50 protein-coding genes and 2 pseudogenes (1 of these 52 cut by a window edge) are annotated in these 55,719 nt (G+C 67.8%); 19 read left to right on the top strand and 33 right to left on the bottom strand.

Annotated features, from left to right (window positions below):
- On the bottom strand, positions 1–193 hold the 5' portion of the coding sequence (locus FHT36_RS09910; protein WP_169122352.1) for a neutral zinc metallopeptidase. 710 nt of this gene lie to the left of the window's left edge; only the first 193 of its 903 coding nucleotides appear in the window; it begins with the start codon at positions 191–193; its stop codon lies off the left edge, out of view.
- Positions 194–369: 176 nt separating this feature from the next.
- On the opposite strand from FHT36_RS09910, the gene FHT36_RS09905 reads away from it, so the two are divergent.
- Complete coding sequence (locus FHT36_RS09905) at positions 370–1,125, top strand: ribonuclease HII (RefSeq protein ID WP_169122351.1); 756 nt, start codon at positions 370–372, stop codon at positions 1,123–1,125.
- Between the two features lie 254 nt (positions 1,126–1,379).
- Entirely contained in the window at positions 1,380–1,871 is a 492-nt protein-coding gene (locus tag FHT36_RS09900; RefSeq protein WP_169122350.1) for a ferritin, read from the top strand.
- Between the two features lie 83 nt (positions 1,872–1,954).
- Here the strand turns inward: FHT36_RS09900 and cydB are convergent, their stop codons facing one another.
- The 3 genes from cydB to FHT36_RS09885 all read right to left on the bottom strand — a co-directional run bounded on the left by cydB (position 1,955) and on the right by FHT36_RS09885 (position 6,067).
- Entirely contained in the window at positions 1,955–2,959 is a 1,005-nt protein-coding gene (cydB, locus tag FHT36_RS09895) for a cytochrome d ubiquinol oxidase subunit II (RefSeq protein ID WP_169122727.1), read from the bottom strand.
- A gap of 27 nt (positions 2,960–2,986) precedes the next feature.
- Complete coding sequence (locus FHT36_RS09890) at positions 2,987–4,381, bottom strand: cytochrome ubiquinol oxidase subunit I (RefSeq protein ID WP_169122349.1); 1,395 nt, start codon at positions 4,379–4,381, stop codon at positions 2,987–2,989.
- A gap of 174 nt (positions 4,382–4,555) precedes the next feature.
- A complete protein-coding gene (locus FHT36_RS09885; protein WP_169122348.1) occupies positions 4,556–6,067 on the bottom strand; it encodes an MFS transporter in 1,512 nt (503 codons plus the stop codon).
- A gap of 159 nt (positions 6,068–6,226) precedes the next feature.
- Here FHT36_RS09885 and FHT36_RS09880 point away from each other — a divergent pair, with 159 nt between their 5' ends.
- Entirely contained in the window at positions 6,227–6,982 is a 756-nt protein-coding gene (locus FHT36_RS09880; RefSeq protein ID WP_169122347.1) for an SDR family NAD(P)-dependent oxidoreductase, read from the top strand.
- Positions 6,983–7,025: 43 nt separating this feature from the next.
- Here FHT36_RS09880 and FHT36_RS09875 read toward each other — a convergent pair whose 3' ends face one another.
- The 6 genes from FHT36_RS09875 to FHT36_RS09850 all read right to left on the bottom strand — a co-directional run bounded on the left by FHT36_RS09875 (position 7,026) and on the right by FHT36_RS09850 (position 13,158).
- Positions 7,026–8,000, bottom strand: coding sequence for an FAD:protein FMN transferase (locus FHT36_RS09875; protein WP_169122346.1), 975 nt, complete (start codon positions 7,998–8,000; stop codon positions 7,026–7,028).
- Complete coding sequence (locus tag FHT36_RS09870) at positions 7,981–10,173, bottom strand: PepSY domain-containing protein (protein ID WP_169122345.1); 2,193 nt, start codon at positions 10,171–10,173, stop codon at positions 7,981–7,983. Before FHT36_RS09870 ends, FHT36_RS09875 begins: the two co-directional genes overlap by 20 nt.
- A 23-nt stretch (positions 10,174–10,196) precedes the next feature.
- Complete coding sequence (locus tag FHT36_RS09865) at positions 10,197–10,667, bottom strand: DUF2271 domain-containing protein (protein WP_169122344.1); 471 nt, start codon at positions 10,665–10,667, stop codon at positions 10,197–10,199.
- 39 nt (positions 10,668–10,706) lie between these two features.
- Positions 10,707–11,060 (bottom strand): hypothetical protein, encoded by a 354-nt coding sequence (locus FHT36_RS09860; RefSeq protein WP_169122343.1) that lies wholly within the window; start codon positions 11,058–11,060, stop codon positions 10,707–10,709.
- Between the two features lie 80 nt (positions 11,061–11,140).
- On the bottom strand, positions 11,141–12,490 hold the full coding sequence (locus tag FHT36_RS09855; protein WP_169122342.1) for an ATP-binding protein: 1,350 nt from the start codon (positions 12,488–12,490) through the stop codon (positions 11,141–11,143).
- Positions 12,487–13,158: a response regulator transcription factor gene (locus FHT36_RS09850; RefSeq protein WP_169122341.1), complete on the bottom strand. Its 672-nt coding sequence runs from the start codon at positions 13,156–13,158 to the stop codon at positions 12,487–12,489. The genes FHT36_RS09855 and FHT36_RS09850 overlap by 4 nt, the downstream gene beginning before the upstream one ends.
- 133 nt (positions 13,159–13,291) lie before the next feature.
- On the opposite strand from FHT36_RS09850, the gene FHT36_RS09845 reads away from it, so the two are divergent.
- Entirely contained in the window at positions 13,292–13,579 is a 288-nt protein-coding gene (locus FHT36_RS09845) for a PepSY domain-containing protein (RefSeq protein WP_169122340.1), read from the top strand.
- A 100-nt stretch (positions 13,580–13,679) separates the two neighbouring features.
- On the opposite strand, the gene FHT36_RS09840 is transcribed toward FHT36_RS09845, so the two are convergent.
- From FHT36_RS09840 to FHT36_RS09820, 6 genes and pseudogenes are all read right to left on the bottom strand, one after another.
- Positions 13,680–14,381: an ABC transporter ATP-binding protein gene (locus FHT36_RS09840; protein WP_169122339.1), complete on the bottom strand. Its 702-nt coding sequence runs from the start codon at positions 14,379–14,381 to the stop codon at positions 13,680–13,682.
- Entirely contained in the window at positions 14,381–15,139 is a 759-nt protein-coding gene (locus FHT36_RS09835) for an ABC transporter ATP-binding protein (RefSeq protein WP_169122338.1), read from the bottom strand. Before FHT36_RS09835 ends, FHT36_RS09840 begins: the two co-directional genes overlap by 1 nt.
- Positions 15,106–16,008 (bottom strand): branched-chain amino acid ABC transporter permease, encoded by a 903-nt coding sequence (locus FHT36_RS24195; protein ID WP_246702174.1) that lies wholly within the window; start codon positions 16,006–16,008, stop codon positions 15,106–15,108. The genes FHT36_RS09835 and FHT36_RS24195 overlap by 34 nt, the downstream gene beginning before the upstream one ends.
- A 165-nt stretch (positions 16,009–16,173) precedes the next feature.
- Positions 16,174–17,082: pseudogene (locus FHT36_RS24410) on the bottom strand (branched-chain amino acid ABC transporter permease); the annotation flags it as partial.
- A 47-nt stretch (positions 17,083–17,129) separates the two neighbouring features.
- Positions 17,130–18,293, bottom strand: a complete 1,164-nt coding sequence (locus tag FHT36_RS09825) for an ABC transporter substrate-binding protein (protein ID WP_169122336.1) — start codon at positions 18,291–18,293, stop codon at positions 17,130–17,132.
- A gap of 93 nt (positions 18,294–18,386) precedes the next feature.
- On the bottom strand, positions 18,387–19,208 hold the full coding sequence (locus tag FHT36_RS09820) for a phytanoyl-CoA dioxygenase family protein (protein ID WP_169122335.1): 822 nt from the start codon (positions 19,206–19,208) through the stop codon (positions 18,387–18,389).
- Between the two features lie 210 nt (positions 19,209–19,418).
- On the opposite strand from FHT36_RS09820, the gene FHT36_RS09815 reads away from it, so the two are divergent.
- A complete protein-coding gene (locus FHT36_RS09815; RefSeq protein ID WP_169122334.1) occupies positions 19,419–20,030 on the top strand; it encodes a TetR/AcrR family transcriptional regulator in 612 nt (203 codons plus the stop codon).
- A 20-nt stretch (positions 20,031–20,050) separates the two neighbouring features.
- Here the strand turns inward: FHT36_RS09815 and FHT36_RS09810 are convergent, their stop codons facing one another.
- The 6 genes from FHT36_RS09810 to FHT36_RS09785 form a co-directional block, all read right to left on the bottom strand.
- A complete protein-coding gene (locus tag FHT36_RS09810; protein ID WP_169122333.1) occupies positions 20,051–21,457 on the bottom strand; it encodes an amidase family protein in 1,407 nt (468 codons plus the stop codon).
- A 125-nt stretch (positions 21,458–21,582) separates the two neighbouring features.
- Positions 21,583–22,278: a cyclase family protein gene (locus FHT36_RS09805; RefSeq protein WP_169122332.1), complete on the bottom strand. Its 696-nt coding sequence runs from the start codon at positions 22,276–22,278 to the stop codon at positions 21,583–21,585.
- 41 nt (positions 22,279–22,319) lie between these two features.
- Positions 22,320–23,078 (bottom strand): ABC transporter ATP-binding protein, encoded by a 759-nt coding sequence (locus tag FHT36_RS09800; protein WP_169122331.1) that lies wholly within the window; start codon positions 23,076–23,078, stop codon positions 22,320–22,322.
- Entirely contained in the window at positions 23,075–24,883 is a 1,809-nt protein-coding gene (locus FHT36_RS09795) for an ABC transporter permease subunit (protein ID WP_210257682.1), read from the bottom strand. Before FHT36_RS09795 ends, FHT36_RS09800 begins: the two co-directional genes overlap by 4 nt.
- Positions 24,880–25,755 (bottom strand): branched-chain amino acid ABC transporter permease, encoded by an 876-nt coding sequence (locus FHT36_RS09790; protein WP_169122330.1) that lies wholly within the window; start codon positions 25,753–25,755, stop codon positions 24,880–24,882. Before FHT36_RS09790 ends, FHT36_RS09795 begins: the two co-directional genes overlap by 4 nt.
- Before the next feature lie 114 nt (positions 25,756–25,869).
- Positions 25,870–27,072, bottom strand: coding sequence for an ABC transporter substrate-binding protein (locus FHT36_RS09785; RefSeq protein WP_169122329.1), 1,203 nt, complete (start codon positions 27,070–27,072; stop codon positions 25,870–25,872).
- A 298-nt stretch (positions 27,073–27,370) separates the two neighbouring features.
- Between FHT36_RS09785 and FHT36_RS09780 the strand changes: the two genes are divergently transcribed.
- From FHT36_RS09780 to FHT36_RS09770, 3 genes are read left to right on the top strand one after another with little or no spacing between them, the layout of a single operon-like run.
- Entirely contained in the window at positions 27,371–28,318 is a 948-nt protein-coding gene (locus FHT36_RS09780; protein WP_169122328.1) for a LysR family transcriptional regulator, read from the top strand.
- A gap of 24 nt (positions 28,319–28,342) precedes the next feature.
- Entirely contained in the window at positions 28,343–29,584 is a 1,242-nt protein-coding gene (locus FHT36_RS09775; protein WP_169122327.1) for an amidohydrolase family protein, read from the top strand.
- The gene (locus FHT36_RS09770; protein WP_169122326.1) at positions 29,581–30,762 is read left to right on the top strand and encodes an amidase; all 1,182 of its coding nucleotides are present in this window, start codon (positions 29,581–29,583) and stop codon (positions 30,760–30,762) included. The genes FHT36_RS09775 and FHT36_RS09770 overlap by 4 nt, the downstream gene beginning before the upstream one ends.
- A gap of 382 nt (positions 30,763–31,144) precedes the next feature.
- On the opposite strand, the gene FHT36_RS09765 is transcribed toward FHT36_RS09770, so the two are convergent.
- Genes FHT36_RS09765 through FHT36_RS09755 form a run of 3 tightly spaced genes read right to left on the bottom strand, consistent with a single transcriptional unit; the run spans position 31,145 to position 34,590 of the window.
- Positions 31,145–31,939 carry a carbon monoxide dehydrogenase subunit G gene (locus FHT36_RS09765; RefSeq protein WP_169122325.1) on the bottom strand — a complete coding sequence of 265 codons (795 nt, stop codon included), beginning with the start codon at positions 31,937–31,939 and terminating at the stop codon, positions 31,145–31,147.
- 20 nt (positions 31,940–31,959) lie between these two features.
- A complete protein-coding gene (locus FHT36_RS09760) occupies positions 31,960–33,450 on the bottom strand; it encodes an NAD-dependent succinate-semialdehyde dehydrogenase (protein WP_169122324.1) in 1,491 nt (496 codons plus the stop codon).
- A 9-nt stretch (positions 33,451–33,459) separates the two neighbouring features.
- The gene (locus FHT36_RS09755; RefSeq protein WP_169122323.1) at positions 33,460–34,590 is read right to left on the bottom strand and encodes a zinc-dependent alcohol dehydrogenase family protein; all 1,131 of its coding nucleotides are present in this window, start codon (positions 34,588–34,590) and stop codon (positions 33,460–33,462) included.
- 128 nt (positions 34,591–34,718) lie between these two features.
- Between FHT36_RS09755 and FHT36_RS09750 the strand changes: the two genes are divergently transcribed.
- The 3 genes from FHT36_RS09750 to FHT36_RS09740 are packed head-to-tail and all read left to right on the top strand — an operon-like array spanning position 34,719 to position 38,466.
- Positions 34,719–35,603, top strand: coding sequence for a xanthine dehydrogenase family protein subunit M (locus tag FHT36_RS09750; RefSeq protein WP_169122322.1), 885 nt, complete (start codon positions 34,719–34,721; stop codon positions 35,601–35,603).
- Complete coding sequence (locus FHT36_RS09745) at positions 35,603–36,085, top strand: (2Fe-2S)-binding protein (protein ID WP_169122321.1); 483 nt, start codon at positions 35,603–35,605, stop codon at positions 36,083–36,085. Before FHT36_RS09750 ends, FHT36_RS09745 begins: the two co-directional genes overlap by 1 nt.
- Before the next feature lie 23 nt (positions 36,086–36,108).
- The gene (locus FHT36_RS09740) at positions 36,109–38,466 is read left to right on the top strand and encodes a xanthine dehydrogenase family protein molybdopterin-binding subunit (protein ID WP_169122725.1); all 2,358 of its coding nucleotides are present in this window, start codon (positions 36,109–36,111) and stop codon (positions 38,464–38,466) included.
- 96 nt (positions 38,467–38,562) lie between these two features.
- Here FHT36_RS09740 and FHT36_RS09735 read toward each other — a convergent pair whose 3' ends face one another.
- The 5 genes from FHT36_RS09735 to FHT36_RS09715 are packed head-to-tail and all read right to left on the bottom strand — an operon-like array spanning position 38,563 to position 42,966.
- A complete protein-coding gene (locus FHT36_RS09735; protein WP_169122320.1) occupies positions 38,563–40,107 on the bottom strand; it encodes a class I adenylate-forming enzyme family protein in 1,545 nt (514 codons plus the stop codon).
- A gap of 44 nt (positions 40,108–40,151) precedes the next feature.
- Entirely contained in the window at positions 40,152–40,904 is a 753-nt protein-coding gene (locus FHT36_RS09730) for an SDR family NAD(P)-dependent oxidoreductase (protein ID WP_169122319.1), read from the bottom strand.
- Between the two features lie 47 nt (positions 40,905–40,951).
- Positions 40,952–41,713 carry an N-acyl homoserine lactonase family protein gene (locus tag FHT36_RS09725; RefSeq protein WP_169122318.1) on the bottom strand — a complete coding sequence of 254 codons (762 nt, stop codon included), beginning with the start codon at positions 41,711–41,713 and terminating at the stop codon, positions 40,952–40,954.
- Positions 41,714–41,739: 26 nt separating this feature from the next.
- Positions 41,740–42,513 (bottom strand): enoyl-CoA hydratase-related protein, encoded by a 774-nt coding sequence (locus FHT36_RS09720; RefSeq protein WP_169122317.1) that lies wholly within the window; start codon positions 42,511–42,513, stop codon positions 41,740–41,742.
- A complete protein-coding gene (locus FHT36_RS09715; RefSeq protein ID WP_169122724.1) occupies positions 42,514–42,966 on the bottom strand; it encodes a thioesterase family protein in 453 nt (150 codons plus the stop codon). It lies immediately after the preceding gene.
- Positions 42,967–43,330: 364 nt separating this feature from the next.
- Here FHT36_RS09715 and FHT36_RS09710 point away from each other — a divergent pair, with 364 nt between their 5' ends.
- Positions 43,331–44,572 carry an ABC transporter substrate-binding protein gene (locus FHT36_RS09710; RefSeq protein WP_169122316.1) on the top strand — a complete coding sequence of 414 codons (1,242 nt, stop codon included), beginning with the start codon at positions 43,331–43,333 and terminating at the stop codon, positions 44,570–44,572.
- Here FHT36_RS09710 and FHT36_RS09705 read toward each other — a convergent pair.
- The 3 genes and pseudogenes from FHT36_RS09705 to FHT36_RS09695 all read right to left on the bottom strand — a co-directional run bounded on the left by FHT36_RS09705 (position 44,562) and on the right by FHT36_RS09695 (position 48,232).
- Positions 44,562–45,725 carry a helix-turn-helix domain-containing protein gene (locus FHT36_RS09705; RefSeq protein ID WP_169122315.1) on the bottom strand — a complete coding sequence of 388 codons (1,164 nt, stop codon included), beginning with the start codon at positions 45,723–45,725 and terminating at the stop codon, positions 44,562–44,564. The two genes, FHT36_RS09710 and FHT36_RS09705, sit on opposite strands and share 11 nt — an antisense overlap.
- 188 nt (positions 45,726–45,913) lie before the next feature.
- A pseudogene (locus tag FHT36_RS09700) lies at positions 45,914–46,174 on the bottom strand (hypothetical protein); the annotation flags it as partial.
- A gap of 15 nt (positions 46,175–46,189) precedes the next feature.
- Positions 46,190–48,232 carry a molybdopterin-dependent oxidoreductase gene (locus tag FHT36_RS09695; protein WP_169122314.1) on the bottom strand — a complete coding sequence of 681 codons (2,043 nt, stop codon included), beginning with the start codon at positions 48,230–48,232 and terminating at the stop codon, positions 46,190–46,192.
- A 189-nt stretch (positions 48,233–48,421) separates the two neighbouring features.
- Between FHT36_RS09695 and FHT36_RS09690 the strand changes: the two genes are divergently transcribed.
- The 7 genes from FHT36_RS09690 to FHT36_RS09660 all read left to right on the top strand — a co-directional run bounded on the left by FHT36_RS09690 (position 48,422) and on the right by FHT36_RS09660 (position 55,645).
- Positions 48,422–49,306 (top strand): dihydrodipicolinate synthase family protein, encoded by an 885-nt coding sequence (locus FHT36_RS09690; protein WP_169122313.1) that lies wholly within the window; start codon positions 48,422–48,424, stop codon positions 49,304–49,306.
- A gap of 77 nt (positions 49,307–49,383) precedes the next feature.
- The gene (locus FHT36_RS09685) at positions 49,384–50,673 is read left to right on the top strand and encodes an ABC transporter substrate-binding protein (RefSeq protein WP_169122312.1); all 1,290 of its coding nucleotides are present in this window, start codon (positions 49,384–49,386) and stop codon (positions 50,671–50,673) included.
- Between the two features lie 23 nt (positions 50,674–50,696).
- Positions 50,697–51,575, top strand: a complete 879-nt coding sequence (locus tag FHT36_RS09680) for a branched-chain amino acid ABC transporter permease (protein WP_169122311.1) — start codon at positions 50,697–50,699, stop codon at positions 51,573–51,575.
- A complete protein-coding gene (locus tag FHT36_RS09675; RefSeq protein ID WP_169122310.1) occupies positions 51,572–52,519 on the top strand; it encodes a branched-chain amino acid ABC transporter permease in 948 nt (315 codons plus the stop codon). The genes FHT36_RS09680 and FHT36_RS09675 overlap by 4 nt, the downstream gene beginning before the upstream one ends.
- A complete protein-coding gene (locus FHT36_RS09670) occupies positions 52,519–53,289 on the top strand; it encodes an ABC transporter ATP-binding protein (RefSeq protein WP_169122309.1) in 771 nt (256 codons plus the stop codon). Before FHT36_RS09675 ends, FHT36_RS09670 begins: the two co-directional genes overlap by 1 nt.
- Positions 53,276–53,983 (top strand): ABC transporter ATP-binding protein, encoded by a 708-nt coding sequence (locus tag FHT36_RS09665; RefSeq protein WP_169122308.1) that lies wholly within the window; start codon positions 53,276–53,278, stop codon positions 53,981–53,983. The genes FHT36_RS09670 and FHT36_RS09665 overlap by 14 nt, the downstream gene beginning before the upstream one ends.
- 84 nt (positions 53,984–54,067) lie before the next feature.
- Complete coding sequence (locus FHT36_RS09660; RefSeq protein ID WP_169122307.1) at positions 54,068–55,645, top strand: PLP-dependent aminotransferase family protein; 1,578 nt, start codon at positions 54,068–54,070, stop codon at positions 55,643–55,645.
- The last annotated feature ends 74 nt before the right edge of the window (positions 55,646–55,719 follow it).

Below are 55,719 nucleotides of genomic sequence, written 5' to 3'. Positions count from 1 at the left end.
CATTGATGGCCTCCAGTCCGCCGATCAGCACCGCCGGATTGATCCCGAGCGCCCAGCCGATCAGGCCGACAATGATGATGGTACCGATGCCGAGGCCGCCACGGCCGCCGGGCATCTGGAACCCGCCGCCGCCGCCGCCATCGCCGCGCCGGTCCTCCACATTGTCGCTGGAGCGGAAATCCTCCCACCGCATGCTTTTCTCCCGCAGACGCCAGTGCCGGCAGCTTGCACCCTTGAGCTTGAACATGGGCTGACACGGCACAAGGAGCAATCCCCGGCCCCCGTGCCGGTTCCATGCTATCAACGACGGCGTGGCCGAATCGCTCGGCCCGCCTGTCGCCGGGGCCGCATCGGGCGAACGCCGGACCGATGCCGCCGCGCCGAGAGCCGAACCCCAGCCGCACCTCGATCGAGCCGCAGCCCGCTGCGCGCCCGCGCGGCCGTCCGCCCAAGGTCAAGGTGCCCGTCGCGGACGCGTGGATCGGTCTCGATTTCACGCGGGAGCGCCGCCTTTACGCCCAGGGTCATGCGCCCATCGCCGGTGCGGACGAGGTGGGGCGCGGGCCGCTGGCCGGGCCGGTGGTGGCCGCCGCCGTCGTGCTCGATCCGGAACGGGTGCCGCAGGGCCTCGATGATTCCAAGCGGCTGACGCGGGCCAAGCGCGAGGCGCTTTATCTGGAAATCTGCGCCACGGCCGAGGTGGCGGTGGCCATGGCGCCGCCCGAGCGCATTGACCGCGACAATATCCGGCAGGCGACCCTCTGGGCGCTGGCGCAGGCGGTGCGCGGATTGCCGTGCCGCCCGGCCTTCCTGCTGGTGGATGGCAACGACCCGCCCAAGGTGCCCTGCGCGGTCGAGGCGGTGATCGGCGGCGACCGGCTGATCGCCTCCATTGCCGCGGCCTCCATCGTCGCCAAGGTGGTGCGCGACCGGCTGATGGCCTCCCTCGGCGCCGCCTTTCCCGCCTATGGCTTCGAGCGGCACATGGGCTATGCGACGGCCCAGCACAGCACCGCGCTCGTCACCCACGGCCCCTGCCTGCACCACCGCCGCTCCTTCGCGCCGGTGCGCGAGCAGCAACTGGGCCTGTTCGGCGGTGGGCCGGTCTCGGACGCCGCGGAATAGCTCTCGACCAGAGATTGGAAGCAGTCGAGAAGCCGGCGCAAGCTGGCGTCGCGCCACGTATTTGAGCGGCCCGCTCGAATTGGCCCAATCCAAATCTGGCGCAAGATTGATGCGTGCCGATTGATCCGCCGCCGCCGGCTCCTGCACATCCGTGCGGGAAGCGCGGCCGTGGCCGGCGATGCAGATGTGCCGGTGCCGCTCTTCCCCGTTCCGCCGGCGTCATGCGCGGCGGTCCCCTCTTGGTGGAGAAGGCGATGGTCAGTGAAAAGCTGGAAGCGAAGCTGAACGAGCTGTTGAACGGCGAGATGGAGGCCCATCACGTCTATACCCAGGCTGCCGCCTGGGCGTCCGCCCACAAGTTCGAGGGCGTGACCAAGTTCTTTCTCGGCCATGCCAAGGAGGAGATGGGGCACATGCTTAAGTTCTTCGAGTTCCTCGACGACCTCGGCGCGCAAATCGCGCTGCATGGCCACCAACGGCCGGTGATCTCCGCGGGCAACGTCCGCGAGCTGTTCCTGCGCATTCAGGAAGAGGAGCGCAAGGTGACGGCCCATATCGTCGAGGCCATCACCCTCGCCCGCGCCGAGAACAGCTTCGAGACCGACTCCTTCCTCGAATGGTTCTCCCGCGAGCAGCACGAGGAAGAAAAGCTCTGCCGGAAGATCCTCGACCGGATCGACCTGATCGGCGAGGGCCCCCACACCGCCTATTTCATCGACAAGGAGCTGGGCAGCCTCGCCGCCTGAGCCAAGGCCGTGAGACGGGGGCCATGAGGCAGGGGCCATGAGACGGGGGCCGGGGCCGGGGTCGTCCGGCCGCGGCCCTGGCTTCAGTGGTAGCCTTCGCCTTCCCGCACCTTGCCGCGGAAGATCCAGTAGACGAAGACGATGTAGCCCAGCACCACCGGCAGCAGGAAGATGACGCCGAACAGCATCAGGATCTGGCTCGGCGGGGCGGCTGCCGTCTGCCACACGGTCAGGCTCGGCGGGACCAGATAGGGGAAGGTCGAGATCGCCAAGCCGAGGAAGCCGAGCACGAACAGCCCGATGGTGCCGAAGAAGGGCAGCATCTCCCGCCCCGTCTTCAGCCAGTGCCACACCAGATAGGTGAGCACGGCGGTGATGATGGGCACCGGCGCCAGGAAGAAGATGTTGGGCCGGGAGAACCAGCGCGCGGCAATGCGATCGAACGCCAGCGGCGTCCACAGGCTCACCAGCCCCATCAGCACGACCACGGCGAGAAGCAGCGGTATGGCGTGGCTGCGGGCCCGGTCTGCAATGACGCCCTCGGTCTTCACCAGCAGCCAGGTGGCGCCGAGCAGGGCATAGCCCACCACGACGCCGACGCCGCACAGCAGGGCGAAGGGGGTCGCCCAGTCGAGCGGGCCGCCGGCGAAGGCGCCGTCCTTCACCGTGATGCCCTGCACCAGCCCGCCGAGGATGATGCCCTGGAAAAAGGCCGCCACCAGCGAGCCGGCGGAGAAGGCGAAGTTCCACAGCCGCCGGCTGGAGGCAGCGACCCATCTGAATTCGAAGGCGACGCCGCGGAACACCAGGGCCAGCAGCATGATGATGACCGGCAGATAGAGCGCCGGCATCACCACGGCATAGGCCTTGGGGAAGGCCACCCACAGGCCGCCGCCGCCGAGGATGAGCCAGGTCTCGTTGCCGTCCCAGAAGGGGGCGACGGTGTTCATCATGACATCGCGTTCCTTCTCCTCCTTGGCGAAGGGGAAGAGGATGCCGATGCCGAGGTCGAAGCCGTCGAGCACCACATACATGATGACCGCGACGCCGATGATGAGGCCCCAGATGACGGGGAGATACCATTCCATGGTCATGTCCTCCTGCGCGTCGGCGGGTCAGGTTCCGGGGGTCATCTGGCCTTCGCCATGGGCGGCGGCGATGGGGCGGGTGGGAAGTTCGCGGGCGGGCGGCTGGATCAGGGTCTGGTCGGGACCGCGCACGATCAGCCGGTTCATGAAGTGGATGCCGGTGGCGAAGATCACGGCGTAGATGATGACGAACAGCGTCAGCGACAGCCCCACGGTCCAGCCGGCAAGGGGCGACATGGCATCCTCGGTTCGCAGCAGCCCCTCCACCACCCAGGGCTGGCGGCCCTGCTCGGTGACGATCCAGCCGGAGAGGATGGCGATGAAGCCCAGCGGCCACGCCCAGGAGGTGACGATCAGGTACCAGCGGGTCGTCGTCTCACGGCCCTTGAAGATCAGCCAGGCGCCGATCCAGCCCAGAAGGATCATGACGACGCCCACGCCCACCATGGCGCGAAAGCCGAAGAAGGGGCCGAACACCGGCGGGCGATCCTGCGGCGGGAAATCCTTGAGGCCCGGGAAGAGGCCGTCGAGGCTGTGCGTGATCATCAGCGAGGCCCCGTGCGGGATCGAGATCTCGAACAGGTTCTTCTCGGCCTTCTCGTCCGGCCAGGCGAACAGCACCAGCGGCGCGGGCTTGGTGCTGTCCCAGTGCGCCTCCACCGCCGCGATCTTGGCCGGCTGGTAGTGCGCGGTATTGAGGCCGTGGCTGTCTCCGACAAAGGCCTGGATGGGGCCGACGATGGCGAGCATGCCGATGCCCATCACCATCATCACCTTGGATTCGTCCTTGAACTTGCCGGCGAGCAGATAGCGCGCGCCCACCGAGAGCACCACCAGCGAAGTGGTGAGGTAGGCGGCGAGCAGCATGTGCGGCAGGCGCCAGTGGAAGCTCGGGTTGAAGATGATCTCGAGCCAGTCGAGCGGATAGCCGACGCCGTTGCGGATCTCGTAGCCGGCCGGCGTCTGCATCCAGCTGTTGGCGGCGAGGATCCAGAACGCTGACATGAAGGTGCCGAACGCCACCACGCAGCAGGACAGAACGTGCAGCCACGGCGGCACCCGGTTCCAGCCGAACAGCATGATGCCGAGGAAGGTCGCCTCCAGGAAGAAGGCGGTGAGCACCTCGAAGCCGATGAGCGGCGCGATCACCGAGCCCACGAATTCGGCATAGCGGCTCCAGTTGGTGCCGAACTGGTAGGACAGGACGATGCCGGACACCACGCCCATGGCGAAGGAGACGGCGAAGATCTTGGTCCAGAAGCGCGCGAGGCGGTGGAACACGTCCTTGCCGGTCTTCAGCCAGATCAGCTCCAGAGTCGCGATGAAGGCGGACAGGCCGATGGTGAAGGCGGGAAATATGACGTGGAAGGAGACCGTGAAGGCAAACTGCATCCGCGCGAGGGTGACGGGATCGAAATCCATGGCGTCCGCTCCTGGCAATCCCGGCAGTGCTGCGCGCCATCCCGCCGCGGATGGGTGCGATGCAACCTGCAGGATGCAGTCGGACCATAGACGGGGGGGCCGGCGGCGTCGATACGCAGGCGCGTGAAACACCCCTCCGGTCCGCTGCCCGGATGCCGCACCCTCCGCGTGGCGCTAGCTGCGGCGGTGGCGCAGGACGCAGAGGAATGCGGCAATGAGCGCCATGATGGCGACGAGGACGATGCCCCATTCCACCGCGTTCACCAACGCGGGACCCGACACATCCCTCATCCGGTCGGTGAGCCCTCCGGCCTGCTTGAGGCCGAGCGACAGCGTGGACGTCGCCCCCGCGACGCCGAGGCTGGTGCCCAGCACGCGCATGAGGTTCAGCAGGGAGCCGGCCTGCGTCGCCAGCTCCGGCGGCGCGGCCTTGAGGGTGTCGTGGTTGTTCGGGGCGATGAACAGGCCGAGGCCGGCACCGAACAGCAGGAAGGCGCCGAAGCTCATCAGCGGGCTTACGGCCGGATCGCCGACGCCGAGGCCGAGCACCAGAAGGCCGAGGAGGCACACGCCCATGCCGCTCGCGCCCAAGAGGCGGATGCCGAGGCGATCGGCGAGGCCGCCGCTGAACGGCGCCACCAGCCCGAGAATCACCGGAATGACGGCGAGGCGCAGGCCCGCCGCCCACGCCTGCTCGCCATAGCCGTGCTCCAGCAGGAACGACATGAGAAAGAACATGGCGTAGAGCATGGCGTAGCCGAGCACCACGGCGCCGGCCCCCAGCGCGAAGCCGGGATTGGCGAACAGCTTCAGGTCCACCAGCGGAAACGCCGCGCGCCGCTCCTGCCGCACCAGCAGCCAGATGAGCCCGGCTGACAGCACGACGCTGCCGATCGTCTCGGGGGAGGTGAGGCCCCAACCGGCGGCGTGGTTCAGCGCGCGCACCAGTATGACCAGCGCCGGTGCGAGCAGCAGGGCGCCCAGCCAGTCGAAACGCGCTTCAGGCCGCGCGCCGCGCGTGCGGGGCAGGGCGATCCAGCCGGCGATGGCGGCGAGAATGCCGAACGGCACGGTCAGCCAGAAGATCCACGGCCAGCCCAGCGCACCGAGCACGATGCCGCCCACCGCCGGCCCCGCGCTCATGCCGATGGCCTGCGCCGCGGCGAAGACGCCCAGCGCCCGGCCGCGCTTCTCCTCCGGCACGGCGGCGATGAGGATGGCGATGCTGTTGGCGCCGAGCAGCGCACCGCCGATCCCCTGCACCACCCGCGCCGTCACCAGCGACGGCAGGTCCGGCGCCAGGGCGCACGAAGCGCTCGCCGCGACGAAGACGAGATAGCCGAGGAGATAGAGCGTCTTGCGGCCAACCATCTGGCACAGGCGCCCGAAGATCGGCAGGAAGGACGCGAAGGCGACGAGATAGCCGAGCGACACCCAGCTCACCGCATGCAGCCCGGCATCGAACGTGGTGGCGAGCGTCGGGAGGGCGAGCTGGACGATGGTCGCGTCGAGCTGGCCGACGAAAGCGCCGATGCAGACGAGGCCGACGACGATCCAGGAATGCCACGGCAGGGCCTCAAGCGCCGCGAGCGGGGCCGGCTCGTGCGTGAGGCGGGCGAGCCGCGCCCTCAATGGGCTGCGCGCGGACCCGTCCGCTGCGGCGCTGCCTGGAAGTCCCTGCTCCATCGATCCATCGTCGCTGTGTACGGCCGTGTTCTAGTCGATGGCGGCAGGTCTTGTCATGCGGGCACGGTGCTGCCGCGCCAGGCTGGAGATCGGCCGGGCGATCTTCTATCACCGCCTTGGTCGGCCGCTGCGGCGGCGCGACGCAAGCGAGGACGGACGATGGCGCAAAGGCTCGATCTGACGGGGCGGGTAGCGGTGGTGACGGGCGGGGCGAGCGGCATCGGCCTTGCCGCCGCAACCGCCATGGCGGAGGTCGGCGCCCGCGTGATCCTCGCCGATCGCGACGGGGCGGCGGCCGCGCGCGCCGCCGCCGGCATTCCCGGCGCCGAGGCATTGGCGCTCGACGTGACCGACGAAGAGGCGGTCTCCGCCGCGTTCGGGCAGGTGGTGGCCGGCCATGGCGGCCTCGACATCCTCGTGAACAATGCCGGCCTCTCCATCCGCAAGGGGCTGACCGAGCTGGACCTCGCCGACTGGGAGAAGGTGTTCGCCGTGAACGTCACCGGCGGCTTCCTCTGCGCGCGCGCCGCGGTGCCGTCCATGATGGCGCGGGGCGGCGGCGCCATCGTGAACGTCTCGTCCATCATGGGGCTGAGCGGCGGTGGGCCCTATCCCAACCCGGCCTATCAGGCGAGCAAGGGGGCGGTGGTGAATTTCACCCGCGCGCTGGCCATCGAGCTGGCGCCGGTGAAGATCCGCGTCAATGCGGTTGCGCCCACCTGGGTGCGCACGCCCTTTATCGATCCGCTGATGCGCGATCCGGACAAGCTCGCCGCCATCGAGAAGCTGATGCCGCTCGGCCGCATCGCTGAGCCGGAGGAGGTGGCGGACGCCATCCTGTTCCTCGCGAGCCCCATGGCGGCGATGGTGACCGGCCACGTGCTGGCGGTGGACGGCGGCTTCCTGGCCCAGTGAGACGCCCGGCGCAATGGACGGGAAGGCGGTCCGCCCCCGGCTTCTACGCCGCGGCGGGCTGAGCCATCGGTCCCGTTCCCTCCACCGTGCCGTCCGCGCGCACGAACAGCGCCGCGAGGCCGAGGCGGCGGGCGAGGGCTGGCCCCTCGCTCGCCCCGCGCACCAGCAAAGCGGTCGCCCAGGCGTCCGCCGCCATGCAGGTTTCGCCGAGCACGGTGACGGCGCACAGGTCGTTTTCCAGCGGCGCCCCCCGTGCCGGGTCCATGGTGTGGGAGAGGACGCGGCCGGCCACTTCCACCCGATGGCGATAATTTCCCGAGGTGGCGACGGCGGCGCCGGAGAGTTCCAGCACGCCGAGGATGTCCCGCTCGCCGGCGGATGGCCGCTCATGGGCCACCGTCCACGGCCGTCCGTCCGGCTTCAGGCCCTCGGCGCGCATCTCGCCGTCGATGCCCACCAGCCAGGAGGAGAGGCCGGCCGCGCACATCTCGCGCGCCAGTTCATCCACGCCGAAGCCCTTGGCGATGCCGGCCAGATCGAGCCGGAGGGGTGCCAGACGGCGGGCGCGGCCGCCGGCCGGATCTAGCTGCAAGGTCTTGGGCGGCTCGAAGGAGGGGCGGCCGGCAAGCCCGGCGATGCGTCCGCCATCCGGCCCCCGCGTCGCGGCGAAGCCCCATGCCCTGACCAGATCACCGACGCCGATGTCGAACGCCCCGCCCGAGAGGCGGCCGATCTCAAGGGCGGTGGCGAGGACGTGCATCAGCTCGCGGGGGATGGGGATCCACGCCCCGATGGGCGCGGCGTTCAGCCGTTCCAGATCGGAGTCGGGCCGGAAGGTGGACATCTGCTGTTCCACCTGCTCAACGGCGCCCTGGAGGCGGCGGCTGAGGCACGCCTCGTCCATGTCGTCGGCGGCGAAGAAGGTGGCGGACCACCGCGCGCCCATGGCCGGGCCGCTCAGGGCGCGGCGCCGGAGCGCCGTCGCTCCCCGACCCGCATCAATAGACATCTTCGACATAGCGTCCGCTCGATTTGAGGGTGGGAAGGTCGAGGCCCAGCGGGCGCACCACCGGCTCCAGCGCGCGGGTCACGGCCTCGGCCATGTCGCGACCGCCGCATACGAGGATCTGCGCGCCCTGTTTCACCAGTTCCCGCAGGCGTGGGGCGTCGGCCGCGATGCGGTCCTGCACGTAGGCGCTCTCGTCCGCATCCCGCGAGAAGGCAGTGCGCAGGGTCGTCAGCCGCCGTTCGGCAAGGTGCTGGGCGAGTTCGTGCTCATAGAGGAAGTCGGACGCCGCGCTCCGCCCGCCCCAATAGAGATGCACGGGCCGGCCCGCCGCATTGGCCCGCACGAAGCCGGCCAGCGGCCCGATGCCGGCCCCCGCGCCGATGAGGATGAGCGGGCCGCGTCCCTTGGCCGGACGGAAGGCCGGATTCTCGCGGATGAAGGCATCGATGCCCTCGCCCGGCAAGAGCCCGTGCAGGAAGGTGGAGCACAGGCCGCCCGCGCGCAGCCGCACGCAGATTTCCAGCACGCCGTCGCGGGTGGAGGAGGCCAGCGAATAGAAGCGCGGCATGGCATCGCCGGGTGGCACGATGCCCACGAGGTCGCCGGCCTCGAAGGCGGGCAGGCGTCCGGGCGCGCCGGTGCGAGGGTCAACGGGCGCCGTGAAGCGCAGGATCGCCACGGGCGCGCCCACCGCCTCGCCGTAAAGCTCGCGCCCGGCGAGCACCAGCCTGCTGGTCTTCGGCGGCTCCGCCACATGGGTGAGTGTGAGGTCGTGCCCCAGCACGTCTCCCAGATCGTGGCCCCATTGGGCGAATTCCTGGGGCGAGCGGCGATCCACCCGTTTCATTGGCAGGAGTCGCGGGCAGCCGCGTGCGTCCAGCGCATCGGCGACGTTGCGCGCGAACCGGCAGAAATGCGGGAAGCTGCGATCGCCGAAGCCCAGCACTGCCACAGCCGGCTGTCCCGGCAGATCGGCGAGGCGGGACAGGAACAGTCTGGCCGATTGGGGCGCCGCGCCCTCGCCATAGGTGGCGGCGAGCACCAGCAGGCGCGGGGCGGCAAGATGCGCCGCGCTCACATCGTTCATGGCGGCGGTGTGGACCTTGTGTCCGGCGGCGACGAGGGCCTTGTGCAGGGTGCCAGCGAAGCCCCAGGTGGAATTGCCCTCGCTGCCCACGAGGATCACCGTATCCGCCGCCCGCGCCGGGACATTGGCGTCGATGCGCGGCCGTGCCGCCCGCCGCCGCAGCCACAGGACGAGGCCGGTTCCGCCGAGCACGGGGACCATGGCCGAGGCGAGGCCCAGGAACAGGCCGAGCACCCAGGCGCCGCGCCCGGTGTGCAGCGTGCGCACGAGGTCATTCATCCGCTCCAGCGTGGTTGCCGGCGTCATGGCTAGGGTTGCGCCGGTGGCGGCATCCACCAGCCGCTCGCCGTCGGCGGTGACGAGGGTGAAGACGTCGGTGGGGTCGGCGGGGTCGGGGAAGGTGAGTTCGCGCAGATCCCGGAGCTTCACGGTGTTGAGGCCGGTGAGCGTGCCGATGGGAGCCGGCGCGCCGCCGCTGGCGGTGACGGCAGGGGTCGTCGCTACCGTTTCCGGCAGAAGCCCGAAGGTGCCGGCCGACATCCACAGTCCGGTCAGCGACGACAGGAGCAGGCCCACGGCCGCGAGCCGGCCGAGTTCGCCATGCCAGCGCTGCGCCGGGGTGCCGCGGATGGGCCGCAGCAGCGCGCTCATGCCGCCGAGCCGTCGGGCCAGCAGCATGAGGCCGGACAGGCTGAGGCCGAGCATCGCCAGCGCGCCGATGGCCGCCCCCACGCGCCCCGCATCGCCCATCAGGAAGGCACGGTGCAGGTTGGTGATGAAGCGGATGGTGTCCGACACCGCGTAGGGCCCCAGCCCCGCGCCGGTGGCGGGGTCGATGCGTTCCACCCCGCGCCTACCGCCGTCATCGAAGGCCGCCGTGAGGCTGCCGTCCGCCCGCAGCCGGATGGCGCTGACGCCGGGATGGCGCGCGGCGACCTGCGCCGCGACGTCCGCGACGCTGGCCGCCGCCGGGATCGCCGGCACGGTTGCGCGATCGAGCGCCGGCTGCACGGAAAGGACCGCGCCGGAGAGGGCGGTGACGGCAAGGGCCAGCGCCAGCGCGATGCCGGGCAGGCCATGGAGGCGGCGAAGCATTTTGGGGGGTGTCCGAACGGGGATCAGAAGGTGACGGTGAAGGATTTCACATAGCCCTTGCCGGCCACGGGCTTGCCCGATGCGGCAAAGGCGAGGGGGGCGATCACCTCGGAGGGATTGTCCATCCCGTCCTCCACCGCCGTGTCCATATGGACCTGGTAGCCGGCATCGATCATGGCATCGGCGAGATCGAGGGTGATCTTCAGCGTCTTGCCGGAGCCGACGCTGGCGCCCGTGATGCCGTCGATCTCGGTGGGGGCTCCGCCGGAGGCGCGCTGCCAGTCGGAGAGGTGGCGGTAGTATTTCGCCTTGCCCCCGGCCATCCAGAGCGTGCCCTTGTAGGCGCCGGCCGCATCGGTGACGTAGAGCACCACATAGGCGCCGTTGCCGCCGTAGGGCTTCAGGGTGGTCTCGAACGTGACCTGCCGCGCCTCGGCCAGCACCGGCGAAAGCAGGGTGGTGGTGGCGGCCACGGCGGGAAGAACGAATTTCATCTGATTGTTCCTTTGAAGGTGCGCGGGGTCGGCCGGAGGTCACTGCACCTCGACCTTGGGCCGGGCCTTGCCCTGGAACAGGCCGTTGTCCGGCACTGGCGCCGCCGGATCGGCAGGGCCGTTCTGGGGAACCGCGCCGGGGCGGGCGCCCGGGCGGCCGTCATCGTCGTCGTCGTCATCATCATCGTCGTGATGACGGCCGTGATGGCGCTCCTTGCCCTCCCGCCGGTGGTCATTGTCGGCGAGACGGAGGGGGCGGGCGTCGGCGCGGGGGGCGTCGTCACGGCTGTGGACGGGGAGGTCGAGGTGGTCGATCTGGGTCGCCGCCAGCGCCACGCCGAGGCCGGCGGTGGAGAGGAGGAGGGCGGTCCCGATCAGGGTGCGCGTCTTCATGGAGGGGCTCCGGCGTTTGATGACGCTGACACCCTCTCGAACCAACCTGACAGCCGCCTGAACCCCCTGCTGAATCGCGTTCAGCTTGCTGTCAGGTTCTCAGGTTCGGTAAAGCGCACGACGGCGCTGAAGCCCTCCGTCTCCCCCGGGATGGGCGAGGCGATCTCCAGCACCAGCCCCGCCCCGCGGCAGATGGCGGCGGCAATGGCGAGGCCGAGGCCCGAGCCCTCCGCCCCCGTCGGCCCCCGCTCGAACGGCCGCAGCAACTGGGCCATCCGTTCCGCCGGAACGACCGGGCCATGGTTGGAAATGTCGAGCCGGTCGGCGGTGAGGCGGACCTGGACCGGGGTGTCCGGTGCGCCATGTTTCAGTGCATTTTCAATGAGATTGCGGGCCAGAACTGCGAAGGCATCGGGGTCGAGATCACTGACGGGCCCGCCCTCCGCCGCGATGCTCAGGTCGATGTCTTCTGCGCGTCCGGTCTGGCGATCGAGGTCGGCGATCACATGGCGCAGCACGGGCGCGAGCGGCACAGGCGCCTCCGCGAGCAGGCCGGCGCCTTCCGCCTTGGCGAGCTGGAGCAGCTTCTCCGACAGGCGCGAAAGGCGGCGCAGCGCGCCCGCGATGGTGCGTGCCCGCTCCTGCGCCGGCCCTTCCGGCAGCTCGGCCACGAGCCGCTGGGTCTGCGCCAGGGCGGCGGCGATGGGGGTGCGCAACTCATGGGCGCTGTTGGCGGCAAAGCCCCGCTCCGCCTCCAGCGCGCCGCGCAGGCGCTCCATGAGCGCATTCACGGCGCCCGCGACGGGTGCCATCTCCTCCGGCAAACCCTGCTCCGGCACCGGTGCGAGGTTGCCTCGCCCCCGCGCGGCGATGGCATGGCGGAAGGCGAGCACCGGCTTCAAGGTGAGGCGAAGCGTGAGCCAGACACCGGCAAGCGCGATGGGCACGAGGGCGACCAGCGGCCAGATGAGCGCCATGACCGCCCGCCAGACCGCGGCGGCGCGATGGTCCAGCTCCTCCGCCGTGGTGACGATGACAGTGCCCCGCACCGCCGCTTCCGTGTAGGTGCGCAGATGAGGCGTGGTGTGAAAGCCGGGGGCGAGGCCGGCGGGAATCGCCATCTGCTCGGCGTCGCTGGACTGGAGCAGCACACGGCCTTGGGCGTCGCGCACCACATAGGTGATGAATTCGCGGTGTGGCCCCACGGGTGGCATGTGGTGCGCACCTGCCCCATCCTCGCGCGCGAGTAGCTCGGAATAAGCGAGGGGCAGCACACGCTGGGCCACCTCCTGCAACGCGCTGTCGAAGACCTCGTCGATCTCGTGCTGCAGCACCAGCCCGGCGACCGTCGCCGCGGCGAGCCACAGCGCGGCGACCGACAAAGTGAGCCACAGGCCGAGGCGCCGGCGCAGGCTCCAGCGCCCGCTCATGCGCCGTCTCCCGGCGTACCCAGGCGATAGCCCATGCCGCGCACGGTCTCGATCACGTCGGCACCCAGCTTCTTGCGCAGGCGGGCCACATAGACCTCGATGGTGTTGCTCTCCACTTCCGCATCGAAGGAATAGAGCCGTTCCTCCAGTTGCGGCTTCGACATGAGCTGGTGCGGCCGCTGCACGAAGGCCTCGAACAGCGCCCATTCCCGCGCAGTCAGCGCGATGGTCTGCCCGGCACGGCGCACCGAGCGGGCGGAAAGGTCCACCTCGATGTCGCCGAGCGTGACCAGAGGGTTGGGATTGCCCGCATAGCGCCGGCCCACAGCGCGGATGCGCGCCGACAGCTCGAACAGGTCGAACGGCTTCACCAGATAGTCGTCGGCGCCGGCATCGAGGGCGGCGATGCGGTCGGAGATCTGGTCGCGGGCGGTCAGCACCATCACCGGCGTCGCATCGCCCGTGCTGCGCAGCTTCCTCAGGAAGTCGGAGCCGCGCCCGTCGGGCAGCATGAGGTCGAGAAGGATCAGATCGAAGGCCGCGGCATGGACGGCGTGCTCGGCATCCGCAAGGCGCGTGACCCAGTCGGCGCCGTGGCCGTCCGCGACGATCTGGTCGCGCACGGCCATGCCCAGGACGGGATCGTCTTCGATCAGCAGGATACGCATTTGTCACCTCGGCGGGGCGGGTGGCAATCTAGCGCGGCCGGACGTGGAAGGGGGGAGAGAATCTGCCTCGACGTTCAGGTGGGTGTCAGCTTGGCATGCTTTTCATCGGGCTTGATCGGAAGGAGTCTGTGCGGTGAAGCGCTCGGGGTTGGCATTGCGTAATATCCTGGCGGGCCTGGTCGTTGCCGCCCTTGCCGCCACGCCAGCGGCCGCGGGGCACGATTGCAATGTGCCTCTGGCTGACTGGCAGCCGCGGGACGCGCTGCAGAAGAAGCTGGAGGCCGAAGGCTGGACGGTGGTCTCCATCCGCTCGGACGATGGCTGTTACAAGGTGCGCGCCACCAACGCGCAGGGCGCGCGGCTGAGGGCTAAATTCGACCCCGCCCGCCTGGAGCCGATCCTCGACCGGGATGACGATTGATCGGCCTGGCCCGGCCGGCGCCATGAAGGGAGCGGCTCGGCCCAGCCGCCGACACTGTCGGGAGTAGAATGCGCGCCCGGTTCCACCCTGAACCCGTTGGTCAGGCGCTCAGAAAGCGCATGCGCAGGGCCTGGTCGGACATGAGGTCCTGTGAGCTGCCGCTCCACACGATGCGTCCCTTCTCCAGGATGTGGTGGCGGTCGGCGAAGCGGCAGAGCATGTCGATGTTCTTGTCGATCACCAGCACCGACTGGCCGCGCTCCCGGATGCGCACCAGCGCATCCCAGATCTCGCGGCGGATGCGGGGGGCGAGGCCTTCCGTCGCCTCATCGAGAATGAGAAGGCGGGGATTGGTCATCAGCGCGCGGCCGATGGAGAGCATCTGCTGCTCGCCGCCGGAGAGCAGGCCGGCGCTGCGGCGGGCGAGGGGGGTGAGGGCCGGGAACAGGCCATAGACGGCTTCCAGCGTCCACGGTGAGTTTGCCCGGCCGCGGTTCGCCGCCGTGGCGACGAGGTTTTCCTCAACGGTGAGATTGGGGAACACCTGCCGTCCCTCCGGCACCAGCGCGAGGCCGTTGCGCGCGACCTTGTAGGCCGGCAACCCGGAAATGCGCGTGCCGCGGAAGCTGATGTCGCCCTGGGTGAGGGAGACGAGGCCCATGATGGCGTTCACCGTCGTGGTCTTGCCCATGCCGTTGCGGCCCAGGAGCGTCACCACCTCGCCTTCGGCGATGGCAAGGTCGACGCCGAACAGCACCCGGCTCGAGCCATAGGCCGCCCCCACCTGCCGCAGCTCCAGCATCACAGATCCTCCCCTTCGCCGCCGAGATAGGCGAGTTGCACGCGCGGGTCGGCGCGCACCACTTCCGGCGGCCCGTCCGCCACCCGCGCGCCGGATGCCAGCACGAAGACCCGGTCAGCGAGGCTGAAGACCGCTTCCATGTCGTGCTCCACCAGGAGAATGCTGAACCGCCCCTTCAGGCCGGCGATGAAGTCGATCATGCGGCGCGCCTCGGCGATGCCGAGCCCGGCCATGGGCTCATCCAGCAGCAGCACCCGCGCCTCGACGACGAGGGCCATGGCGATTTCCAGAAGCCGCTTCTCCCCGTGGGAGAGCTGGGACGCCGGCCGGTCGGCGCACTCCGACAGGCCGAGGCCGGCGAGCTGCGCCTGAGCCTTGCGGCGCAGCGGTGCCTCGTCTGCCACCTCCCGCCAGAAATGGAAGCTGTGGCCGGCGTGCGCCTGGGCGGCGAGCGCGACGTTCTCGATGACGCTCAGTTCGGGGAAGATGCTGGCGATCTGGAAGGAGCGGGCGATCCCGAGCCGTGCGCGGGCGTCCATCGGCAGGCGGGAGATGTCCCGCCCCTCGAACATCACGGTGCCCGCATCGGGCCGGAGCGCGCCGGAGAGGAGATTGACGAAAGTGGTCTTGCCGGCCCCGTTGGGGCCGATCACCGCCACCAGCTCGCCCGCCGCGAGCTCGAAATCCACCGCATCGACCGCATTGAGCCCGCCGAACCTGCGGGTCACGCCCGCGGTCTGAAGAAGGGTCTTGCCCATCGGAATGATCCCTTGTGAACGGGCGTCGTCTGCCCCGCCGGACCCGGCGCGAACAGGGCGCTGAGCCCGCCCCGGCCGAGGAAGACGAGGAGGATGAGCAGCGCGCCGAAGCCGAGCCGCCAGTGGATGGTGAGATCGGAGAGATATTTCTCGATGCCGAGATAGGCGAGCGCGCCGATGATGGCGCCGAAGGGCGTCGCAAGTCCGCCGGCCACCACCATGATCATCAGCTCGGCCGAGCGGGTCCAGTCCATGTATTGCGGGCCGACGAACTCCGCCGCATTGGCGAGCATCGCCCCCGCCAGCCCGCACACCGCCGCCGAGAGGACGCAGGCCGCGAGCTTGTAGCGGAAGGTGGGAAAACCCGCCGCCTCCATGCGCCGCTCATTGATGCAGATGCCCTTCAGCACCGTGCCGAAACGCGCCCGCGCGAGGCGGATGTTGAGGCCGGCGAGCACCACCAGCATGGCGAGTGCCAGATAGTAGAACTGCCGGGAATCGTAGACGTCGACCAGCCCGCCAAAGGTGCTGCGGACGGCTAGGTGCATCCCGTCGTCGCCGCCATAGTCGTAGAGGCTGGAGGCGCCGTAGAACATCATCTGCGCGAAGGCGAGGGTAATCATGATGAAGAAGGTGCCGGAGGTGCGCAGCGCTACCATCGACAGCGCCGCGGCCAGCAGCGCCGAGCTCGCCATGGCCAGCGGCCACTGCACGAAGCCGCTCTCGACGCCCGCATCCGCGAGGATGCCCACCACATAGGCGCCGATGCCGAGATAGAGCGCATGCCCGAAGCTCACGAGCCCGGTCTGGCCAAGGATCAGATCGAGGCTCAGGGCGGCGATGGCGAAGATGATAACGCGCAGCCCCATATCCACCCAGAACGGCTGATCGGCGAGCCCGGCGACCAGCGGCAGCAGCAGGAAGGCGCCGCCGAGGAGACCGATGGCGGGCACGCGCCAGCGCGCCAGCACGCCCGGACCGTTCGGGCCGTGGTCGGACGCTTCCGGCGGCGCCTCCGGTCGGCGCAGGCCGGCGGCGGGGATGAGACCCTGCGGGCGGAAGAACAGGATGACCGCCATGAGGATGTAGATGAGCATGGACGCCAGAGCCGGCGCCACGGTGTTGGCGGCCACCGGCGAGAGGACGAGCGCCATGAGATCCTTCAGATAGGCCCGGCCGATGGTGTCGATGACGCCGACCAGCAGGGCCGCCACGAAGGCCCCCTTCACCGATCCCATGCCGCCCACCACCAGCACCACCAGCGCCAGGATGAGCACATTGTCGCCCATGCCGGGATAGACGGTGAGGATGGGCGCCGCGATATAGCCCGCGAAGCCGGCCAGCGCCGCGCCGATGCCGAACACGACCGCATAGATGGCGCCGATATTGACCCCCAGAACGCTCGTCATCACCCGGTTGCTGGCGCCGGCGCGGATGAGCATGCCCATCCGCGTCCGGCCGATGAGGACGTAAAGCAATCCGGCGATGGCGAGGCCGGCTCCGATCATCGCCAGTCGGTAGGCGGGATAGGGCGCGCCGGGAATGAGCTCCACCGAACCCGCGAGAAAGGCCGGGATGGGCGCGTGCAGCGGCTCCGGCCCGAACACCATCCGCGTCGCCTCGTTGAGCACATAGACGAGGCCCACCGTGCACATCACCTGGTCGAGATGGCCGCGCGCGTAGAGATGCCGGATCACCAGCCGCTCCAGCACGAGGCCGATGACGAAGGTGGCAAGGCCGGCCGCGACGAAGCCCGCAACGAACGAGCCCGTGACCAGCGCGAAGGCGACGCCCAGATAGGCACCGAGCATGAACAGGGAGCCGTGCGCAAGGTTCACCAGATTCATGATGCCGAAGGTGAGCGTGAGCCCCGCCGCCATCAGGAACAGGATCACCCCGAGCTGAACCCCGTTCAGGAGTTGCTCGACGAACAGGAGTTGCATGACCGCCTTCCCGCTGTGTCAGGATTTCTCTTCAAGATCATCCGCGATCACTTCAGCGGGCAGTCCTGGTAATAGGCGTCCTTGGCGTCGGTCATCACCTTCTCGACGGTCTTTGTGACGAGGGTGCCGTCCTCACCCTTCACCACCTCGCGGACATAGTAGTCCTCGATGGGGAAGTGGTTGGTGTTGAAGGCGAACTTGCCGCGGTTCGAGGCGAAGTCGGCCTTCTGCAGCGCCTTGCGGATGTCGTCCTTCCGGCTCATGTCGCCGCCCACGGCCTTGACCGCGCTGGAGACGAGCAGGATGGAATCATAGGCGTGGGCGGCGTAGTCGTTGGGCAGGAAGCCGTTCTTCTGCTTGAAGTCGGAGACGAAGCGGGCGTTCGCGGCATTCGGCAGGTCGACGCTCCAGACATTGCCCGAGCGCACGCCGATGGCATCGTCGCCCACTGCGGGCAGGGTCGCCTGATCCACGGTCCACACGGTGTAGAGCGGCGTCGACTTCGCAAGGCCGGCCTGGGCGTATTGCTTGACGTACTGCACGCCCATGTCGCCGGGATAGAAGATGAACGTGGCCTCGGGTGCGGCGGTGCGCAGTGCGCTCAATTCCGCGGCGAAGTCGACCTGTCCGAAGCGCGTGTAGACCTCGCCCACGAGGTCGCCCTTGAAGTTGCGCTTGAAGCCGGAAACCATGTCCTTTCCGGCCTGATTGTTGACCGTCATGACATACACGCGCTTGACGCCGAGCTTCTCGAGATAGGCGCCGAGCGCCTCGGCCTGCTGGTCGTTCTGGGACGACACGTTGAAGAAGTTCGTCGAGCAGGACTTGCCGGCGATGGGCGCCGGTCCCGAAATGGGCGAGATCACGAAGGCATCGGTGCGGGCGAGGCCGCCGTGCACCGCCATCATCTCCGAGGAGAAGACCGGGCCGACGAGGAAGTCCACGCGCTTCGACTTCACCATCTCGTCGGCCAGTTGCTTGGCGACGTCCGCCTTGCCCTGGCTGTCGCTCCAGAAGAACTCCACCTGCTGGCCCCCGAGCTTCCCGCCCTCGTGCGCGACGGCAAGTTCAATGGCAGCCTGCATCTGCTTGGCGAGCACCGCGCCGACGCCGGTCTGGGGCAGGATGACGCCCACCTTCACCGGATCGGCCAAAGCGGGGGCGGCGCAGAGGAGGGACAGGGCTGTGCTGAAAAGGATGCTGGCTTTCATGGAATGCGCTCTCGGTTTCAAGGGGGCAGACGGGCGGCTTCCAGATGGCTGTTATGGGTCCAGCCGCGGCAGGAGCCGGGCCGAACAGGGATGTCAGGCGAGGCGCGCGGCCTGCTTGGTCGTGGCGTCGTCGCGGTAGCTCGCCCAGACCTCCTCCATGAAGGCGAGGCTTTCGGGATCGAGGTCGAAACGCGGCTCGGGGTCGCGATCCCAGTGGCCGTGCCGGTCCTCGCCGGCGATCAGCAGGGCGGACCGGCGCCCGAGCATCGAGCGGCAATGGGCCGGCATGTAGAAGAAGGCGATGCCGATGCGCCGGTCGTCGGACATGTTGGCGGGCGAGCCATGCACCGTGCGTTCGTGATGCAGGGAGAACTCGCCCGGCTCGAGCGGCATGTCGACGGCGAGGCTCTCGTCCACCGTAACCTTCTGGCCGCGGGCGAGCAGGTTGTCGGCATCGAAGGTCTCCTCGTGGACGAGGTCCGGGCCGAGGTGGCTTTTCGGGATGACCTTCATGCAGCCGCTCTCAGTGCTGGCCCGGGACAAAGCGAGCCAGACGGTGACTTCCTGGTGCGGGTTCAGCCCGTAATAAGCGGAATCCTGGTGCCAGGAGACGAAGCGCGGATCGCGCGCATTCTTGGCGAAGGCGGAGGAGCCGAACAGCAGGACATCCGGCCCAAGAATGTCCTGCACGGCGGAGACAATGCGCGGATGCCGCGCCAGCTCCACGAGCCAGGGGAAGGCCAGGTGCGCCTTGATCTTGAGGCGCTTGTTGACCTCCTCGCCCGACCGGGCCTCGAAGTCTTCGATTCTATTGCGATAGAGGCGTGCCTCTTCCGCGCTGAAGGCGCGGACCGGACAGAGATATCCCTCGGAATTGAAATGCGCGACCTGTTCGGGGCTGAGCACGCCAGTCATTGCGCTTCCTCGCTGTGTTTGCGTATGCCTGCACATCTGCGGGCGGATTTGGGGCTTCGCAGGATGGCGGCGCCGGCCGACGCACACCGTGGGCTTCGCTCGATGGATCCGGATAAAAGCGACAGTGTGTAGTTTTAATCAGCCCGTTCGATTGTCAAGTTGAAGGGCCGGCGATAATCTGGGCAGAATCTCGATGATGGGCGTCAAAATTTGAGCACGAACAATAAAACCGTTCGCCGCCGCGGTCGCCCGCAAGGTGATGAGGTGAAGATCGCAATCCTGAAGGCCGCGAACGAGCTGCTCGAAGAGCAAGGACTTTCGGGATTTACGATCGATGCCGTCGCAACCCGTTCGGGCACGGCGCGCTCGTCCATCTACCGCTGGTGGCCAAATCGGGGGGCTCTGGCGATTGCGGGCTTTCTCGCGGAGACTGCCCAAAAGATCGGCTACCCGGTGACGGCCTCCGCCGTTGCGGACGTGAAAAGCCAGATGATGCGGGTGGCCGAGGTTTACGGCCAGAAGGTGGGACGCACCATTTCCGCGCTGGTGGCCCAGGGCCAGAGCGATCCCGAGGCGCTGCGCGCCCTTCTCGACGGCTATGTGCTGCCGCGCCGGGACGAGGCTAAGAAGGCGCTCCTGCGCGGCATCGCCAATGGCGAGCTGCGGGCCGACATCGATCTGGACGTGGTGATCGATGCGCTCTACGGACCGATCTGGTACCGCATTTTGGTGCCACACGCGCCGCTGACGCCGGAATGGGCTGCGACCCTCGCCGACTACGTGTTCAATGGCCTGCGCCCGGGGGCGGGCGGAGCGGAATGAAGGGGCCCGGCCGGGGCGCCTCAGGCTCCTGCCGGCGGTCGGTTGTAGCCGGGCGGCTGGGCGCGCTCGAACGCCGCCGCCGCGCGCACCACGTCGTCCTCGCAGTATGAACGGCCGACGATCTGGAGGCCGATGGGCATGCCCTGCGGCGAGAGGCCAGCGCAGACCGCCCCGGCAGGGTGGCCGGTGAGGTTGAAGGGATAGGTGTAGAACACCCAGGACACGAGGTTGCGGTCCTCCAGCCCCTCAGGCAGGTTGCGCCCGGCCTCCAGCGCGCTCACCGGCAGCACCGGGGAGATGAGCAGGTCGTAGCGCTCGAAGAACAGGCGCAGCTTCTCGCGCAACGCGTAGCGGGCGAAGACGCTGGCATAGTAGCTCTTCATTTCCTGGCCGAGGGCCGGCATCAGGATGTCCGCTACCGCCGGGTCCAGAAGCTCGCGCCGGTTTTCCAGCACATCGCGCAGGCGGGTGCCGACGCCGGCATAGAATTCCGCAGTCCACAGGTCGGCGGGGTCGGTGTCGAACACCGCGTCCACCACCTCCACATGGTAGCCCAGCGCCTCGAATGTCTGGGCGGCGCGGTCCGTGGCGGCGACCACCTCGGGGGTAGGGCGGGCGTAGCCGAAGGTGGGGCTGTAGGCGACGCGCATGCCGGCCACCGAGGCCAGCGCCGCGCCCATCACGTCCGGCACCGGGCCGGCGACGGAGAAGGGGTCGCGCCGGTCATGCCCGGCCACGGCGGAAAACAGTAGCGCCGCATCGGCCATGGAGCGGGCGAGGGGACCCACATGGGCCAGCGTCGGCGTCGCCGAGGTGGGCCATACCGGCACCCGGCCGAACTGGCCCTTCAGGCCCGAAAGCCCACTGAACGCACAGGGAATGCGGATGGAGCCGCCGCCATCGGTGCCCAGCGCGAACGGGGTTATGCCCGCCGCCACCGAGGCCGCTGCGCCCGCGCTCGACCCGCCCGGGGTCATGGTGAGGTTCCACGGGTTGCGGGTGATGCCGGTGAGCGGGCTGTCGCCGATGGGCTTGCAGCCGAACTCGCTGGTGGTGGTCTTGCCGATGAGGATGCCGCCCTGCGCCTTGGCCCGCTCCACGGCGGGGGCATCCACCTCGGCGACGGTGTCGGCCATCGCGCGGGAGCCGGAGGCATAGGGCGCTCCCTTCACCGCCATCAGGTCCTTGGCGGAAAACGGCAGGCCGTGAATGAGGCCGAGCGGCGCGCCCTTCATCACCGCATCCTCGGCGACGCGGGCGGCGGCCATGGCCTCCTCTTCCAGGATGACGAAGAAGGCGTTGAGGGTCGGCTGGGTGGCGATGGCGCGATCGAGCGCGCGGCGCGTCAGATCCACCGGCGAGACTTCGCGCCGGGCCACCATCGTGCGCAGGGCCGTCGCGCTCAGGGTGTCGAATTCGGCGGACATGAGGCTGCTCCGGCGCGCGGGTGATTTTGGAGTTGGACCGCAAGGGGAGTGCTGCTGGATGGTCGGCAGTGACCATCCAGCAGACCCATACGTCTAGTCAGGGCAGAAGAGACGTATTTGCAAGATCAGTTGAGGATGGCGAAGGCGCGCACCGGCGATCCCGAGCCGCCCTTGAACTTCAGCGGCACGCCGAAGAACTGGAATTCGCCCTTTCCGACCAGTTCCTCCAGATTCACCAGCCACTCCCAGTGGCTCATGCCGAGGTCGCGGCACAGGCGGTGCTGGGCGAAGATGTTGTCGGAGGGCTTGTCGGTGGAAGGGCCCTCCACGCCCTGCATCTTCGAGCCGCGGTCATACAGCCACTTGGTGGCTTCCGCGGTGAGCAGCGGATTCTTCCACACGGAATCCAGGCTCGGATAGTTGCGGTTGTGGAAACCCGTGCACAGCAGCACGATGTGCCCGTCCACCTTCACGCCGGCGGCCGCCTCGGCCTTCTCCATATCCTCGACGGTGATCTCGCCGAGGTCGGGGATGTGGCGCAGGTCGAAGCACACGGCCTTGCCCATGAACATCTCCAGCGGCATCTCGTCGATGGCCGCGCCGTCCGGCTTCACATGGCGGAAGGCATCCACGTGGGTGCCCACATGGTCGAGCATGGCGATGAAATTCGTCTGGAAGGTCATGGCGTCGCCGGGCACGCCGAGGCCCAGCGCCTTCGAGCTTTCGTGGCTCATGTGGGTGGTGATCACCGGCCGCTGAAACAGCTTGTGGGCGGGCATGTTGTCTTCGATGAGCAGGCTGAGGTCGACAATTCTGGACATGGGGGCTCCTTGGACTGGATGGACTTGCAAAATGATGAGGCTCAGGCCGCCGGTTTCTTGCGGCCGAGGAAGGCTTCCATCACCTCGGGATCGCGGGCGAGCACCTGGCTCGGCCCCTCCCGTGCGACGCGGCCGTTGGCGATGACATAGGCATGGTCGGCGATGGCCAGTGCATAGGAGGCGAGCTGCTCCACCAGGAGGATGGTGAGGCCAGATTTGTTCAGGGCTGAGAGCACGCCCATGAGCTGGTCGACGATCTTGGGTGCAAGGCCGAGCGACAGCTCGTCGATGATGAGCAGCTCCGGCTCGGCCATCAGCCCGCGGGCGATGGCCAGCATCTGCTGCTCGCCGCCGGACATGGAGCCGGCCTGCTGGGCGAGGCGCTCCTTCAGGCGCGGAAACAGTTCCAGCACCTTGTCACGGGTCTGTTTCGCCCGCGCGCCCTTCAGCCCGCCGTGGACGTAGGCGCCGAGGATGAGGTTGTCCTCCACGCTCTGGTCGGGGAAGATCAGCCGGCCTTCCGGCACCATGACGAGGCCCTGGCCCACCTTGGCGTTGGCGCTCATGCGGGTGGTGTCGGCGCCGCGAAACAGCACCTTGCCGCCGGAGGGTGCGACGAGGCCGGTCGCGCCCTTCACCATGGACGACTTGCCGGCGCCATTGTTGCCGATGACCGCCACCAGCTGGCCGCGCTTCACCCGAAGGGAAATGTCGCGCACCGCCACCGCCGCGCCGTAGCGCAATTCCATGGACTGGATGTCGAGCAGCACGTCCGCCGTGTTGGTCTCGGGAGGGGTCATGCCGTCACCTCGGCCGGGTTCGCGTGATCCAGGGAGGTGCCGAAATAAGCCTCGATGACACGTGGGTTCTCCTGCACCACGGCGGGGGTGTCGCTGGCGATCACCTGGCCGTAGTCCAGCACGGTCACCGTGTCGGCCACGGCCATGATGAGTTCGACATGGTGCTCGATCAGCAGCACCGAGACCCCCAGCGCCGCGATGCGCCGGATCATTTCCTCCAGTTCGTCGATCTCTTGCGTGGTGAGACCGGCGGCGGGCTCGTCGAGCAGCAGCAGGCGGGGCCGGGGGGCCAGCGCCCGGGCGATCTCCAGGCGGCGCTGGAGGCCGAAGGGCAGGAAGCGGGCCTCCTCGTTGGCGTAATCCTGAAGCCCCACGAATACGAGCAGGCCGATGGCGGCGCGCCGGCATTCGTCATCCTGCCGCCGCATGGCACCGGTGCGCAGCAATGCGGCGAGAAGCCCGTAGCCGAGGCGCTGCTGGTAGCCCACCATTACGTTCTCCAGCACGGTCATCTCGCCGAACAATTCGGTGTTCTGAAAGGTGCGGGAGAGGCCGGCGCGGGCGATCTCGTGGGAGGCCTTGCCGGCGAGCTGGATGCCGTCCAGTTCGAAGGCGCCCTCGCTCGGCTGGTAGAAGCCGGAGATGGTATTGACGAAGGTGGATTTGCCGGCCCCGTTCGGCCCGATGAGGGCATGTACCTCGCCCGGCTTCACCCGCAGCGAGGCCTTGGCCAGCGCCGTGAGCCCCCCGAACCGCACGGTGAGGTCCCGCGCCACCAGCTCGGATTTCTGGCTGCGGGGATCGAGGCGCAGGGTGTCCTCGGCGGGCAGGCCTTCGGAGGCGGCAACCGCACGCGGCACCGGCGCCAGCCGCTTCAGGCCGGCGGCGAGCGAGCCCATGATGCCGCGCGGCATGACGAACATGACGACCAGCAGCAGCGCGCCATAGGCGAACTTCTGCCACACCGCGAAATCCTGCAGGTATTCCGGCAGATAGGTGAGGATATAGGCGCCCAGCACCGGCCCGAAGGTGGAGGCCGCCCCGCCCAGGATCACCATGAGCAGGAAGCGCACGCTGTCCGAGAAGGTGAAGATGTCGGGCGAGATGTAGGAATTGAGGAAGGCGTAGAAGGTGCCGGCGAGGCCCGCCGTCACCGCCGCCGCCACGAAGGCCAGCGTGCGCATGGCGGTGGCGTCGACGCCCAGCGCCCGCGCCGCGATCTCGCTCTGGGACACCGCCAGCATGGCGCGGCCGTAGCGAGAGACCTTCAGATTGTGCGCGGCCGCGGTGGCGAGGAAGAGAACCACCGCCAGCACGCTGTAGAAGGCATAGCCGGTCAGCCGGACCCCGAACGCATTGGGCGCGGGAATGGAGGTGATGCCGGTGGTGCCGCCCGTGAGCGACTGCCACTCGATGGCGACATTCTCCACGATGAGACCGAAGGCGATGGTGACCACCGCGAGATAGACCCCGCGCACCCGCACCGTTGGATAGGCGAGGAGCACGCCGAAGCCAGCCGCCACCAGCGCGGCGATGAGGCTCGACGAGATCATGTCGAAGCCGTGCCGCGTCGCCACGATGGCGCCGGTGTAGGAGCCGAGCGCGAACAGGCCGGCCTGTCCGAGGGAGACGAGGCCGGTCAATCCCACCAGCACGTTCAGGCCTACGGCGATGATCCCGTAGATCAGGAACAGCATGAACAGGCGCAGCTCATACTCGTTGCCGGAGGTGAGGGGCACGATCACCAGGATGGCGGCGAGGGCCGTGAAACCCAGCAAAGTGAGATGGCGGATGAGGTGTCTCATACCTTCATCACCTCCCGCTTACCGAACAGGCCCTGGGGGAACACCAGCAAAGTGAGGATCATGAGGGAGAAGCCGATGATCTCGCGCGCGGCGGTGGAGATGTAGCCCTCGACGAACTTCTCCATCACCCCGTAGACGAGGCCGGTGATGACCACCCCGGGCGCCGAGGTGATGCCGCCGATGATGGCCACGGCGAAGCCCTTCAGTCCCGGCAGAACGCCCATGGCAGCGGAGGCCTGCACCACCGGGGCCACCAGCACGCCGGCCGCGGCGCCCAGAAGCCCGGCGAGGGCGAAGGAGAAGGCGACCACGGCGTTCACGTTGATGCCCATGAGGGCGGCGGCATTCTTGTTGTGGGCGACCGCCCGCATGGCGCGGCCCACCAGGGTGTGGCGCTGGAGGGCCCGCAGGCCCAGCATGGCCACCACCGCCACCAGCGGGATGACCAGTTCCTGCGGATAGATGCCGGCGCCGAGAATGTGCACGGAGGAGGCCACCCCCGGCGAAGGCAGCGGCCGGGCGTAGCCCTGGGTCTGGATGGTGGCGAAGCTCTCCACCATGATGCCCACGGCGATGGTGGTGAGCATCCAGCCCACCGAGCCCTGCTGGGATAGGAAGGGGCGCACCGCGATGCGCTCCAGCACTAAGCCGAACAGCCCGCCGGCCGCCACCGCGACCAGGCAGGCGAGCCCCAGCGGCAGGCCCGCCGCAAGCAGATAAACGGCCAGCAGGCCGCCGATCATCAGCGTGTCGCCATGGGCGAAGTTCACGGCCTTGGCCGACGACCACATGATGTGGAAGCCGAGGGCCACCAGGGCATAGATGCCGCCGATGGCAAGGCCGGACAGGATGTATTGCACCACTGTGGTCATTGCGGGCGACCTGTCGGTGAGAGGGGCCCGGCCGTGGCCGGTCGAGGCGAGTGGTGGCAGGGTGGACGAGACAGAAAGCGGGAGGCGGTGAGGGAAACCGCCTCCCGCGCGGGCTCACTTGTCGTAGGGCGAGCCCTTGAGGGGGATCAGCTTGCCGTCGTGCCAGACCGTCAGCAGGTAGTATTGCGGCAGGATGGCGTCCTGGCGTTCGGGGTCGGCCTTGTCGAAGGCCGGCTTGTAGGGGGCGACGAGGCCGTCACGGCTCACCTGGTAGAGGGCCTGCTGCACCTTCTTCCAGTCGAAGGAGCCGGCGATCTTGATGGCGTCGGCCAGCACGTAGACCGCGTCATAGGAATTGGCGATGCCGGAGGGCGCCTTGATGTCCTTCGGATCCTTGATGCCGGTCCGGGCCTCCACGGCGGCGAGCAGCTTCTTGCCGGCCTCGCTCTGCGGGGTGAGGAAGGAATAGGTCTGCATAACCCGCACCCCGTTGGCGAGGGGGCCGGCCAGCTCGCCGAGATTGCCGGAGATGCCCCAGGCGCCGACAATGGCCGGCTTCCAGCTGGCCTTGTCCATGGACCGCAGGATCTGGTTGGCCTCGCGGTCGAGGGACCACACGATGACCACGTCCGCCCCGGCGTCGCGGGCGCGGATCACCTGGGGCGACATGTCCTGGTCGTTCCAGTTGAAGGTCTCGGCGGCGACCAGCTCCTTGCCCTTGGCGGCAAGCGCGGCCTTCACGTCCGGCAATGCGCCGTTGCCCCAGCCGGTGTTCTCGTAGAAGAACGCCACCTTGCCGGTCTTGGACACCTTCAGCGCCTCGTCCACCAGGAAGCGGGCCACCCACTTGTCCTTGGCGGAGACGCGGAACATGAAGTTGGGATCGCGCCCGTTCTCGATGGCCTTGGTGTTGGCCGCCCACACGCCCATGTAGGGAATGCCGATCTCGTGCACCGGGTCCACCTGCGCCAAAGCAACGGTGGAGTGGAAGCCGCCGAGCACGGCGATGCACTTGTCCGCCAGCGCGATGCGGCGGGTGTTGTCGACGCCACGCGGCGGGGCGCCGGCATCGTCATACTGGATCAGCCGCAGCTTCTTGCCGAGCACGCCGCCCGCCGCGTTGATTTCCTCGATGGCGATCTCCGCGCCCATCTTGATGGCCTGCCCGGAAAAGGCGGCCGGGCCGGTGACTGCGGCGGAATTGCCGATGCAGGGCTCCTGATCGGCCAACGCCGCGGTGGCCGAAAGGCTGGTGGAAAGCCCAAGCGCCACCGCCGCAGCCAGAAGCTGGCCGCGCAAAATGCTCTGTGGAGGCATGTCTGTTTTCTCCTGCCGTGTACAGGACGTGCCGGGCATCACCGCCCGAAAATCATCTGCGAGATGAGGCTGATATAGGCACAGCCTCAGGACAAAGATTATTTTCCGATCATAGATATAGGCTGTGACTATAGGGTCAGATAATAGGCTGGAGTGTTCTCTAGGTATCGATCATAACTAATTGAATTTTATATATATATGAGAGTTTATAGCTCATAGTTTAGGCATATGACTATATATCATGCAATTTGACAATCGCTTTTGAGCGATGCCATTTCATCTGGTGCAAAGGTGATCCATGGATCTTCGTCAGCTCAAATACTTCGTCCAGATTGCAGAAAGCGGGAATTTCTCGCGCGCGGCGGAGGTATTGCGCATTGCTCAGCCCTCGCTGAGCCAGCAGATGAAAAATCTGGAGGAAGAGCTGGGCGTCGCACTGCTCATGCGCCACGCCCGTGGCGTCACGCCCTCCGAGCTTGGCCAGCAATTCTACGACCATGCCCGCCGCATCCTGGAGGAGGTGGACCGGGTGAAGGACCAGGTCCGCTCCAAGTCGCTCAATCCCTCGGGAAGGGTGTCGGTGGGGCTGCCCACCTCCGCCTGCCGGGGCCTCGGCCTGCCCCTGATCTCGGCGATGGCCGAGCATCAGCCCAACATCGCCCTTCACGTCGTGGAGGCCATGACCGGCTATCTCGACGATTTCCTCCAGGCCGGCCGGCTGGACGTGGCCCTGCTCTACGACCACAAGGCGTTCGAGCACGTGGCCTGGACCGAGATGATGGTCGAGGAACTGATGCTGTTCGTCGCGCCGGACCACCCTTTGGCCGCGCAAGGCAGTGTCTCGTTCCGCGACATGTTCGCGTGGCCCATCGTGCTGCCCGGCGCGCCCAACGTGATGCGCACGGTGATCGAGCAGTTCGCCGCCCGCAATGACGTGGAGCCCGTCGCCATGGCGTGCGACAGCCTGCCTACCATCGCGCGGCTGGTGCGCTCCGGCCGGGCGCTGGGGGTGATGCCCCATTTCGCGTTCATGGATGAGATGGCGCGCGGCGAGATGGTGGCCGTCTCCATCCTCGACCCGACGCCATCCTGGCGGCTGTCCGTCGTCGTCTCCCAGCGCAGCATGAACCCGCGCGGCTCCGAGGCGGTGGCCCAGGTGATGGCCGATGTCATCGCCGAGATGGTCGAGACCGGAACCTGGCGCGCCAAGCTCAAGGGCGAGAAGGCCCGCGCCACCGTGAAGTGAACCCCGCCAGCCTGTCGAGCCCCCATGGACCTCATCGTCAAGAACGCCCGCCTGCCAGACGCACCGGACCATATCGTCGATATCGCCGTCGCCGCCGGCCGTATCAAAGCCATCGCGCCCGACATCACGGCCGATGCCGAGGTGGTGGATGCCGAAGGGTGCCTCGTCGCCCCCGGTTTCGTGGAAACCCACATCCACCTTGACAAGTCGTGCATCCTCGATCGCTGCGCGTCCCGGCGCGGCGATCTGGAGGAGGCCATCGCCGAGGTGGCCCGCGCCAAGAAGGACTTCACGCCGGAGGACGTCTACGCCCGGGGCCGGCGCACCATCGAGAAAGCCATCTCCCAGGGCACCACCCACATGCGCACCCACCTGGAGGTGGACCCTGGCATCGGCCTGCGCGGGTTCGAGGGGGTGGTGCGGCTGGTGGAAGATTATCGCTGGGCCATGGACATCGAGGTCTGCGTGTTTCCGCAGGAGGGCCTCACCAACAATCCCGGCACGGACGAGCTGATGGTGGAGGCGCTGCGGCGCGGGGCGAGGGCGGTGGGCGCTGCGCCCTATACGGACACCGACCCCCATGGCCAGATCGACCGGGTGTTCGAGATGGCCCGTGATTTCGACGTGGACATCGACATGCATCTGGATTTCGGCGCCGACCCCACGGCGCTTGATCTCGATTATGTCTGCACGCTTACCGAACGGTTCGGCTGGGGCGGGCGGGTGGCCATCGGCCATGTCACCAAGCTCGCTTATGTGGAGCCGGAACGGCTGGCGCAGATCGCCATGCGCATGCGCGATTGCGGCGTCGCGCTCACGGTGCTGCCCTCCACCGACCTGTTCCTCATGGGCCGGGATCGCACCTTCGCCAAGACGCGCGGCGTCACGCCAGCCCACCTGCTGCTGCAGCATGGGGTGAACTGCTCGCTCTCCACCAACAATGTGCTGAACCCCTTCACCCCGTTCGGGGACTGCTCGCAATTGCGGATGGCGAACCTCAACGCCAACATCTGCCATGTGGGCTCGGCTCACGACATGACCGAGTGCTTCCATATGGTCACGAGCCGCCCCGCCCGCCTCATGAACCTTGCGGATTATGGGCTGGAAGCCGGCAAGGCGGCGGATTTCGTCATCATCGACAGTTCCTCGCCACGCGCTGCGGTGGCTGAGCTGTCCCCTGTCCTCGCGGCCTTCAAGGGCGGTCGACGCACCCTGACGCGGGACCGGGCGAAATTGCACTTTCCCGGCTGCGGGTGCGGACAATGAGCGGTGCCGACGCCCTCGGTGCCTTCATCCCCGGTCCGCGCCTTGCCCGGCCCGGTGCGGCGTCCGGCGTGCTCGCCGGCCTCGCCTTTGCCGTGAAGGATGTGATGGACGTGGCCGGCACCTCCACCGGCAACGGCCATCCGGACTGGCTGGCCACCCACCCGCCCGCTGCGCGCTCTGCCGTGGCAGTGGAGCGCCTGCTGGCCGCGGGCGCAAGCCTTGCCGGCAAGACCATCGCCGATGAGCTGTGCTACTCACTCACCGGCGAGAACATGCATTACGGCACCCCGCTCAATCCGGCCGCGCCGGATCGTGTGCCGGGCGGCTCCTCCAGCGGCTCGGCCTCGGCCACGGCGGGCGGCGCGGTGGATTTCGCCCTCGGCACCGATTGCGGCGGCTCCGTGCGCGTGCCGTCAAGCTATTGCGGCCTGTTCGGCATGCGCCCCACCCATGGGCGGATCCCGCTCGACGGCGTCGCCCCGTTCGCCCCCAGCTTCGATTGCGTGGGCTGGTTCGCCCGCGACGCCGTCCTTCTGGAGCGCGTGGGCCGCGTGCTTCTGGCCGACGCGACGCCGGCGTCGCCCATCACCCGCCTCATCGCGCCGCGCGAGGCGTTCGACCTTTTGTCGCCCGAGGCGGCCGAGGCCCTCGCCCCCGCTCTCCGGCTGGCGCAGGAGACGATCGCGCCCTGTGAGGAGATCGCCCTGGCAACCGACGCGCTCGATGCTTGGTCCGCCACCTTCCGCACCTTGCAGGCGGCCGAAATCTGGACCTCGGTGGGGCCATGGATCGAGCGTGTGCGGCCCGCCTTCGGGCCGGGTGTAAAGGAGCGGTTCGACGCCGCCCGTGCCGTCGCCCCCTCGGCGGTCGAAGCTGCCGCCGCCCATCGGATCGCCATCCGCTCCCGGCTCCGCGACTTCCTGCAAGCGGGCACGGCGTTCCTCATGCCCACGGTGCCGCGCCCCGCTCCGCTACGCGGCATGGCCACCGCCGATGTGGAGGTCACCACCCGGCATCTGGCGATGAACCTGTTGTGCATCGCCGGCCTCGGCGGCCTGCCTCAGGTGTCCCTGCCGCTGGCGCAGGTCGATGGCGCACCGTTTGGCCTGTCGCTGGTCGGGCCAGCGGGCAGCGACACCGCCTTGCTGCGCGCGGCCTCGGTGATGGCCGGGCACTGACCTTCGCGCAATGTCACTGGCGGCGGCGTTACAGCTGTAAGGGGCATTGTGGAGAGTTCAGCGGGCTTGTTCCGAGTTCGGCGCCGCGCACCGCCGGTTCGTTCTTCAGAATGGCGGCTGGGCCGTAAAGCGAACCGTCTGCCTAAACCAAAGGGCGGCAGGGTGAGCTACGCAATTGCGCCTGCCCGTGGAGCGCCTGTGACGTATTCCCCATTTCCGGCCGGTCATAAGTTAGGTCCGACTGGTTTGTGTCCCGGTGGGACCGGTTGGCGGACATCGACGGGCACAAGACGCCGAGGATCGTATGGTGTCCGACGGCGCTTCTATCGATCCGCCAAGCCTCGATGATCCGTGTCTGGCCTATGTGGTCAACAGCCCTGGCTCAACCTGCTTCCTGCCTGATCGTAACGACGGTCGACGCAACGCCTTGGAGGCGGCCGAAGAGGTAGCCCAAGCTCGCGGTCAGGATGAGGATCACCGCCCCGACGAAGTCAGGTGAGGTTCCGATCCGGCCACTTGGCTCGCTGACCAGAGAGCCGGAAAGAAAATAGGCCGAAGCGACGAGTGAAGCAGCGACGACGCAGAGGCCAGCGAGGCGCATTCCGCCCGAGCTTGCCTGTGGCCCGGGAGGCGCGGCAGAAAATGCGCCGTGCGAAGGGGTGGCAGGGGGTGTTGCGGTGGAGGCCATCCCCGACACCGTAGACGACGCCGGCGCGTCACCCTGCCGTCCGTCCCGGCGCGCGACGATCTCCTGAGCAAAGCGCTTGAAAAAGGCTCCAGACATCTGCTTCGCCGTCGCGTCGATGAGCCGGGCGCCGAGCTGGGCGAGCTTGCCGCCGACCTGAGCCTCGACCTCGTAGCGCAGGATTGTCCCCTCGCCATCCACCTCCAGACGCACTATCGCCTCGCCCTTGGCGAAGCCTGCCATTCCGCCCTGTCCTTCGCCGCTGATGCGGTAGCTGTTCGGCGGATCGAGGTCGGAGAGGGTCACCGCGCCTTCGAACCGCGCGCTCACCGGCCCCACCTTGAGCACGACCTTCGCGCTCATCTGCGTGTCGGAACTCTTCACCAGTTCCTGGCAGCCTGGGATGCAAAGCTTCAGGATCTCGGGATCGTTGAGTGCCCGCCAGACCACCTCGCGCGGGGCTGGGATGCGCTGTTCGCCTCTCATGTCCATGTGCGTGTCTCCCTTCCGCTTCAGGCTGGCGTGTCGATGCCGCCGAGGCAGAGGTATTTGATCTCCAGATAGTCCTCGATGCCGTATTTCGAGCCCTCACGGCCGAGCCCCGATGACTTCACGCCGCCGAACGGCGCGACCTCGGTCGAGATGAGCCCCTCGTTGATGCCGACGATGCCCGCCTCGATGGCCTCCGCCACGCGGAAGATGCGGCCCACGTCCCGACTGTAGAAATAGGCGGCGAGGCCGAATTCGGTGGCGTTGGCGAGCGCGATCGCCTCGGCCTCCGTCTCGAACCGAATCAGCGGGGCGACCGGCCCGAATGTCTCCTCGGAGAAGATGAGTGCGTCCTTCGGCACGTCAGCCAGAACGGTCGGCTCGAAGAAGCTGTGGCCGAGGGCATGAGGCTGCCCACCGGTAACAATGCGGGCGCCCTTCGACACCGCATCGGCGATGTGCTCCTCCACCTTGGCGACGGCTGCGGCATTGATGAGCGGCCCCTGGGTGACGCCCTCCGCCATGCCGGGGCCCACCTTCAGCCGCCCGACCGCATCAGCCAGTTTTTCAGCGAAGGTGTCGTAGACGCCGCCCTGCACCAGGAAACGGTTGGCGCACACGCAGGTCTGCCCCGTGTTGCGATACTTGGAGGCCATGGCGCCCTTGACCGCCTCGTCCAGGTCGGCGTCGTCGAAGACGATGAAGGGCGCGTTGCCGCCAAGCTCCATGCTGGTCTTCTTCACCGTCGGAGCGCACTGGGCGAGGAGCAGCGCGCCCACCCGCGTGGACCCGGTGAAGGAGAGCTTGCGCACGAGGGGGTTCTCGCACAGCTCCTTGCCGGTTTCGGAAGAGGGGCCGGTGATAATGTTGCAGACACCGGGCGGCAGCCCAGCGCGCTCAGCCAGCACGCCCAGCGCGAGGGCGGAGAAGGGCGTCTCGCTCGCGGGGCGGATCACCCCGGTGCAGCCGGCGGCCCAGCCCGGCCCCGCCTTGCGGGTGATCATGGCCGAGGGGAAATTCCACGGGGTGATGGCGGCGAAGACGCCGATGGGCTCCTTCTGCACGATGATGCGTCGGCCCGGCAGGGGAGCGGGAATGGTATCGCCATAGACGCGCTTGGCCTCCTCGGCGAACCACTCGATGAAGGCGGCTGCGTACGCGATCTCGCCTTTCGCCTCGGCGAAGGGCTTGCCCTGTTCGGCGGTCATGATGCGGGCGAGGTCGTCCTGGTTCGCCATCATCAGATCGAACAGGCGCCGCAGGATTGCAGCGCGCTCCTTGCCGGTCTTCGCCCGCCAGCTCTTCTGCGCCGCATGGGCCACATGGATGGCGCGCGCCACTTCAGGGCGCGACAGGGCGGGCACATGGCCGATGAGCGTGCCATCCGCCGGATTGGTGACGGCTATGGTCGCACCGCTGGCGGCGGACACCCATTCGCCGCCGATGAGGTTGGCCTCTCGGAAGAGGCTCGGATCCGCGAGCCCAAGCGTCGCGGCGGAATTCTTGTCAGACATAGCGCCCTCTCAGCTCTGGAAGTCCACGACGAGACGCACGACGGAACCATCGTGCAACCGATCGAAGCCTTCATTGATGTCTTCGAGCGGGATGCGCCCGCTCATCAGGCGGTCCACGGGGAGACGCCCCGCCTTGTAGAGCTCGATGTAACGCGGCACGTCGCGCACCGGCACGCAGGTGCCGATATAGCTGCCCTTCACCGTGCGCTCCTCCGCGACGAGGCTGACGATGTTCACCGGCAGCACGGCATCCGGCGGCGGCAGGCCGGCGGTGACGGTGGTGCCGCCGCGCTTGGTCATCTTGTAGGCATTCTCGAGCGCCCGCGCGGAGCCGGCGAACTCGAACGCGAAATCCGCGCCGCCGCCCGTGAGCGCCCGCACCTGCTCAATGGCATCGGGGGCGCGTGCGTCCACGACGCCGGTGGCGCCAAGGTCCTTGGCGAGCTGAAGCTTTTCCGGCGAGAGGTCCACGGCGACCACCCGTGCGGCGCCTGCCGCCAGAGCCCCGAGGACGGCGGCGAGACCCACGCCGCCGAGGCCGACGACAGCCACGGTCTCGCCTGCCTGGACACGGGCGGTGTTCACCACGGCGCCGACCCCCGTCAGCACCGCGCAGCCAAACAGCGCCGCGACGTCGAGCGGGATATCCTTGTCTATTCGAACCAATGAGCGGCGCGACACCACCGCATGGTCGGCGAAGGCGGAACATCCCAGATGATGATGGATGGTCTCCTCGCCCTCGTGTAGCCGGATCGCTCCGGTCAGCAATTCGCCCTTGCCGTTGGCCACCGCGCCCGGCTCGCACAGGGCCGGCCGCCCCTGCGAGCAGGGCTGGCAATGGCCGCAGCTGGGCATGAACACCATGACCACGTGATCGCCCGGCTTGAGATCGTCCACCCCTTCGCCGGCCTCGACCACCACGCCAGCGGCCTCGTGGCCGATGGCCATCGGCATGGGCCGCGGCCGGCTGCCGTTGATGACGGAAAGATCCGAGTGGCACAGGCCCGCCGCCGCGATCTTCACCAGCACCTCGTCCCGGCCGGGTCGATCGAGCTCCACCTCCTCGATATGGAGCGGCTGGCTCTGCGCGTAGGGCATCTGCGCGCCCATGCTGCGCAGGACGGCGGCTTTGATCTTCATGGCGTGGTGCTCCCTTACGTCCTTCAAGCGCGCATGCCGCCTCTGGCCCGGGCAGCTTGACACCGATTAACATAGTCTAATAATGCAAGTCACTAGGGAACGGAAACCGACATGCCGGAAATGCGCCGATGAAGCCCGCCCGGTTCGACTATGTTCGCGCCGAAAGCATCGCTCACGCGGTGGAGGCGCTCGCGGGCGCAGGCGGCGACGGCAAGGTGCTCGCGGGCGGGCAGAGCCTGATGCCGATGATGAATTTTCGCCTCGTGAAGCCGTCGGTTCTGGTGGATATCAACCGCATCCCGGACCTCGACCGCATCACCCTCGAAGCCGGCACGCTGCGGCTCGGCGCGCTGGTGCGCCACCGCATGACAGCGGAGGATGTGCTGGTGGCGCGGCATATTCCGGTGCTGCACGCCGCCATGAAGCATGTGGCGCATCTCACCGTGCGCAACCGCGGCACCTTCTGCGGCAGCGTGTGCCATGCCGACCCCGCCGCCGAGATGCCCATGATGACGCTGCTGCTCGACGGCACCATCCATATCGCGTCCCCGCGCGGCACTCGCACCATGCCGGCGCGGGACTTCCTCATAGGCTCCCTCGCCACCGCGCTGGAGCCGGACGAGATGGTCACGGCGGTCGACCTCGCCATTCCGCAGGACGGCACCGGCTGGGCGTTCGAGGAGTTTTCCCGCCGGCACGGCGACTATGCGCTGGCGGCCGTGGCCGTGCTCATGACGCGGGCGGATGGATGGATGCGCAATGTGCGCATCGCCATGATGGGCATCGCCGACACGGCCTTGCGGCTGGGCGATGTGGAAGCGGCGCTCGAGGGTCGCGAGGGTACCCCCGCGTCGTTCGACGAGGCGGCGACCCTCCTGCAGGCGTCCATCGAACCGAACTCCGATCTCGGCGCCTCCGCCGACTATCGCCGCCACCTCGCGGGGGCCCTCGCGCGCCGCGCGCTTGCGGACGCATGGCGTCGCGCCCGCGATACGGCCGAAGGAGCAGCGTGATGCAGGATGCATTCACCATCACGCTCACCATCAACGGGCTGACCCATACCCGCGCGGTGGACCCGCGCCTGCTGCTCAGCGATTTCCTGAGGCACGACCTCGGCCTCACCGGCACCCATGTGGGCTGCGAGCACGGCGTGTGCGGCGCCTGCACCATCCTTCTGGACGGGCGCAGCGCGCGTTCCTGCCTTACCCTCGCCATCCAGGCGGATGGCGCCACCATCGAGACGGTGGAAGGGCTCGGCCGCATGGGCGATCTCGGCCGCCTGCAGCAGGCCTTCCGCGATCATCACGGGTTGCAATGCGGCTTCTGCACGCCGGGCTTCCTCATGACCATCACCGACATGCTGCGGTACCATCCTCTGGAGACCGATGACGCGATCCGCGAGGCGCTCTCCGGCAACATCTGCCGCTGCACGGGCTATCAGCACATCGTCGACGCCGTGCGCGAGCTGGCGCGCGCGAGGGGGCCGCTGACGTGACCGCCTTCGATGCCTCCGTGGAAATGCGGCCCAAGCTGGTCGGCCAGCGCATCAAGCGCACCGAGGACCCGCGCCTGCTCACCGGCTCCGGCCGCTATGTGGACGACATGGACCCGCCGGGCTTGCTGCACGTGGCGCTGCTGCGCAGCGACCAGCCCCATGCGCGCATCCGGTCCATAGACGTGGGCGAAGCCTTCGCAGTGCCCGGTGTCGTCGCCATCTTCGATGCGGGCGACATCACCGGCGACTTCAAGCCCGCCATCCCCACGTCCCGCATGAAAGGCTATTACGCAACGCCCTTCCGCCCCCTTGCCGAGGGCAAGGTGCGCTATGTCGGCGAGCCGGTGGTCGCGGTGGTGGCCGAAAGCCGTTACGCCGCCGAGGACGCGCTGGAGCTGATCTCCATCGACTACGAGCCGCTGCCCGTCGCCGTCTCGAAGGATGAGGCAGCTGTAGACGGCGCTCCGCTCCTGCATGAGGAGGCCGGCACCAATGTGATCATCTCCCGCACCTTCGCCCGGGGCGACGTGGACGCGGCGATCGCCACGGCGCCGGTGGTGGTGAAGGGCCGCTTCCGCATGGCGCGCAAGACGCCCATGCCCATGGAAACCCGCTCCTACCTCGCCGAGTGGGACCGGCGACGACAGGCCCTCACCCTGCATTCCTCCACCAACATCCCCGGCATCATCTGCGACGTGCTCGGCACCTGCCTCGACCTGCCCGGCAACCGGATCCGCGTGGTGGCGCCCGACGTGGGCGGCAGCTTCGGCGGCAAGGGATCGCTGAACCACGAGGAGATGCTGGTCTGCGTGCTCGCGCGCAAGCTGGAGCGCGCGGTGAAGTTCGTCGCCGACCGCATGGAGGACCTCACCGCCATGAGCCAAGCCTTCGACGAGACCATCGAGGCGGAGCTGGCGGTGGATGCGGACGGACACCTCCTCGGCCTCCGGGCGGACGTGATCGGCGATATCGGCGCCTATTCCATCTATCCCTGGACCGGAGCGCTGGAGCCGGTGCAGGTGGTGAGCTTCCTGCCCGGCCCCTACCGCATGGAGCATTATCGCGGCCGGGTGCGCGGCGTGCTCACCCCCAAGCCGCCGACAGGCCCCTATCGCGGCGTCGGCCGCCCGTCCTCCACCTTCGCCATGGAGCGATTGATGGATATGGCGGCCCGCCAGCTCGGCATGGACCCGGCCGAGATCCGCCGGCGCAATCTCGTCACGGCCGAGGAATTTCCCTACCGCACCGGCTCCGGCATCATCTGGGACCGGTCCGCCTTCCAGGAATGCCTCCAGGGCGTGTGCGATCTGGTGGATTATCCGACGCTGGTGCGCCAGCGCGATGCGGCGCGGGCCGAGGGCCGCTGGGTCGGCATCGGCTTTGCCAGCTATGCGGAGCTGACCGGCATCGGCTCGCGCATCGCTGTCGCGCCGGGCATGCCCATCAATACCGGCACCGAGACCGCCTCCATCCGCATCGACGCGACCGGCGCCGTCACCGCCGCCTTCGGCATTTCGTCCCACGGGCAGGGGCTGGAGACGACGCTGGCCCAGGTGGTGGCCGACGAACTGGGCTGCCGCATGGAGGACATCGAGATCCTGCACGGCGACAGCGCCCTCGTGCCCATGGGCACGGGCACCTACGCCAGCCGCTCGGCCGTGCTCGGCGGCGGCGCCGCTACCAAGACCGCTCGGGTGGTGAAGGCAAAGGTGCTGAAGGCCGCCGCCTTCCTCATGGATGTTCCGGCGGAAGACCTTGAGGCCGAAGGCGGCGTCATCCGCGCCCGCTCCTCCAATGCAACAATGACTTTCCGGGAGGTCGCCCACGCGGTCTATGCGCAGATGGGCCGCATCCCGCACGAGCAGCGGGAGGATCTCGTCGGCTCCGAGAGCTACGACCCCTATCTCGGCACGGCCTGCGCCTCCACCCACCTCGCCATGGTGGAGATCGACCCCGCCACCTTTGCCGTCACGGTGACGCGCTTCGCCGTGGCGGAGGATTGCGGGCGCATCATCAATCCGCTGATCGTGGATGGACAGGTGCATGGCGCCGTGGCGCAAGGCATTGGCGCTGCCCTCCTGGAGGAGGTCGTGCACGACGATGGCGGGCAGTTGCTGACCGCGAGCCTTGCCGACTATCTCGTGCCCATCGCCAGCACCATGCCGCAGATCGAGATCCTGCACGTGGAGGCGGAACTGCCGAACAATATCGGCGGCTTCCGGGGCATGGGAGAGGGTGGCACCATCGGCGCGCCGGCGGCCATCGCAAATGCGGTGTCGGATGCGCTCGCTCCGCTCGGCATCGAGGTGGACACCCTGCCGGTGACGCCGGATCGCCTGTTCCGGCTGGTGCAGGCCGCGCGGGCCTCCGCATCAGGCTGAGCCGCCCCCCGCAGACCCATCCGCAAAAAAGAGCAGGCGCCGGACCCGAAGGATCCGGCGCCTGTCCCTTTGCGGGAAGTCGGCGGTGCCGCCGGGTCAGGGCAACGGCTGCACCATCTCCTTCAGCCGAAAGCGGATGATCTTGCCGGAGCCGGTGCGCGGAATCTCGTCCACCTGATGCACCACGTGGGGCACCTTGTAGGACGAGAGGTGATGCCGGCAGTGGTCCAGCAGCATGTCCGCGTCGAAGCTGGAGTCGCGTGGCACCACATACAAAGCCGGCACCTCGCCGAGCTGGGGATGAGCGACACCCGCCACGGCGCAGTCGAGCACGCTGGAGAAGAGCAGCACCACCTCCTCGATCTCCGCCGGGGCGATGTTCTGCCCGCCACGGATGATCAGCTCCTTGAGCCGGCCGGTGATGGTGACGAAGCCGTTGCGATCGGCACGGGCGAGGTCGCCGGTGTGGTACCAGCCGTTGCGTAGCGCCTTGGACGTTTCCTCTGGCTTGTTGTGATAGCCGAGCATGACGTTCGGCCCGCGCACGATCAGCTCGCCCTCCTGCTCGGCATCGAGGTCGCGCAGGCTCGCGGGATCGACGATGCGCAGCGCGACGCCCGGCAGGGGCAGGCCGCACGACCCCATGACGCGCGAGGACGAGGCGGCGTTCATCGTCACCATGGTGGAGGTTTCGGTGATTCCGTAGCCATCCAGCAGAGGCACGCCGAAGGCCCCTTCGAACGCCGCGTTCAGCGTCGCCGGCATGATGGCGCCGGCCGAGACGCACACGCGCAGTCCCGGCAGGGAGGTCCGCCCCTCGGCCTGCGCCGCCTCCATCAGATAATGGAACATGGTGGGGACGCCGGGAAAGACCGTGAACTCGCCGGTTTCGAGCAGGCGCATGGCCTCGCGGGTCGAGTATTTCTCCAGGATGTACTCGCTTGCGCCCGTGGCGAGGATGGAGAGAACCGAGAAATTCAGGGCGTAGGAATGAAAGAGCGGCAGCGGCGACAGCACCGTGTCGTCCGCATTCAGGCCCACGACCGGGCTCCAGCACGCCGCCGTCACCCACAGCATGCTGCGGCAGGTGAGCAGCACGCCCTTGGCGCGTCCGGTGGTCCCGGACGTGTAGATGATGAAGGACGCCACATCGATATCATCGGGATCGCGCGCAGGCGCGGCGGATGGCAGCTCCGCCAGCGCCTCAAAGCTGCGCAGATCGCCGGCCGGGGCGTCCACCAGCAGCAGGCCGGCGACGCTAGGTGCCTCAGCCCGCAATGCCTCCACCATCTCCGCGCGGGCGGCCGTGGTGATGACGATCCGGCACGCGGCGTCGGACAGGCGGTAAGACACCTCTCCCGGCGCCGCCTCGGCGCTGATGGGCACCGCGACGCCCCCGGCCCGGACGATGGCAAGGCAGGCCTCCACCCAGGAGACGCTGTTCGGCAGCAGGATCGCCACGCGATCGCCGGACCCGACGCCGAGGCCGGCGAGATGGCCGGCGAGGTTCGCCGTGCGCCGCGCCAGCTCGGCATAGGTGACGGCGCGCCGGGCATCTCGGAACGCGACTTTCCCGCCGCGCTCCGTCGCATGCCGCCGCAACAGCTCCGGCACCGGAGCGATCAGATTCGCTTTGAGCATCCGTTCCTCCCCTTCGATGACCGCGTTCTTGTGCGCGGCTGTCTTCACACCATGCAGAAGCCGCCGGAGATGGAGATCACCTGCCCGGTGATCCACGACCCCTTCGGCGAGGCGAGCAGGGCGACGGTCGGTGCGATGTCCTCCGGCTGGCCGAGGCGGCGCAGCGGATAGAATTTGGTGAGCTTGTCGCGATTGGCTTCCACCCACGAGCGGTCGTGAGCGGTCTCGACGAGGCCGAGGGAAACGGTGTTGGCCGTCAGGCCGCTGCGGCCCAGCTCTCGCGCCAGCGACTTCATGAGGGCGATGGTGCCCGCCCGCGCCGCCGCCACGATGGCGAGGCCGGATTCGCCCACGCGCGAGGAGTCGCCGACGATGGCGATGAGGCGCCCGTCGCCCGCCTTTTCCAGATGCGGGACGGCCGCGTGGGCGAGATGGATCGCGCCATAGAGGCAGGTATCGATCTGCGCCTTCCATTCCTTCTCGGTGGAGTCGGTGAACTTCTGCCGGATGGCGAGGCCGGCATTGTTGACCACGATGTTCAGGCCGCCGAAATCTGTGACGATGGCCTCGACCATCGCCTTTACGGCGGCGAAGTCTGCGACGTCCGCCTTGTAGGCCTTGGCCTCGCCGCCGAGCGCGCGGATCTCGTCCACGACGGCCTGAGCTTCTTCCGCCGAGTTGCGGTAGTTCAGCGCGACGGTTGCACCCTCGGCGGCGAGGGCGAGCGAAATCTCGCGCCCCACGTCGCGCGCCCCGCCGGTGACCAGCGCAACCTTGCCCTTGAGATTGAGATCCATGGAAAATCCGCCTTGACTGAGAGGATGGATAGAAACGGGACTGCGCCTCACTCGTAGGCGTCGGCCCCCTTCCGCAGGGTCTGCCACTGGGCGTCGTCATGGCCGCACAGGACGGTGGCGCCGCCTGCCTCGATCCTGCGGATTTCCGCGATGGAGCGATGGTGAAGATCGACGTTCCAGGTGTTCTTCGGCACCACGCCGGGGTCGAGGCTGGTCCGCAGGCTCACCGCGTCGGAGGCCAGCAGGAAGGCGCCGTCGCGGTCCAGAGCGACGAGCGCACCGGTGAGGCCGGGCGTGTGGCCCGGCAACGGGATGAGGGTGACGCGCCCGTCGCCGAACAGATCCTTCTCGCCTTCTATCAGCTCCAGGGGATTGCCCTGGTCCCACTCGACCGGGAGATAGCCCGCGGAAGCGGCATTCTCCGCCTTCGCTGCCGCGAGTTCCGCCGCGTGGACGATGACTGTCGCATTGCGGAAAAAGCCGTTGCAGCCGCAATGGTCCGGGTGAAAGTGCGAGCAGACCACCACGTCGATGTCATCGGCCCCAAGACCCACGCAGGAGAGCTGCGAGACCACGTTGTCCTCGCGCCCCATGATCGGCGTCATGGCCCGCGCCACGCCGCCCCATCGCGCCTCGGCATCGTCCACGACGGACGGGTGGCAGCCCGTGTCGAACAGGACGTTGCCCTGGGCATGTCGCAAGAGGATCGAGGCAACCGGCAGCTCGATGCTCTCGCTGCGGTCGGCATCGGGCTGGTAGATGTGCCGCTTCATCCGGAGGCGGCCGCCGGAAAGCACGTGCATCTTCATGGCTGTTTCCTCCCGTGCGGGACCGCTCACCGCCCCTCGAAGCGCGGCGGGCGCTTCTCGGCGAAGGCATTGCGCCCCTCCTGATAGTCGAAGCTGCGGGATGCGCCGTCGATGCGCGCCTGGGCGGCATCGAGATCGAGGGCTCCGGGCCCCATGGCGAGACCGTCGAGGATGAACTTCGCCCCGCTCACGGAGAGCGGCGCATTCGCCGCGATGCGTCCGGCGAGGGTTCGGGCCGCAGCCATCGGGTCGTCAGCCAGGTCGTCTGCGAAGCCGATGCGCAGCGCCTCCTCGGCGGGGATGCGATCCGCCGTGTAGAGGATGCGCTTCGCCTGCGTGAGCCCGACGAGCGAAAGCAGGCGCTGGGTGCTGCGCACGCCATAGACGATGGAAAGCTTGGCCGCCGGAATGCCGAAGATGGCGGTCGGCGCGGCGATGCGAAAATCGCAGGACATGGAGAGGTGGCACCCCCCGCCGAGGCAATAGCCGGAGACCACGGCGATGGTCGGCTTGCCCGCTCCGGCGATGGCGTCGGACGACGCATCCACCGCCACTTCATATTCCACGCTCTGCTCCAGCGTGTGGCGCACCACCGGAAATTCGGAAATGTCGGCCCCGACGCTGAAGTCGGCGCCCGCGCCTGCGAGCAGGATCGCCCGCACATCGCGGTCCGCGCCAAGTTCGGAGAATATCCGCGCCACGTCGCGCCACATGGCGAGCGTCATGGCGTTGCGCTGCGCCGGACGATTCAGCGTAACGGTGGCGATGTGATCCTCGACGGCGATCTCGATATCCGCCATTCAGCCCTCCCTGGCCCCGATGCCCGCCTCGTCGACGACGAGGGGCGCAAGAACATGGCGCAGCTTGTCCGGGAGCGGAACCGGCCGGTTCGTGGCGCGGTCCACATAGACATGGATGAAATGCCCCTGTGCGGCCGCCACATCGTCCGCATCGCGGAAGAGGCCGATCTCGTATCGCACGCTGGTAGTTCCGAGGCGCCCGACGCGCAGGCCCGCGTGCACCTTCGAGGGAAAGGACAGGGACGAGAAATACTGGCAGCGCGTCTCCGCCACGAGCCCGATGACGGGACTGGCCTCGACGTCCAGCGCACCTGTCTCGATCAGGTAATGGCCGACGGCCGTGTCGAAGAATGAGTAATAAACCACGTTGTTCACGTGCTGGTAGACGTCATTGTCCATCCAGCGCGTCGTGATCTCCCGGAAGTGTCGATAGTTCTGCCGTCGGTCCGGCATTTCGCGCGCGCTCACCTGCCGCCTCCCTTCCAGGCCTGCCCGCGGGCGGGCACCAGCGGTTCTTGTCCGGCCCGTCGTGCCGCCGGACGGCGGTCGCGTCGATCGGATCCGCTGATCAATTCGTAACTTGCATTAATAGACTGAAAGTGCTGTTGTCAATGCCGCACCGACCGATACGGGACCGACGAACCGGCCTCAGACAGCATTTCCTGCGGCGCGCAAGACTCCATACTGCACCGCGGGATGAAATGACCGGGACGCGGCAATTCAAACGTCCATTTATGAAAGACATGGGTCGGTGCGGGGACAGACCAGCCGGACGCTAAGCCGGAAAGGCGCGCCGGATCACGCAGGAGGAAGACGGATGTCCAGGATTGCACACGTGGCGACGATATGCGCCGCGCTTGCCATGTCGCTGCCGGCCCATGCTCAGACCCCCGCGGCTCCGCCCGCGGCCGGCAAGATCGCCAACGACATGGTGAAGATCGGCGTTCTCACCGACATGTCGGGGCAGTTCTCCCATGAATCGGGTGAGGGATCCGTCACGGCGGTGAAGATGGCCGTGGAAGACTTCGGCGGGAAGGTCCTCGGCAAGCCCATCGAGGTCATTGTCGCCGACCACCAGAACAAGACCGAGATTGCCATCGCCAAGGCGAAGGAATGGTTCGACGTCGACAAGGTCGACATGATCGCGAACCTCATCAATTCGGCCGTGGCGATCGGCGTCGCCGGGGTGGCGAAGGAAAAGAACGGCATCGCCATCATCAACGGCTCGGGCTCCTCGCGCCTCACCGGCGACATGTGCACGCCGAACTCGATCCACTATGCCTACGACACCTATGCGCTGGCTGTCGGCACGGGGAACGCACTCATCAAGCAAGGCAAGAAGAACTGGTTCTTCCTGACCGCGGACTATGCCTTCGGCCACGCCTTGGAGGCCGACACAGCGTCGGTGGTAAAGGCAGGCGGGGGCAGCGTGGTGGGCGCTGTGCGCTACCCCATCAACACCCTCGATCACGGCTCCTTCATGCTGCAGGCGCAGGGATCGGGAGCGGACGTGATCGCGGTCGCCGGCTCCGGCACCGTCTTCATCAACGCCGTAAAGGCCGCGCACGATTTCGGGCTGACGCAGTCCGGCAAGCAGTCCCTCGCCGGGCTCCTCGTGTGGATCACCGACATCCATTCCATGGGCCTTGAGAATGCCCAGGGCCTCGTGCTCACCAATGCCTTCTACTGGGATCGGGACGACGAGACCCGCGCTTTCTCCAAGCGCTTCGAGGCGCGCATGGGCCGCAAGCCGCACATGGGCGATGCGGGAGACTATTCCTCCACCATGCTCTATCTGAAGGCTGTCGAGGCTGCCGGAACCGATGAGGCTCAGGCCGTCATGGCCAAGATGCGCGAGATGAAGGTCAACGACTTCTTCGCCAAGAACGGCTACATCCGCGCCGATGGCCGCTTCATCCACGACATGTACGTCTATCAGGTGAAGAGTCCTTCGGAATCGAAGGGCCCGTGGGACTATTACAAGCTGGTGCAGGTCATTCCGGGCGAGCAGGCTTTCCGCCCGCTGTCGCAGAGCCAGTGCCCGCTGATCAAGAAGTAGCGGTCCCTGGGCGGCCCCGGCGTGGGGCCGCCCGCTTCCCCGGCCGGGCCTCATCTTGCGTCGCCGGGTCTTGGCTGGGCACATCCTGAGCAGGCGCATCCTCCCCCGACACCAAAATCTCGACTATCCGGTCGCCGGCCTGCGGAGCGCCGTAGAGGGCCGGATCGTAGTTGAGGCGGTAGCGCATGTCGGGGGCCTCGATGGGCTTGCGGCACTTGTTGCACACCACCACCGCGGAAAAATCGTGCCCGCAGTCGAGATGCGTCAGGACCAGCGGCGGATCGCCGGCGGACAGCCACCGGTCGCCCCACGCGCCCATGGTGATGAATGCGCCGTAGAGGTCCTTGCCCATTTCGGTGAGCCGATATTCGTAGCGCTCGGGCAGATCCTGGTACTTGACCCGATCGAACACGCCGCGCGTTACGAGCCGCCCGAGCCTTTCGGTGAGGATGTTGGGCGCGATCCTGAGCTCTGTCTGCATCTGGTCGAACCGCCGCACGCCGAAGAATGCCTCGCGCAGGATAAGAAAGCTCCAGCGGTCGCCGATGATCTCCAGGGAACGCGATACCGAGCTCGGGCGCCCACGCGAGAAGCTCGATGACTCAGCAGTGCGTCGCGCCCGCTTCGCCGGCTCCACGGGGGTGCGGCCAGCGCCTGGTCCGTCGCGGTAGCGCACACGGTTTGCCTTCACCTCGCCGAGGCAGTGGGAACAAGCCACATAGGGTTCGCATTCCTGCCCACAGGTGGCGTGGATCAGCTTGAGCGGCGGCCCTTCCGGGCCGGAAAGCCAGCGGTCGCCGAAGCGGATCAGTGCGACGAAGCTCGGGTACAGCTCCATTCCACAGCGCGTGAGATGATATTCGGCTCGGCTTGAATTCGCCGAATAGTGCACCTGGCGGAAAATGCCGCGCACGGTGAGGCGCTTCAGCCGTTCCGCAAGCGTGCCGCGTGGCAGCCCGAGCGCGGTCCGGAACTGTTCAAACCGCCGCGCGCCGAAGAACGCCTCGCGTATGACGAGGAAGCTCCACGCATCCGACATGATGGAGATTGTGCGTCCGACCGAGCAGTTGCGTTCAAACAGCTGAGGCACCGCCTGGCTCCTGGATGCGGTCTTCGCATTTGGTCCAAGGCCCGCACGCTTCTCGTTCGGCATCTGGCCGCGCACTCCATGTGACAATTTCAGTCCAACTATAATATCAACGAATAAGCCCGTCGCGCGGATATCTATATGGCCGTGAGCGCCCTTGGATGCCCACCCTTATCGCAGCGCTGGCCGCTGCCCCTGGATCACGCTATCCGGGATTTGCAAGGATCAGATGGGCTGAGAGGGGGCGCAGCCACTCAGGCCGCCTCCCACGCTGGGTTGAGGATCCGGGCCGCGAGCGCAGCCTTGTCCTGCGGGAGGAAGCGCCCGGATAGTTTCGCGACCATCTCGGGCGTATTCGGAATTGCGCAGCGGGCTTGCTCGTAGGAGCCCGTGACCTTCAGGATGCGGGTGGCAAGGACGTCACGCACGTTGTGCGGGCCGTAGGGCAATAGGCCCTTGATAGCGCCCCGCTCGGTATAGGGGCTGTAGATGCGCTGCATCGTGAGCCGCCACGCCGCTTGTGCATAGGCTCACTCGGCCGCCGCCAGCCGCACCAGCCGCGCCTCGGTGCCGTGGACGGTGGTGCTCTCGGCCATGTCGCTCTTGAGACCGCCCACCAGCGCGTTCACGTTCGCATCCCCCGGCGAGAAGGCCGGCCAGCGGCCCTTGTGGACGAGGGCAACGCCCGGCTGGGTGCGGTCCGACAGGGTGACGGTGAGCGGCAGCTGCCCTTCCCCGTTGGCGAGCACGACCTTGTCCCCCTCGGCCAGCCCCTCGCGCGCGGCATCATCGGGATGGAGCGCGACGGTGGGCACGCCGAGGCGGCGGTGGATGACCGGATCGTTGCCGTAGCTCGAATTCAACAGCCATGGGGAGGCGGGGGAGAGGACGCGCACGCGGCCGGCCTGCGTGCGCGCATCCGCATGGGGCTGCGGCAGGCGCGGCAGACCGAGCGCCTCCGCCCGCGCGCTCGCCAGCTCGATGCGCCTCGAGGGCGTGTTGAAGGCAAGGCCGGCGAACTGCACCCTGGGCTCCGGGAACACGGTGGCGGTGCCGATGGCGGCCAGATCGGCGAACGTGCCCTCAAAGGGCGTCTGCGCCAGCAGGCGGGCGATGAGATCCGCGTCGGTCTCGAACAGCTCCGGCTCGGCAAATCCCATGGCGGCGGCGAGGCGGCGGAAGATCTCCGAATTGGGCAGCGCCGTGCCGGGCGGATCGCCCGCCTTCACCTGCGCCGAGACGGTGAGGTCGAAATAGGACAGCACCAGGTCGTCGCACTCGAGGAAGCTTGCCGCCGGCAGCACGATGTCCGCATAGGCGGTGGTGTCGGTGTGGAACAGGTCCACCGCCACGTGGAACAGGTCTTCCCGCTTCAGCGCTGCCCTGAGCCGCGCCTGCTCCGGCGAGGAGGCAGCGGGGTTGTTGTTCCAGTTCACGAAGGCCCGCGCAGCCGCCGGGTCCTCCAGCGTTGCCGCAAGGTCCATGTGGCTGATGGCGGGGACACTCTCGCGGGCGAGCGTGGGGGCGGTGACGGTTGCCATGTCGATGCCGCGCCCACCCGGCCCGTTCATGTAGAGGAAGCCGGCGCCCGGCTTGCCCAGATGGCCGGCGAACGCCACCAGCGCCGCCAGCGCGCGGAAGGCGTTGCCGCCATAAGGCTGGCGCTGCACCCCCTGGCCTAGCCAGAGCAGTGAAGGCCCCCCTCCATAGGCGCGCGCCGCCGCGATGATGAGGTCCGCCGGCACGCCGCACAGCTCCGCTGCCCGTTCCGGCGTCATGGCGTCGATGGCCGGGATCAGCTCGTCCGCCCCCAGCACATGGGCTGAAAGGAAGCCTTCGTCCGCCAGCCCGTCCCGGCGCAGCACGTGCATGAAGGCGAAGGCGAGCGCCGCATCGGTGCCGGGCCGCAATTGCAGGTGAAGATCGGCCGCGCGGGCCGTGTCGTGGGCGATGGGGTCCACGGCGATGATGCGCGTGCCCGCCGCCCGCGCGTCCTTCAGCCAGCCCTTGTTCTGGTGAGGGGCCGAGTGGGAGGGGTTGGCACCCCACACGAGGATGGTGCGGGCATCGCGGGCGGTGCGCGGATCGAAGCCTTCGAGGGACTCCCCGAAGATCATCTCCAGCGCCACGTGCCCGGCCTTGTTGCAGACGGTATCCGGATCGATCTCGGTGGCGCCCAGGCGATTGAAGAAGCGTATGGGATACCAGCCGCCGACGAGGCCCACCGTGCCGGTATAGTGGGTGTGCAGGATGGTGCGCGCCGCGCCCTCCTCCAACAGCGCGCCGAAGCGCTCGGCGATGAGGCCGAGCGCTTCGTCCCAAGAAATCGGCGCGAATGTGCCCTCGCCCTTCGCGCCGATGCGCTTGAGGGGGGTCGAGAGCCGCAGGTCCGGCGCGCGCCAAGCGCCGTTATAGACGATGGCGCACTTGCCGCAGAGCGCGCCGCGCGTGATGGCGTGGTCGCGATCGCCCAGCACCTTCTGGATGGCGCCGTCGCGCAGCGTCACCGTGATGCCGCAGGCGTCGTAGCAATCGCGGGGGCAGGTGGTCTTGACCATACGGTCTTCCGCCATGTCGCTCATCGTCCTCTTTCGCGGGCTCCCGAAGCCCCGTGACTGCGATGAACTTATGCGAATCCTGCCCCGATCCCGAAGGCCTCCGCACGCTGGTCTCATTGTTTTTTCGTGAACCGGATCCATGGGAGCGCTTGTGAAGGCCGCGGTTCGGCCTCAGGCTCGATAGTGAAGATTGAGAGGTGTGGCATGGCCAGAATGAATATCGAAGGCGTTTCTCTATTTTCCGTCACGCCGATCGCGTCCGATGGATCGATCGACTTTAGCCGGTGGAAGAAACATCTTGATGAGGCGCTTGCAGCCGGCATCCACAGCCTCACTCTTTTCGGCAGCACGGGCGCCAACGGGTATTTCACCGAAGCGGAGAAGATGCAGGCGCTGGAGGAGATGGCGCGGCACGTGGATGGCCGCATCTCCATCATGACCGGCATCGGCGCCATGACCACGGCGGAGAGCGTGCGCCTTTCGAGGCACGCCGCCGATCACGGCGCCGACGCCGTGCTGGTGGTGCCGCTGAACTATTGGGGCCCGACCGAGCGGGAAATCCTCATCCATTACGAAACGGTGGCGGCCGCGAGCGACCTGCCGGTGTGGCTCTACAACAATCCCGGCCTCGCGGGCATCGACCTCACCCCCGCCATCGTCCAGAAGCTCGCCGCCATCCCGAACGTGGTGGGCATGAAGGATTCGTCCGGCGACCTCTCGCGCGCCTTCATGGTGCCCAAGCTCACCGGCGGCAAGGTGAAGGTGGGCATCGGGCAGGACACGCTGATCCTCGAACCCGCGCTGGCCATTGCGCCCGCCTGGTTCACCGGCCTTGCCAACATCTGCCCGGCCGCCTGCGTCGCCTACTGGAACGCGGCCAAGGCCGGGGACGTGGCCGGCGCCTATGCCGCCGGGATGAAGCTGTTTCCCCTGAGCGAGCTCGGCGGTCGCTACGGCATCATCCGCGTGGCGCATACGGGCATGGACCTGCTCGGCAAGCCGGCCGGTGGGCCGCGTCCCCCCATCCTCGGCCTGGAGCCGGATGCGGCGGCCGAGGTGAAGGCCGCTCTCGACGCGCTCGCCGCCTGAACAGGGGGGCGCGTTTCCGTTTCAAAAAGCCTGAGCGCCAAAGGCGCCGCCTCTCCACCGACCTTCCGGAGATCGACATGAAGCCCACCACAGGTATCGACCGCCGAGGACTTCTCAAGGGCGCGGCAGGTCTTGCGGCCACAAGCGCCCTCGGCGCCTTCCCCATGCCGGCGCTGGCGCAGAATACGCCGCTGAAGATCGGCATCATCGCGCCGCGCGCCGGCACGGCGGCCTATATCGGCGAGAACGGGCTGCGCTCCGCCGAATGGACCGCAAAGAAGATCAACGAGGCCGGCGGCATTGCCGGCCGCAAGATAGAGTTGGTGGTGGAAGAGGAGACCAACGCAAAGGAAACGCTGGAGCGGGCGCGGCGCCTGGTGTTGCAGGAGAAGGTGGACTGCATCCAGGGCGGCTATTCCACCGGCGTGACCCTGCCCATGGCGCCGACGCTGGAAGACATGCAGGTGCTGACCATCTTCTGGGACGGCACCACGCAGGACGGCGTGAAGGAGACCATGCCCTCGCCGAAATTCGTGTTCAAGAGCACCGACAACGAGTGCGAGGCGGTGATGGCCTCGCTCATCGCGGCCAAGCATCTGAAAGGCCAGTTCAAGCGCATCGCCGCCATCAGCCCGGACTATACTTACGGCCGCAACGTGTGGACCGCCTTCAAGGCGCTCAACAAGAAGTTCGGTATCGATGCGGAGGTGGTGTCCGAGCAGTGGTCGAGCTTCAGCCAACTCGACTTCACCTCCAACGTGGCGGCGCTGAAGGCGGCCAAGCCCGACCTCATCTATTGCGTGCTGGGCAATGCGGACCTGCCCATCTTCATGCGCGCCGCCACCAGCGCCGGCCTGACCGACACAGCGCGTATGGTGCTGGTGCAGGCGGGGCACCAGCATGGACAGCTGAAGAAGCCGTTCACCCCCGTGGGCACGCTTTTATGCTACAACACGATGTATTTCGCGAAGCCAAACCCTTCTGCCGCGCAGAAAGAATTCGTCGATTACTATATGGATCGCTTCAAGGACTACCCGCATTGGGAATGCGAGCGCGCCTATTTCGCCATGAACCTCTACAAGACGGGCGTGGAGAAGGTCGTGGCGGCGAAAGGCGGCTCCTGGCCCAAGCCCGAGGAGGTCGCGCAGGCCATGGAGGGCATCACGTTTGAATCCTTCGGTGGTCCGGCGGCCATGCGCAAGGACCATATCGCCGAGGAGGTGTTCTACGGCGGCTTCGGCACCCACGACAATCCGTACGACGTCTCCACCCTCCAGACGCCCTACAGCTATCCCGCCTCCGTGCTCCAGAAGCCGCCGGGCGCGGATTTCTGGGGCTGGCTCGAAACCGCCACCTTCCCGGTCTGACCCCAGACGGGAAGCACGCACCCATGGCAACGGTCGACCTCCTGTTCGCGGCCCTGTTCAACGCCGCGGTGCTGTTCCTCGTCACGGCGGGACTGCAACTCATCTTCGGCGTGCAGCGGATCGTGAACCTCACCGCGGGCTCGCTCTACGCGTTCGGCGCGTATTTCGGGGCGTCGGTGTTCGAGTGGTTTTCGGCGCAGGGCGGCCCGGCCCTCCTGCTGCTGCCGGTGCTGATCGTGGCCGGCCTCCTCGCCGGCCAGGTGGGCTTCCTGGTGGAACGGGTGCTGCGCACCGTCTACGGGCGGGACGAGGCCTTTCAGCTCCTGATGACATTCGCCTTCGTGCTGATGTTCCAGGATGTGCTGCGCTACGTGTGGGGGGCGCAGCCGCGCCTCCTTGCCGACCTGCCGTCGGTCTACGGCATGATCGCCATCGGCGCCTTCACCTTCCCCGCCTACAACGCCGCGGTGATCGCCTGCGCCCTTCTGGTGGCAGGGCTGCTGTGGTGGCTCATCGACCGCACGCCGCTGGGCCACATCATCCGCGCCACGGCGGAGAACCGACAGATGGCCGAGGCGCTAGGGGCAAATACGCGGCGCATCAACATGCTGGTCTTCATGCTCGGCTCCATGCTGGGCACGGTGGGCGGGGCGCTCGTCATCCCCACCACCGCGGCCTCCCTCGAAATGCCCATCGCGCTCATCGTGGAGACCTTCGCGGTGGTGGTCATCGGGGGACTGGGCAGCATTCGCGGCGCCTTCCTCGGCGCGCTCATCGTGGGGCTGCTGCGGGCACTCTCGCTCAGCTACTTCCCGGAGATGGAGGTGATGTCCATCTACCTCGTCGTGGTGTTCGTGCTGGTGCTCCGGCCTTACGGACTGTTCGGAAAGGCCGCGGCATGAAGAACGCGATCGCCTTCGCCCTCATCCTTTCCGGCCTCGCCGCGGCGCCGTTCGTGCTCGGCATGTACTACACGACGCTGATCATCCCCATCATCGCCTATTCCATCGCGCTGCTGGGGCTGAACCTGCTGTTCGGCTATGGCGGGCTTCTGTCATTCGGCCACGCCATGTTCATGGCGGTGGGGGCCTATGCCAGCGCGGTGCTGGGCACCAAGCTCGGCGTGCGCAGCTTTGAGGTGCAATTGCTCGTGGCCATGCTGGCGAGCGGCACCATCGCTGCCCTCATCGGCCTGCTATGCCTGCGCTATGCGACCATCTTCTTCTCCATGCTGACCCTCGCCTTCGGGATGATCTTCCATTCCTTCCTGTTCAAGTTCTACGATCTCACGGGCGGCGAATCCGGCATCTCCGTCGCCCGCCCCAGCCTGTTCGGCATGAACTTCACCTCCATCAGCAAGACGGCTTTCCTCGTCGGGCCGTTCTACTGGTACGTGCTGGGGGTGTTCCTGGCGATGTTCGCCATCATGGCGGTCATCGTCTCTTCGCCCTTCGGGCTCGCGCTCAAGGCCGCGCGGGACAATGAGCGCAAGACGGCCTTCCTCGGCGTCGGCGTCTTCAAGCTGCGCTACGTCGCCTTCGTGCTCTCGGCGGTCTATTGCGCGGTGGGAGGCGCCATCCTCGCCGTGAGCATCGGGGCGGCCGATCCCGAGCAGTCCTTCTGGACACAGTCGGGCAACATGATCTTCATCATCATCCTCGGCGGGCTTGGTCAATTGTTCGGCCCCATCGTCGGCTCCCTGTCCTTCACGCTCCTTCAGGATGCGCTGATGGCCAATACACAATACTGGCGCTTCGCCATGGGGGCGGCTTTGGCCCTGATCATCATCTTCGCGCCGCGCGGCATACTGGGGCTGATCACCGGCCTGTTCGAGAGGAAGCGCTGATGGAAATGCTGCTGCGCGCCTTTGGCATCACCAAGACATACGGGGCCTTCACCGCCCTGTCGGACGTCTCGTTCGACGTAAGCAAGGGGGAAGTGGTGGCGGTCGTCGGCCCCAACGGCGCCGGCAAGACCACCCTCGTCAGCACCCTGTCCGGCCTTTACACACCGGACAGCGGTGACGTGATCTTCGAGGGGCGCTCGGTGCTGGGCCTCGGCCCTGCGGCGCTGGCCCTGCGCGGCCTTGCCCGCTCGTTCCAGCTCGTCACCGTCTATCCCACCTTCACGGTGGAGGACATGATCGCCGTGGGCGCCTTCGCCCGCGCGGGCGAAACCTTCCGCCTGTGGAAGCCGGCGTCTCTCTACAAGGCCGAGCGCGACGAGGTGCGGGCGATCGCCGCCGCCTTCGGCCTCGCGCATCGCCTGTCCACCCCCTGCTCGGCGCTCTCGCAGGGCGAGAAGAAGCTGGTGGACATCGCCAGCGCCCTCACCCTGCGCCCGCGCCTGATGCTGCTGGACGAGCCCACCAGCGGCATTTCCAGCGCCGACAAGCACCGCATCATGGAAACGCTGCTGGACGCGGCGCGCCGCTGCGGTGTGGAGAGCCTCGTCCTGGTGGAGCACGACATGGACCTGATCTCCCGCTACGCCACGCGCGTCATCGGCCTGAAAGCCGGGCAGATCGTCGCCGACATGCGGCCGGATGCCTTCTTCCGCGATCCGGAGGTGATCGACACCCTCGTCGGCAAGGTGCCCCATCATGCTCTCGGTTGAAGGCGTCAGCGTCGACATCGCCGGCGCCCCGATCCTCCACGGTGTTGGCCTGGAGGTGAAGGAGGGCGAGATCGTCTGCCTCGTCGGCCGCAACGGGGCGGGCAAGACCACCCTGCTGCGCACCCTCATGGGTCAGCTGAAGCCGCGGACGGGCGAAATTCGCTGGCGCGGCGCGCTCATCTCCGGACGGTCGCCGCACCATATCGCCCGGCACGGAATCGGCTTCTCGCCCGAGGAGAGCGAGGTGTTCGCCAGCCTCACGGTGGCGCAAAACATCGCCTTCGGCACCTGGACCCGCCCTACCGCGCGGCCCGCGGCGGAGCGCATCGCGCTCGCCTACGAGGTGTTTCCCAAGCTGAAGACCTACATGCAGCGCGGCGGCGCCGAGCTGTCCGGCGGCGAGCGCAAGATGGTGTCCATCGCCCGCGCGCTGGCGCTCGACCCTGACCTTTTGCTGCTCGACGAGCCGTTCGAGGGCCTCTCACCCGCCATCATCCCCACCATCGCCGCCGGTATCGCCTCCATCCGTGCCGCGGGAAAGGCTGTCCTGATGGCGGAATCCAACGTCCAGCACATTCCCGAATACGTCTCGCACATCCATGTCATCGAGCGCGGCGAGATCGTCTTTCGCGGTAGTCTGGAGGCGGCACGGTCCGATCCCGGCGTGCGCGGGGTGGTCTCCGGCCTCGCCTGAACAAGCCTGCGCGAGGAGCCATCCTGCATTGTGATGGCATATTAATTGCCTGATTCCCGGATGGGGCAAGGAACAGGCAGGCTCATGATTCCGCTGCATCTCGACCGCTCGGACGCCTCGACGCTACAGGAGCAGATCTACGAACAGGTGCGCGCCGCCATCCTCGCCGACACGCTCCGGCCTGGAACGCCGCTTCCCTCGTCGCGGGAGCTGGCGCGGGAGCTGAAGGTTTCGCGCAACACCGTGGTGCTCGCGTTCGAGCGGCTGGCGAAGGAGGGCTATCTCGCCATGCGGCCGGGCGCGGGAACCTTCGTCTGCGACATGCTGCCCGAATCCTGCCTGGGGCTTGCCTGCCTCGACCGGCCCAGTGGTGCGTCCACGCCGTCCACGCCGCCTTCGAATGAGGCACCGAAACCGGCAGGACCGGCGGTGGTGCACCCGCCCGTGCTGCTGCGCGCCGGGGCCCTGCGCATGGTGCAGACCGGCCCCACGCGGTTGCAGGTGGATTTCTGGTACGGCAGCGCCAACAGCCGCAATTTCCCGCTGCGCGAGTGGCGGCAGCTGCTGCTGGAAAACCTGTCGCGCGCCAGCGGCAACCTTTCCGGCTATGGCCCGCCGGAAGGCGCCATCGAGCTGCGCCGCGCCATCGCCACGCATGTCTCCGCCAACCGGGCGATCCCGGCCGATCCGGACCAGGTGATCATCACCGCCGGGGCCCAGGAGGGCTTCAACCTCGTCAGCCGCCTGTTCGTGCAGCCGGGCGTGAAGATCGCGGTGGAGGACCCGTGCTATGCGGGCGCGGCGCTGGTCTTCTCCAGCTATGGCGGCACGCTCGTGCCGGTGCCGGTGGACCCGGGCGGCCTGTGCACGGAGCTGCTCGCCGGCTGCGGGGCGACCTTGGCCTACGTGACGCCGTCCCACCAGTTCCCCACCGGCACCACCATGAGCGCCGGTCGCCGGCGCGAACTGCTTTCGTGGGCGCAGCGCAGCGGCGCCTATATCATCGAGGACGATTACGACAGCGACTTCCGCTATGACGGCCCGCCGCTTGCGGCGCTGGCGGGGCTCAACGGCAACACGTCGGTGATCTATCTTGGCACCTTCTCGAAATCCATCGGTGCGGGGCTGCGTATCGGCTACGCCGTGGTGCCGAAGCAACTCGTCGGACCCATCCGCCACGTCAAGAGCATCGCCAGCTACGGGCATCCGTGGATCGACCAGATCGTGCTCGCCGACTTCATCGCGCAGGGCCGGTTCGCCCGCCATGTGCGGCGCATCCGCCAGACCTACAGCGAGGCGCGCCAGACGCTGGTGGAGAGCCTGACGGAGCATTTCGGCACCGCCCGCATCTCCGGCGCCGAGGCCGGGATGCATGTGATGTGGACGCTGCCGGATCATTTCCCCTCCGTGCAGGAGGTGGCGCAGCTGGCGGCCGAGGAAGGTGTGGGCGTCTATACGCTGGAGGCGGCCGGCGCGCACGAGATCGGGCCATCCCGCTATCCGCGTGCCCTCGTGCTGGGCTACGCCGCGCTCACGCCGGAGGCGATCCGCACCGGCATCGCCCGCATCGCCCGCGCGCTCAAGCGGGCCGGCGTGGACCTTACGCCGCGCTACGGCCGGGTGCGGCGGAGTTCGCTCCTCAGCCACGGCGGGCCGCCCTGAGAACCGGCGCACCGCGGGGCCCCGTCACCGGGCTCACCGGAAGCGGCCGCCATCGGTGAAGGCATCCGACACGA

Source organism: Xanthobacter sp. SG618 (assembly GCF_012932745.1).
In the GTDB taxonomy this organism is placed as follows: Bacteria; Pseudomonadota; Alphaproteobacteria; order Rhizobiales; family Xanthobacteraceae; genus Xanthobacter; species Xanthobacter flavus.
Note: the sequence above shows the minus strand (reverse complement) of the source record. Positions and strands in the feature narration are given on the sequence as shown.

What these genes read in the sequence shown, in the direction of transcription:
- FHT36_RS09905 (WP_169122351.1), top strand. Translation starts at nt 370, where the DNA reads ATGCCGCCGCGCCGAGAGCCGAACCCCAGCCGCACCTCGATCGAGCCG.
- FHT36_RS09900 (WP_169122350.1), top strand. Translation starts at nt 1,380, where the DNA reads ATGGTCAGTGAAAAGCTGGAAGCGAAGCTGAACGAGCTGTTGAACGGC.
- cydB (WP_169122727.1), bottom strand. Translation starts at nt 2,959, where the DNA reads ATGGAATGGTATCTCCCCGTCATCTGGGGCCTCATCATCGGCGTCGCG.
- FHT36_RS09890 (WP_169122349.1), bottom strand. Translation starts at nt 4,381, where the DNA reads ATGGATTTCGATCCCGTCACCCTCGCGCGGATGCAGTTTGCCTTCACG.
- FHT36_RS09885 (WP_169122348.1), bottom strand. Translation starts at nt 6,067, where the DNA reads ATGGAGCAGGGACTTCCAGGCAGCGCCGCAGCGGACGGGTCCGCGCGC.
- FHT36_RS09880 (WP_169122347.1), top strand. Translation starts at nt 6,227, where the DNA reads ATGGCGCAAAGGCTCGATCTGACGGGGCGGGTAGCGGTGGTGACGGGC.
- FHT36_RS09875 (WP_169122346.1), bottom strand. Translation starts at nt 8,000, where the DNA reads ATGTCGAAGATGTCTATTGATGCGGGTCGGGGAGCGACGGCGCTCCGG.
- FHT36_RS09870 (WP_169122345.1), bottom strand. Translation starts at nt 10,173, where the DNA reads ATGCTTCGCCGCCTCCATGGCCTGCCCGGCATCGCGCTGGCGCTGGCC.
- FHT36_RS09865 (WP_169122344.1), bottom strand. Translation starts at nt 10,667, where the DNA reads ATGAAATTCGTTCTTCCCGCCGTGGCCGCCACCACCACCCTGCTTTCG.
- FHT36_RS09860 (WP_169122343.1), bottom strand. Translation starts at nt 11,060, where the DNA reads ATGAAGACGCGCACCCTGATCGGGACCGCCCTCCTCCTCTCCACCGCC.
- FHT36_RS09855 (WP_169122342.1), bottom strand. Translation starts at nt 12,490, where the DNA reads ATGAGCGGGCGCTGGAGCCTGCGCCGGCGCCTCGGCCTGTGGCTCACT.
- FHT36_RS09850 (WP_169122341.1), bottom strand. Translation starts at nt 13,158, where the DNA reads ATGCGTATCCTGCTGATCGAAGACGATCCCGTCCTGGGCATGGCCGTG.
- FHT36_RS09840 (WP_169122339.1), bottom strand. Translation starts at nt 14,381, where the DNA reads ATGCTGGAGCTGCGGCAGGTGGGGGCGGCCTATGGCTCGAGCCGGGTG.
- FHT36_RS09835 (WP_169122338.1), bottom strand. Translation starts at nt 15,139, where the DNA reads ATGGGCAAGACCCTTCTTCAGACCGCGGGCGTGACCCGCAGGTTCGGC.
- FHT36_RS24195 (WP_246702174.1), bottom strand. Translation starts at nt 16,008, where the DNA reads ATGGGGCTGCGCGTTATCATCTTCGCCATCGCCGCCCTGAGCCTCGAT.
- FHT36_RS09825 (WP_169122336.1), bottom strand. Translation starts at nt 18,293, where the DNA reads ATGAAAGCCAGCATCCTTTTCAGCACAGCCCTGTCCCTCCTCTGCGCC.
- FHT36_RS09820 (WP_169122335.1), bottom strand. Translation starts at nt 19,208, where the DNA reads ATGACTGGCGTGCTCAGCCCCGAACAGGTCGCGCATTTCAATTCCGAG.
- FHT36_RS09810 (WP_169122333.1), bottom strand. Translation starts at nt 21,457, where the DNA reads ATGTCCGCCGAATTCGACACCCTGAGCGCGACGGCCCTGCGCACGATG.
- FHT36_RS09805 (WP_169122332.1), bottom strand. Translation starts at nt 22,278, where the DNA reads ATGTCCAGAATTGTCGACCTCAGCCTGCTCATCGAAGACAACATGCCC.
- FHT36_RS09800 (WP_169122331.1), bottom strand. Translation starts at nt 23,078, where the DNA reads ATGACCCCTCCCGAGACCAACACGGCGGACGTGCTGCTCGACATCCAG.
- FHT36_RS09795 (WP_210257682.1), bottom strand. Translation starts at nt 24,883, where the DNA reads ATGAGACACCTCATCCGCCATCTCACTTTGCTGGGTTTCACGGCCCTC.
- FHT36_RS09790 (WP_169122330.1), bottom strand. Translation starts at nt 25,755, where the DNA reads ATGACCACAGTGGTGCAATACATCCTGTCCGGCCTTGCCATCGGCGGC.
- FHT36_RS09785 (WP_169122329.1), bottom strand. Translation starts at nt 27,072, where the DNA reads ATGCCTCCACAGAGCATTTTGCGCGGCCAGCTTCTGGCTGCGGCGGTG.
- FHT36_RS09780 (WP_169122328.1), top strand. Translation starts at nt 27,371, where the DNA reads ATGGATCTTCGTCAGCTCAAATACTTCGTCCAGATTGCAGAAAGCGGG.
- FHT36_RS09775 (WP_169122327.1), top strand. Translation starts at nt 28,343, where the DNA reads ATGGACCTCATCGTCAAGAACGCCCGCCTGCCAGACGCACCGGACCAT.
- FHT36_RS09770 (WP_169122326.1), top strand. Translation starts at nt 29,581, where the DNA reads ATGAGCGGTGCCGACGCCCTCGGTGCCTTCATCCCCGGTCCGCGCCTT.
- FHT36_RS09765 (WP_169122325.1), bottom strand. Translation starts at nt 31,939, where the DNA reads ATGGACATGAGAGGCGAACAGCGCATCCCAGCCCCGCGCGAGGTGGTC.
- FHT36_RS09760 (WP_169122324.1), bottom strand. Translation starts at nt 33,450, where the DNA reads ATGTCTGACAAGAATTCCGCCGCGACGCTTGGGCTCGCGGATCCGAGC.
- FHT36_RS09755 (WP_169122323.1), bottom strand. Translation starts at nt 34,590, where the DNA reads ATGAAGATCAAAGCCGCCGTCCTGCGCAGCATGGGCGCGCAGATGCCC.
- FHT36_RS09750 (WP_169122322.1), top strand. Translation starts at nt 34,719, where the DNA reads ATGAAGCCCGCCCGGTTCGACTATGTTCGCGCCGAAAGCATCGCTCAC.
- FHT36_RS09745 (WP_169122321.1), top strand. Translation starts at nt 35,603, where the DNA reads ATGCAGGATGCATTCACCATCACGCTCACCATCAACGGGCTGACCCAT.
- FHT36_RS09740 (WP_169122725.1), top strand. Translation starts at nt 36,109, where the DNA reads ATGCGGCCCAAGCTGGTCGGCCAGCGCATCAAGCGCACCGAGGACCCG.
- FHT36_RS09735 (WP_169122320.1), bottom strand. Translation starts at nt 40,107, where the DNA reads ATGCTCAAAGCGAATCTGATCGCTCCGGTGCCGGAGCTGTTGCGGCGG.
- FHT36_RS09730 (WP_169122319.1), bottom strand. Translation starts at nt 40,904, where the DNA reads ATGGATCTCAATCTCAAGGGCAAGGTTGCGCTGGTCACCGGCGGGGCG.
- FHT36_RS09725 (WP_169122318.1), bottom strand. Translation starts at nt 41,713, where the DNA reads ATGAAGATGCACGTGCTTTCCGGCGGCCGCCTCCGGATGAAGCGGCAC.
- FHT36_RS09720 (WP_169122317.1), bottom strand. Translation starts at nt 42,513, where the DNA reads ATGGCGGATATCGAGATCGCCGTCGAGGATCACATCGCCACCGTTACG.
- FHT36_RS09715 (WP_169122724.1), bottom strand. Translation starts at nt 42,966, where the DNA reads ATGCCGGACCGACGGCAGAACTATCGACACTTCCGGGAGATCACGACG.
- FHT36_RS09710 (WP_169122316.1), top strand. Translation starts at nt 43,331, where the DNA reads ATGTCCAGGATTGCACACGTGGCGACGATATGCGCCGCGCTTGCCATG.
- FHT36_RS09705 (WP_169122315.1), bottom strand. Translation starts at nt 45,725, where the DNA reads ATGCCGAACGAGAAGCGTGCGGGCCTTGGACCAAATGCGAAGACCGCA.
- FHT36_RS09695 (WP_169122314.1), bottom strand. Translation starts at nt 48,232, where the DNA reads ATGGCGGAAGACCGTATGGTCAAGACCACCTGCCCCCGCGATTGCTAC.
- FHT36_RS09690 (WP_169122313.1), top strand. Translation starts at nt 48,422, where the DNA reads ATGGCCAGAATGAATATCGAAGGCGTTTCTCTATTTTCCGTCACGCCG.
- FHT36_RS09685 (WP_169122312.1), top strand. Translation starts at nt 49,384, where the DNA reads ATGAAGCCCACCACAGGTATCGACCGCCGAGGACTTCTCAAGGGCGCG.
- FHT36_RS09680 (WP_169122311.1), top strand. Translation starts at nt 50,697, where the DNA reads ATGGCAACGGTCGACCTCCTGTTCGCGGCCCTGTTCAACGCCGCGGTG.
- FHT36_RS09675 (WP_169122310.1), top strand. Translation starts at nt 51,572, where the DNA reads ATGAAGAACGCGATCGCCTTCGCCCTCATCCTTTCCGGCCTCGCCGCG.
- FHT36_RS09670 (WP_169122309.1), top strand. Translation starts at nt 52,519, where the DNA reads ATGGAAATGCTGCTGCGCGCCTTTGGCATCACCAAGACATACGGGGCC.
- FHT36_RS09665 (WP_169122308.1), top strand. Translation starts at nt 53,276, where the DNA reads ATGCTCTCGGTTGAAGGCGTCAGCGTCGACATCGCCGGCGCCCCGATC.
- FHT36_RS09660 (WP_169122307.1), top strand. Translation starts at nt 54,068, where the DNA reads ATGATTCCGCTGCATCTCGACCGCTCGGACGCCTCGACGCTACAGGAG.